Origin of the sequence: Brockia lithotrophica (assembly GCF_003633725.1) — a bacterium.
Taxonomy (GTDB): domain Bacteria; phylum Bacillota; class Bacilli; order Thermicanales; family DSM-22653; genus Brockia; species Brockia lithotrophica.
In genome coordinates, this window is sequence record NZ_RBIJ01000006.1 from 1 (window position 1) to 57,671 (window position 57,671).

Here is a 57,671-nt window from a genome sequence, read left to right on the forward strand (position 1 = left end):
GGGAGTCTGCATGTCGAATGGGCGTCTGACGGCCATGTGTACATGACGGGACCAGCCAATTACATCTGCGAAGGTCGACTCCTGCGTTCCATGACGACCACTCCGATGTAGTTGAGACGAATGAGCTCTTTGTGAGATCCAAAGGTGACCGCCTTCGGTCACGTCTCGTCAAGTGGTGTAAGTCGGCTCCCCCTTGGGTAGGCTGATGTCATCAAAAGACATGCGTCACCTTCTCTAGGGTGGCTATTTCGGAAAACGAGTCTGAAGTCGGCGTAAGCCAAGTCGGCGATTCGGGACTGAAATGCTTTCGAGACACCATCTACTCTTCATGCTGCTCTTCGAGCACTGCCCCAGGAACCGCAAGGCAGCCGCCGCATTGGGGAAGGTCCCTACGGTGTCAAATCGACGCGCCAGCTCCCGATTCAGCCGTTCTAGGACACTGGTCGAATGGATTCGCCGCCAGTGTTCCGGCGGGAAGGCCATGTAGGCAAGGACGTCCTCTTCCGCCTCTTCCAGGAGCACCGCTCCTTAAGACCTCGGCAATCTGTCGGAGACGCTCCCGGGACAATGCCTGACTCGGCTGGACAAAAATGCTTCGGACCTCGAGGAGCACTACCGGCTGAGCGTGTTTAGGCACGTGCGCCAAGAGGTTCCGCATGAAGTGAATCCGATACCGTTTTAAGTCTGTGCCCGCCAGAACGTCGGCAATGGCCTGCTTCAGGCCTTCATGGGCATCGGAGATCCCCAGCCGCACGTTTCGAAGCCCCCCAGCAAGTACCGAAGAAAGGCCTGCCAGAACTCTCATAGGTTTCCGCAACCCCACGTCAAAAAATTATTGTGCCCCCCCCGTCACCTCTATGGTATAATCGCCCCTGCGGACAGTAGAAAGAACATAAAAACGCGGTGCGGTGGACCGTTGATCGGGAGGGAAGGAAATGTCATTTTTCAGACGAGGTGATGAGGCGGCTGATATGGCCGCTATGGCGCGGGAAAAGAGTTCTTCCGTGCCCTTTTGGGGTGTTGTGGGACATAGGGTCTCAAGTGTACCTGTGAACTTCACACCGCCCATCTCTGGAAATCGTCCACCCTATCGTGACGACGAGGGAAGGTACCTCCTGTGGTTTTCCGGCGAACTCGAAAATGTGGAGTCCCTACGAAAGAGGGTAAAAATCGAACCTTCTGCCCTTTCGACTTTCGGCGAAAAAGAGCAGGAGGTACTGTTCCTTTCAGTATGGAAGGCTCTAGGGAAAGAGGGGCTTTCTCAACTTACGGGTACGTTTGTGTTTACTCTCGTAGACCTAAAGGAGCGACTCATCTACCTCGGCGGGGATCCTTACGGACTTCAAACGCTCTACTATGTTCCTGCACCAGATGCCCTCTTTTTTGCGACTAGGATCCTTCCGATTTTGGAAATTTCCGATATTAAACGGCAGGGAAACCCGGATCTTTTGTACATTTACCTTCAGTGGGGGCTAATCCCCACTCCCGGAGAAACGTTTTTCAGAGAGGTTTACCGGGTTCCACCCGGTTTTGTGTACATCGCCCCTTTAGACGCTCTCGAAAGCGGCCGACTCGAACGTTTCGTTTCGCCGTCTCTCGAAGAGCCAGAGCGCGTTCCCTTTCAAGTAGCTAAAGAACGAGTCCGTGAACTCTTTTTCCACGCTCTTGCCGAAGCTAGCGGGAAGGAAGAGCGGTTGGGTGTTCTTCTTTCGGGAGGGGTTGATTCTTCGGCTATTGTTGTGGGACTCCGTTACTTATTTCCGCAACGCGATGTTTACGCTGTGAGTTTCGTTGACGATGAGTTAGTCGAGGAGGAACGGTTTGTCGATCTTGCTGCCCGAGCGGGTCAGGCGCATATTCACAAGTTTCGCATTCACCCAGACGAACTTGTCGCTGATATTGAAGACCTTGTTCGTGCGCAAGAAGAACCTTTTGGAAGTACGAGCGTGTACGCGCAGTTTCGTGGATTTCAGGTAGCCCGAACGTTGGGCTTGCCTGTACTTTTCAGCGGGCAAGGTGCGGACGAACTTCTCGGCGGGTACCTCTACCTCCGCGGCTTGCGCCTCGCATCCCTCTGGCGCGGGGGAAAGCGAGTCGAAGCGCTTGACTTTCTTTTGCGGAACTATCGTACCCTCACCGGTGGGAAGAGCTTCTTTGTATATGTTCTTCCCCAATTTTTCCCCTTTTTAATAAAAAAAGATTCGAAGAGAAATTCGTGGTTAAATTTGAGGTGGTTTGAAGAACATGGGTCTTCGCTTGTTGAATTAAGCAAAAAAGTTATACTTAGATACTATCAAAAAGAATGCGTACAAAAAGAAAATATACACAACTTTTTTGTAAAAAGTCTTCCCACTCTTCTACGATACGAGTCAAAAAACGAGCATTATTTTGGTATTAAAAAGCGAAATCCTTACTTAAATAAAGAATTTGTGGATCTTATCCAACGTTTACCCGAGGAATACTTGGTTTCCCGAGACGGTATGACAAAGTGGATATTTCGTGAGGCCATGAGAGGGATCGTCCCAAATGAGATTCTTGATCGAAAAGACAAGATGGGTTTTGCAACGCCGGAACGCCAATGGTTGTTGAGTCTTTCTCCCTGGGTGTCCTCCCTTTTAAGGGGGATTGACCAAGAGCGCTTTCCGTTTTTCCAACGCGAGGCCCTCCTCAGAGAATGGGATCGAGTCCAGCAAAACAAAGCTCTTTTTGATTTTCGTGTTTGGCGTTGGATAAACGTGATCCTTTGGGCGAAGATGTTTGACGTCGCTTTTGAATAGCCCGTATTCGGTTTTTCGCAAAGGGAATGCAAATTCACGCGTCTACACACAGATTTCTCCTGGCGCACTCCGCTTCGTAGGGGTGCGCCCTTTGTATCGATCAGGTTGAGCGTGGCGAGGAGAACGCGTTCAAAGTGCTTGAATAGTTTGCTCGTCAAGGGTATACATTTTTGTTTTTTATTTTTCGGGTTTCTCGGCGAGTACCTCATCCTTCCTTTCCCGAAGACCACACGCTTGCTCTTGCATGGGTACTCCCTCACGGCAATCTAAACTTTGGTCTCGCGGCCATCATTGGCTTTTTGGGTAGGAGGTAGGGCGTTAGGAATGACCATCACTTACAGGATCGGGCGGAGGTCGCCAACTGCTGAAAGTTCGATTTATATTCATTTTTTTTCATGCGTAAAATATAACATTTAAACTAATAAAACTCAGCGAGTATACCGAAAGGTGCGGCATCACCTACAAGACAGCTTGTCGTTAGGTCAAAGAAGGCAAAATGCTCGTTTAGGAGGTTATTTCACGTGAAGATTCATAGAGCCTACCGGTACGAACTCGACCCCAATGAGGAACAACGCATTCTCCTCGTCAAGCATGCTGGGGCGGCACGCTTTGCCTACAAATGGGGTCTTGTACGGTGGAAGAGATCCACGAAACCGAAGGTCTCAGCACAAATGCCATCGAATTCCATCGCGAACTGAATCGCCTCAAGAAGACGGACTTTCCGTGGATGTACGAAGTCTCCAAGTGGGCAGCGCAAGAAGCACTTCGGGATCTGGAAAAGGTCTTCCGAAACTTTTTCCGCGGCTTGAAGGCAAGAAGAAAAGTTGGCTATCCGAAGTTTCGCCGCAAACACGATCGGAGAGATAGCTTTAGACTGGACAACAGTTCCGGCACGATTCGCCTGCTTTTAGACGGGAACGATAGACGCCATCCCGGAAAGGCGCGGCACATCGTGCTCCCGCGGATCGGCGCCGTGCGCCTGAAAGAGAAGCCCATTCATTCGCCGGAAGAAAGACGGCGTAAAGACCTACTTTCCGAAGGGCCGCATCCTTCACGCCACCGTAAGCCGCGAAGCCGACCGCTGGTTTGTGAACCTCACAATCGAAGAAGAGATTTCCGATCCCCTTCCACCGAACGGATATGCCACAGGGATCGACGTCAGTTTGGAAAGCTTCATTACACTAGCAGACGAATCGGGAGCCATCCAAAAGGTCCAAGCACCAAAGCCTCTTCATCGCCGCACTTAAGCGCCTAAAGAGACTTCAGCGGCGCCTTTCCCGCCGCGGCGTGCGGGACAAAAACGAAAGGCTTATCAAGCGCACGAAGAACTATGAAAAGGCTCGCCTCGAAGTCGCCAGACTCCACCGCCAGATTCGAAACATCCGGATGGACTTCCTTCGCAAGCTTACGAGCGAACTCGTCCGGACGCATCCGGTGATTGCGATCGAGGATTTGAACGTTGCCGGAATGCTGAAAAACAACCGCCTCGCCCGGCACATCGCCGAAGTCGGCTGGGGCACCTTCCGGACGCTTCTCGAAGCGAAAGCCAGGCTTCGGGGAGTGCAACTTGTGAAGGCAAACCGCTACGAGCCAACGTCGAAGACGTGCTCCGTTTGTGGTCACGTGCTTTCCGAATTTCCGCTTTCTGCCCGAACGTGGACGTGTCCCGTCTGCGGAACACACCACGACCGAGACGAGAACGCGACAAAGAATCTGCTTCCTTCAATTCGCCCTGGCAGCCGGCACGTAGGCTGCCCTACCGCGAGTTTTGCGGGAAGTGACGCTTGTGGAGAGGAGCTCTGCGGCGGAACGGAAGTCCGGTCTACGAGCATCTCCTCGTAGAAGCAGGAAGCAACCGGACGGTATCCCTTTGGGATATTTGTCTATGAGTTGCGGAATGGGCGGCCATACGGCACAACAAGCAGGCGACGTCTTCCTCTGCGACGACCGGTATGCCGATCGGCAAGACGGTCACGCCAGAATCTACGGTTCGAGAAAGGGGAGCGAAATGGTCGAGATCAAAGCAAATCCGGCGCCCATATGGACGAGCGCCTTTGTACGCGTGACCGCGAGAAACTTCCTGCTTTTTACGGGCTTTCAGGTCCTCTTGCCCACGGTTTCTCCGTACGCCGCCGACCTCGGGGCCGGAAAGACGGCCGTCGGAATCGTGGTCGGGACGATGCCCGTCTTGGCCATTCTCGTTCGGCCGTTTGTCGGCGTCGCCCTCGACCGCCTGGGTCGACGGGGACCCCTCCTCTTCGGACTCGCCGTGCACGGCCTGGCGATGGGGCTGTACGCCCTCGCCCCGTCTTTGGGAGGTCTCACTGGACTCATCGCCGCCCGCGCGCTTCAAGGAATCGGCTGAGGAACGGCGTCAACCGCCTTCGGCACGCTCGCCGCCGACCTCGTCCCGGCAGAGCGGCGCGGGGAGGGGATCGGCTATTTTGGCCTCTCTTCCGCCTTAGGCATGGCCGTAGGGCCGGCGATCGGCGATTGGCTATACGTATGGGGACCCGACGTCCTTTTCGCCGGCGCCTTCGCCTTTACCGCCCTCGCCTTCTTCCTCATGCTCCCCCCGCTTCCGCCGTCTCCTCTCGAGATGGAGCCTTCGAAGGTCGAACGCACGTTACTTTCCCGCGGATGGAGGGGGCTTCTCTCCGCGTCGTTCGAACCCGCTTCTATATGGCCGACGCTTTTGGCCGGCCTCATGACGATTACCTTACGGGGGGATCGTGGGCTTCCTCCCCCTCTTTGGACGCGAAGTCGGCGTCGCCGCGGCCGGACTGTTCTTTTCCGCAAACGCCGTCGTGACGTTTCTCGTCCGCCTCGTCGCCGGCCGAGCGTTCGACCGCCACGGATACCCGGTGGTCGCCCTCGCCGCCCTCTTTGGCACCGCAGGTCTCCTCCTCCTCGCCGACGCTCGCACCCTACCAGATTTCCTCCTCGCCGCCGCGTTTTACGGCGTCGCCTTCGGCGTCATCCAACCGGCATTGCAGGCGTGGGCGGTACACCTCTCCACCCCTGAACGGCGGGGAGCCGCAAATGCGATGTTTTACTCCGCCTTCGACCTCGGGATCGGGACGGGGGCTGCACTTTGCGGCCCCATAGCCGCGGGCACGGGGTATCGGGCCATGTACCGTGGATTGGCTTGGGTATTCGCCCTCTTCCTCGTCCTCGGGGCCGTCGCGCCTCGGCCCCACTTCACAGAAGGGCCCGGTCCTCAGCAAACTTCTCCCCGCGAACGCGTTCAAAGGCGGCGATGAGGTCGGGAACGGTGAGCCCCCGCTTCGTTTCGCCGGAAATGTCGAGCACGATCTCCCCTTCGTGCATCATGAGCAGGCGGTCGCCCATGGCGATCGCCTGCTCCATGTTGTGGGTGACCATGAGGGTGGTGAGGTGCCATTCCCGCACGAGCCGTTCCGTGAGCGCGGCGATATCCCGCGCCCGCTTCGGGTCGAGGGCGGCCGTGTGTTCGTCGAGGAGGAGGAGTTTGGGACGCGTAAAGGTGGCCATGAGGAGGGAAAGGGCCTGACGCTCGCCGCCGGAAAGCGTGCCTACACGGGCGTCGAGGCGGTCTTCGAGACCCATACCCAAGATCCGAAGCGCCTCGCGGAACCGCTCCCGCTCCTTGGGACCCGTAGAAACGCGAAGACCCCGACGCTCGCCGCGTCTCAGGGCGACGGCGAGGTTTTCGGCGATCGTAAGGCTCGGGGCCGTACCTTGCAAGGGATCCTGAAAGACGCGGGCGATCGCGCGGGCACGCACGTGCTCCGGCGCGCGGGTGATCTCTTCTCCGTCGAGGAAGATCTTTCCGCGGTCGGGGCGGTGTGTGCCGGCGATTACGTTGAGGAGCGTGGACTTCCCGGCGCCGTTAGACCCGATCACGACGGCGAATTCTCCCTCCGCAAGGGTAAAGGAAATGCCGCGGAGGGCCGGGCGCTCCAAAGGGGTTCCGGGGTAAAACGTCTTCGCGACCCCTTCCAGGATGAGCCACATCGCGCGCTCCGTCCCCCTTCTACGAAATTGCGCAACTTCCCCGCAAGGGGCACCGCGGATTCCGCAAAAGCCCTCCTAAGATCCCCGAAGAGGGCGGGGAAACCGCCCAGGCCAAATGCGGGGGCCGAGGAGCGTGACGAGGACGAGGAGGGCAGTGACGAGCTTCATGTCGGAAGTCTGCAGGTTAAGGGAAAGGGCACCGGCAATCACGAGCCGGTACAGGACCGCACCGACGACCGCAGCGAGGGTGGCGCGAAACACGCCGTCGCCCCGGACGACCGCCTCGCCCAAGATCACGGAGGCGAGGCCTACGACGATCATGCCAATCCCCATCTGGATGTCCGCATAGCCCTGAAACTGCGCCATGAGCGCGCCGCTTAGGGCGACAAGGCCGTTTGCCAAGGCGAGACCGAGGAGGATCGACCCGTGGGGGTCAATCCCGAGGCTCGGGGCCATCCGCGGATTGTCTCCCGAGGCCCGAAGGGCGAGACCGAGATCCGTCCGGAGAAAGGCGTCCAAGAGGAGCTTCACGGCGAGAACGACGAGGAGAAGGATCCCGATGAGCGCGGCGTGCCGCATCCACCCGGAAAGTTCCTCGATGGGGGTGAAGAGGGTGCCCTTGCGGAGGAGAGACACGTTGGCCGTACCCATGATTCGCAGGTTGATCGAGTAGAGACCCGTCATCGTGAGGATCCCCGCGAGCAGGCCGTGAATCCCACCCTTCGTGTTCATGAGCGCCGTCGCGAGCCCCGCCGAAACCCCAGCAAAAAAAGCCGCGGCGGTCGCCCACGCGGGCGAAACCCCCGCGACGATGAGCGTCGCCGCCACGGCCCCCCCGAGGGGGAAGCTCCCGTCTACGGTGAGATCCGGGAAATTGAGGACGCGAAAGGTGAGGTAGACCCCCAGGGCGAGGATCCCGAAGATGAGCCCTTGCTCGAGTGAACCGAGGAGGAGTTCCATCGTCTGACGCCTCGCGTCCAAGGTTTTAGTAGGTCTCGTTTGCGCGCTTCTTCCACGCGTCGGGAACTTCTACGCCCATCCGCTCCGCCGCTTTGAGGTTGAGGAAGAACTTGAGATCCTTTTGCCGTTCGATCGGCATGTCCTGGGGTTTCGCTTCCCCGCGGAGGATCTTGGCGGCCATCTTGGCCGTCTGCTTGCCCAGAGAGTAGTAGTCGATCCCGTAGGTGGCGAGGGCGCCGTTCTTCACGGAATCCCCTTCCCCGGCGATCACGGGGATTTTGTGCCTTTCCGCCACCTGCAAGACGTTCGGAAGGCCCGCAACGACCGTGTTGTCCGTGGGGATGTAGAAGGCGTTGACCCCTTGCGCCGCCAAGGCCTCCGCCGCCTGTTGCACCTCGTTCGTGTTCGTCACCGTGCGCTCGACGAGTTCGAGGCCAAGCTTCTTCGCCGCTTCCTTGGCGATGTCCACCTGAACCCGCGAGTTCACCTCGCCGGAGTTGTAGAGGATGCCGACGCGCTTCCCCTTGGCGACGTCGAGGACGAGGGCGAGCTGGTCCTCTACGGGGTTCATGTCCGTCGTCCCCGTGACGTTCGTCCCCGGCTTTTCGAGGGACTTTACGAGCCCCGCGGCCACAGGGTCGGTGACGGCGGTGATCACCACGGGGATGGAGGTCGTCTTCGTCGCTTGCGCCGCAGCCTGCGCCGCTGGAGTAGCAATGGCGAGGATGAGGTCGACGCGATCGGAGACGAACTTGTCGGCGATCTGGCGTGCCGTATCCTGCGAATTTTCGGCGTTGCGGAGGATAAGCTTGAGGTTCTTGCCCTCTTCGAATCCTTCCTCTTTCAACCCGTCGACGAACCCTTGCCGCGCCGCATCGAGGGCGACGTGCGAGACAATCTGGACGACGCCCACGGTGTACGTCTTCCCCGACGCGGTGTTCCCCGAACTGCATCCCCCAAGGGTCAAAACAGCGAGAAGGAAGGCGAGGACGAACACCGCTCCCGGCCGCCACACCGTCCTCGTCGGCACGGGCCAGCCCCCTTGCGCACGGGTCCGAACCTCGGACCTCCCTCGTTCCGCGCTCCACCTGCGCACGCCAAGCACCCCCCGATGGATCTCGCGTCGTTTGCCGCACATCCTTTGCCTGTATCGGGCTCCGCCACACCTTTCGCCTCGCCCGGAAGGACTCTCCCGTCCGCACCGAGCCTGAAACCGCTTTACCGCCGCAAAGCGACGGCGCGAAAAAGGGCGGGAAGTTAGGTTATACTATAGCAACGAGACGCAAAAGACGCAAGAGAAGGGCCGAAGCCCAAGGGGAGGACGAGGTCGTTGACGGACGCAAGGGAGTTCCTTTCCCCAACCCCCGATCCGAACTCCGAACGGATCCTACCGGAAGAAAAAGGCGAAGCGGCGTCGGGAGTGCTCCACGACGCCGCAATCGAGGCGCTCGCCAGACGGGGAATGATCGAACCGTTTACGCCGAAGCAGGTGCGGGAAGTAGACGGGAGGAAGATCATTTCCTACGGACTTTCGAGCTTCGGCTACGACGTCCGCATCGCGGGAGAGTTTTACATCTTTGCCTCCCTAGACGCCGCCGTCGTCGATCCAAAGGATTTCCCTGCACACGCCATGGTGCGGAAGGAGGTCGGGCCGCACGAGGCGGTGATCATTCCGCCAAACAGCTACGCCCTCGGCCGCTCCCTCGAATACTTCCGCATGCCGGAAGACGTCGTCGGAATCTGCCTCGGAAAGTCCACGTACGCCCGGGCGGGGATCATCGTAAACGTCACGCCGCTCGAACCGGGTTGGGAAGGCCACGTCACGATCGAAATCTCCAACGCCACGCCGCTCCCTGCGAAAGTGTACGCCCACGAAGGGATCATGCAGGTCGTCTTCCTACGCGGGGTGCGCCCCGGCGTCACGTACCGAGACCGCGGAGGAAAATACCAGATGCAGCGGGGCGTGACTTTCCCCCGTGTGTGAAAGAGGGACTTAGCCCTCCCAAAACGAACCGTCCTTCAGCCAACGGGCCACGTCCTTGGCGTGGTAAGTGATGATGAGGTCGGCCCCGGCCCGACGAATTCCGAGGAGAATTTCCCGCACGGTACGGCGTTCGTCCAGCCAACCCAGGCGGGCGGCGGCCTTGACCATGCTGTATTCGCCGCTTACGTTGTACGCCACGAGCGGATGGGGGAAGCGCTCGCGAAGGAGGCGGATCACGTCGAGATAGGCGAGCGCGGGTTTCACCATGAGGAGGTCGGCCCCCTGCGCGACGTCCGCCTCCGCCTCGCGCAGGGCCTCGCGGGCGTTCGCCGGGTCCATCTGGTACGTACGGCGGTCGCCAAAGGCCGGCGCCGATTGCGCCGCATCGCGAAACGGGCCGTAGAAGGCAGAGGCGTACTTTACGGAGTAGGCGAGGATGGGAACGTCGGTGAACCCATGCTCGTTGAGCGTACTACGGATCGCCGCCACTACGCCGTCCATCATGCTGGAGGGGGCGACGACGTCCGCCCCCGCCTGAACCTGCGAAAGCGCGGCAGCCGCGTGCAGGGGAAGTGAGGCGTCGTTGAGTACCTTCCCATCTTCCACAAGGCCGCAGTGTCCGTGTGAGGTGTACTCGCAGAGACAGGTGTCTGCTATGAGGACGAGCTCGGGGTGCGTGCGCTTGAGCTCGCGCAACGCCCGCTGGACGATCCCATCCGGATCGTAGGCGCCGCTCCCGCGCTCGTCCTTTCGTTCTGGCGGCAGAACGCCAAAGAGAATCACGGCGCGAATCCCGAGTTGCAAGAGTTCCTCCGCCTCGTAGGGCAGCCGGTCCACGGTGAGCTGGAAGACCCCTGGCATGGAGGGAACCTCGCGCCGAATGCCCTGACCTTCCGTTACAAAGATCGGGTACACGAGGTCGGCTGCATCCAACGTCGTCTCGCGGACGAGGGTGCGCAGAGCTTCGCTGGCGCGCAGGCGCCGAAGCCTGGCAAAGGGATCGCTCATCGAACCGCCCGGCACGTCGCCGGGCTCACCTCCTTTCCCGTACGGGAAGTTTTCCCTCGGCAACCGCGCGGCCAAGGGCCGCAACGAGCGCCTCCGCCGTGTAGTGTTCCGGTTGCACCGCCGGCGTAAGGCCGAACTCCTCGAGGCGCCGTGCCGTCACGGGACCGATGCACGCGAGAGCTACGCGGCGAAGGAGGTCCTCTTCCCCTTCCAAAGCGTGAACGAGAGCGGTGACCGCCGACGGGCTGAAGAGGAGCACGACGTCCACGGCACCTTCGGCAAGGGCTTTGCGGGCGCACGCCTGCCCTTTGGCGTCCGGAAGGGTGTCGTAGAGCACCACCTCGTCTACCGTCCACCCGGCCGCCCGCAGGCGCTCGGGAAGGACCTCGCGCGCCTTCCGCGCGCGGGGGAACAACGCGCGCCGCGCCCCCTCGGAAACTCCCGCAAGCACGGCCCGGGCAAGTCCTTCTCCGGTCTCCTCCTCCGCCACGAGGTCCGGCGGGCGACCGAAGGCTTGGAGGAAGGCCTCCGCCGTCCGCGGCCCGACGCAGGCCACGCGCGGGGATGGTCCGAGCGCGACTTCCGGCGGCAACGCCTCCCGCAAAATGCGGACTGCGTTTCGGCTCGTGAGGAGGAGGAGGTCATAGGAGGCGAGGGAGCGCAGGCGGGAAGCGTCGGAAGGAGCCAGGGGGAGGGGGACGACGGCGAGGAGAGGGCAGACGACCGGAACCCCTCCTTGCGACGCGACGAGCTCTGCCGTCTCTTGGGCATCTTCTTGTGGGCGCGTCACGAGGACGCGCAACCCGCGAAGCGGGAAAGCCGACGGATCCAAAGTGTTCCCTCCTCTCCCTTCCCGCGCGGGGCAGATGCGGCCGCCGCGCCTTACGCCCCACCCGTATCGGGGCGGAAGGCGGACGAAGCGCTGTCCTGCCCGCCGGGCGCCGGGTTCGCCCACCCGGCGAGGGCACGGGCCGCACCGCGGGCGAGGAGCGTTTCTGCCAGGGCGCGGGCGGCCTCTTCGGGATCCTTCCCGCGCGCTTCGGCCTCCACGTAGGACGTACCGTCGGGAGCGGCGACGAATCCCTTGATCGCCAGGATCTCCCCCTCCCACCACGTATACGCCCCGATGGGGACGTGACAATTTCCGCCAACAGCCCGGAGAAACGCCCGCTCCGCGAGAACGCGGGCGGCGCTGGGAGGATCGTCGAGGGCGCGCAAAATCCCCCCCACCCTGCGATCCCCTTCCCGGGCTTCTAGGGCGAGCGCCCCTTGGGCGATTGCCGGGAGGAATACCCGCGGGTCGAGGACCTCTCCGGCGCGATCCGCAAGGCCCAAGCGCACGAGCCCCGCCCGGGCGAGGATTACGGCGTCCACTTCTCCGGCTTCGAGCTTCCGCAGGCGGGTGTCCACGTTTCCCCGCAGGGGGACGACCTCAAGGTCGGGACGGAGCCGCCGAAGGAGAACGGCGCGGCGCAGGCTGCTCGTCCCTACGCGCGCGCCTCGTGGTAGGGTCGCGAGGGACTCCCCCCGCCGGCTGACGAGCACGTCTTCTACCGCCTCGCGCGGCGGCACGGCGACGACGGCGAGGCCGGGGGGAAGTTCGGCGGGGAGGTCCTTAAAGCTGTGCACCGCAAAGTCCGCACGTCCGGCGAGGAGTTCGGCTTCGATCGCCTTTACAAAGAGCCCCTTCCCGCCCACTTCCGCGAGGGGGCGATCGAGAAGGCGATCCCCTTCCGTCACGACTTCCTTTAGTTCAATGCGAAGGTCGGGAAAACGCGCGAGGAGCGCCGCGCGCACCGCCCGACTTTGGGCGAGCGCGAGGGCGCTCCGCCGCGTGGCGAGGACGAGCGTTTCCTGCACGGAAGTTCGGCCCCCTCACGTTACCGGAACTCGACGACGGGGCGGGAATCACGGACCGCCCGCATAGGGAATGAGCGCGTATGCGAACGTGTGCCCAAGAACGGAATTGGCGAAGGCCAGGAGGAAAAAGGCGAAGACGGCTACCATCTCCAACCGCCATCCGACCGGACGCCGGAGGATGAGAACCACCGAGGCGAGGAAGAGAAGCGTACCCACGGCCTTGGGATCGCTGAAGAGCGCAAATCCCCGGGCGTAGGCTTCCCAGATCCCCAAAAGGGCGGCAAAGGCGAGGGAAGCGAATCCGCCGCGAACGAGGAGGCGCGCCCGACGTAGGAGATCGGCTAAGGGCAAAAACCCTACGTGCCACACCTTGGCGGGGTTGCGCCGCAGGAGGTGTTCCTGAAGGAGGTAGAGGAGGGCGAGTACGCCGGCGGCGGCGAACGCCAGATAGGCGAGAAAGGCAAACCCAACGTGGAGGAAGAGCCACGGGTGCTCCCGCAGTACGGAGTCTAAGCTCGCCCCCGACCCCAAAAACCCCGCCCCTTCCTCTGCAAAGGCAAAGAGGGCACCCCGAAGCGCGAGGAAAAAGGCCACGAAGTTCAAAAACGGCAAAATCGCCCCTCCGAAACGCCGTTCGAGCGCACGACCCGCGGCAAACGCCAGCGTAACCCACGCCCAGAGGAGCGCGAGAGAGGTCGAGGCAAACAGCGATTCGTTTCGGAGGAACACGGAGGCGACGAACGTTCCCGTAAGGACGGCCCAGAGAAAGCGAAAGAACGACCAGGCGGACTGCATCGCCGAAAGAGGGGCGGACTTGCCTACCCGGAGGTAGGCGTACACGCCCGCGACCCCGTAGAGGATGGCCAGCGTGAGGAGGAGGTTTCCCACGGCCATCACCTCGCGCGGTCCCCGACTTTACGGCGAAGAAGGGTAAGGGGAAGAGGCTTCTCGCCTGAGAATCTCTTTCGACAAGCGGGAAGGCTCCTCCTGCATCGGCGCATCCTCCGCCTCCTCGGGATCCGTAAGCCACCGAAGGGAAGGGTAGGCCGTGCGGCGGAGAACTTCCTCGGAAAGTCCAAAGGCACGGGCGAGTACCTCACGCGCCTCGCGCCCTTCCTGCGTCCCTGCCCGCTCCTTCAGATACGAAAGGGGTTCGCGGAGGATCTGGTTTACGATGCTCCGCGTGTGCTTCCGGAGGATGCGGCGCTCCCGCTCGTCGAGGTTGGGGAGCTTGCGGTAGAGGCTCGCCAAGACCTCCTCCTGCACGCGGAACGCCTTTTCCCGCAGGGCGACGAGCGTGGGGAGTACATCCAATTCCTCGAGCCAACGCAAAAACTCCTGGGCTTCCCGCGCAACCTCGCCCTCCAGACTCTCCTTCATTCGCCGGCGCCACGCGAGGTTGGCCTCTACAACTCCCTTGAGGTCGTCGACGTTGTACACGTACGCGCCGGAAAGCCCGCCAACCTCGGATGGCACGTCCCGGGGAACGGAAAGGTCCACGAAGAGGAGGGGATCGCGCCGCCCGCGGAGCGCCTCCTCCACCCACGCGAAACGCACGAGAGGAGTGGGGGCGGACGTGGCCGTGAGGACTACGTCTGCCTCCTTGAGGCGGCGGGGAAGCTCGTCCAGGCCGCCCCCCTCCCCTCGGATCCCGAGCCGGCGTACGAGCTCGTGTGCCCGTTCTTCCGTACGGTTGAGCACGACGACGTACTCGGGCTCGAGGGTCCGAAGGTGCGTGAGGAGGAGGCGCCCGGTCTCTCCCGCGCCCACGAGGAGCACCCTTCGGCCTCGCAGGTCGCCGAAGATCTGCCGGATGAGGGAAACCGCGACGTAGGCGACGGATACCGGGTTGTCGTTTAACCGCCAGTCGCGGTGCACCCGCTTGGCAAAGGCGATCGCCCGCAGAAACGCCTGGTTGAGAACCTTCCCCGTAGCCCCCCGGGCAAGGGCATCTTCCCACGCCCGCCGTACCTGCCCGAGGATCTCCGTTTCCCCGATGACGAGGGAATCCAGACCGGCAGCCACCCGGAAGAGGTGGCGAACGGCTTCGGCCCCTTCGTAGCGGTACACGTACGGACGCAGGCTCTCGCGCTCCGCGCGCGCAAGGCGGGCAAACTCCGCCAGTACGACCTCGTCCGCCACCTTGGAATCCGCGGCGAGGAGATAGACCTCCGTACGGTTGCAGGTGAAGAGGAGGACGACTTCGTAGATTCCCGAAACGCGCGAAAAGTGCTCGTAAGCCGCATCTACGTCTCCTTCAGCAGCGGAAAGGCGTTCGCGCACCACGAGCGGGGCCGTGCGCACGCTCACGCCGTAGACGAACAGTTCCACGTCGCTTCCACCCCTTTGCGGAAGCCGCCGCCCGCCAAATCGGATCGGGCGTCCCATGCCTTCGGCGCGGCATCTCTAGACGATCTCTAGGTGAAAACGATTCCAAAAAGGATTCTACCATAGAAATCTGTGTACGAGAACCACCGTCCCGCGGCAAAAAAACCTGGGAAGTGGGGGATGCGGCGTCACCGCATCCCCTCAACCTCCACCTCCACCCGAGCTCGCGGATCCGCCTCCGCTGCCTCGGAAACCCCGTAAACGGTCACATCCGCCCCGATCGGCCGCCTCCTCCGATTGAAAATGAGGGAGATGCGAACGGAACCGCCGCCCAGTTCGGTAACCGCTTCCCCACGGTGAAAGGCCTTTTCCAATTCTCTCCGCAGAGGGAGTTGCGGCGGGAAGGGCTTTTCGAGGAGTTCCTCCGCCGGCTTGCCCAGGTAGCGCTCTGCACCCGCGTTTGCGGCCAAGATCCGGTAGTGGCGGTTTACCACGATGCGCGCGACTTCTTCCGGACCGCCGCGGGTAAAGACGGGCAGGAGGAGTTCATGAGGATCGACCCCGAGCGCGCGCGCGATGGCCTCCACCTTGCGGAGGGAGAGGTTTCCCCGACCGCTCTCGATGCGAGCGACAAACGGCTGCCGTACCCCCAAGAGGTCGGCGAGTTCGCGCTGCGTGAGCCCGCGCTCTCGCCGCAACCGCTTTACGTGGAAGGACAGGCGAAAGTTCGTCGTATCCTCTACGTCTCGGAGAAAGAGCGGATCTTCGCGAACCACGGAGCGCACATACGCGGTGAGTTCGTCCAAGGTAAGCCCCCCTGTTCTTTGGCGTGGTTCTTTCTCTACCTTCGGCCCCTTTCTCTGTGCCGGCTCCTTTTTCTCTGTGCACCGCCGAAGACCGCATGCGATCCCCCGAAATCCCTCGTTTCGTGACGTGCCCGGAAAAATCCGCTATAATCGCCGGTACGGCGGTTTGGGAAAAGGCCAAGAAGCGGAACATCCATGCCGCAAAACTACCGCCCGTCGCCGACGTCAGGTTGGGAATTGGATCGCAAACGGGTTAGGCGGTCCGGCACCGAATTCTCACGTTAAAGATACACCAAAGAGCCATCTCATACAAGAAATGTACATCTTCCGGACGTTTCCGCAAACAAGGTGAGGCGCCGCGCATGAACGAAATCCTGCTCGTCGGTGTGAGCTTCGTATGGGGAACGACGTTCGTCCTCGTCAAGGACGCCCTCCCCGTCCTTCCCCCGTTCGCGTTTTTGGCAGTCCGCTTTGCCCTCGCCTTCGTCTTCTTTCTCCCCCTCTGCCTGCAAGAACGAATGCGAGGGCGTGCTCCCGTTCGTTTCGCCGACCTCCTCCTCGGCTTCCGCTTAGGGTTAGGGGCGTGGCTGTTTCTGGGGTACGCCCTGCAGACGGTCGGCCTACAACACACGACGGCCGCCAAGGCGGGCTTCCTCACCGGCCTTTCCGTGATCCTCGTACCCCTTCTGGGGCGGCTTCTCGGGAGAAACGCGCTGCGAAAACGCGACCTCCTCTCCGTCGCCGCCGCGCTCCTCGGGCTTTACTTCCTCACGGGAACCGATGCCGCCGCTTCCGCCGGTGCGGCAAGCGAATCTTGGGGCGACTTTTTCGTCGTCCTCTGCGCCCTCTTCTTCGCCGTGCAGATCGTCGAAACCGACCGCCTCGTCCGCCAAAGCCCGCCCACCGTGCTCGCAACCTTTCAAATCCTCGCCGTGGCAGTCTATAGCGTTCCCCTTTCCCTCCTTTGGGAAGCAGACGCCCTTACGACCCTGGGTTCGCGGATCCTCGCTCCTCCCGTCCTCCTCGCCCTCGCGGTCACCTCGTTTTTCGCCACGACGTTCGCCTTTTGGGCACAGACGCACGCGCAGCGGCGCGTTCCCACGTCCCACGTGGCTCTCATCTTCGCCCTGGAACCGGTGTTCGCCGCGCTGGCAGGCGTACTCTGGGCGGGCGAGCCGTTTACCCTGTCCATGGGAGTCGGCAGCGCCCTCATCTTCGGAGGGATCCTCCTTACGTCTCTTCTCCCGCGATCGCGATCGCCGGAACCCGAAGGCGAGGGCATGCGCGGCGCGGAAGCGCCCCCGTCGGCGGAATCGAAATAGACGTTTCGCAGAAATCGGCGTGGCCGCAAACAGGACGCCGAGCGCGTGCACCCGTCGGTGCCCGCGACGCTTTTGGGGAGGTGACGTTCGCCATGTCCGCGCGGACGGTTTTGGGACTTGCGCTCTTCTTCGTCGGGCTCATCTTTCTCCTCTGGCCGGACCCGCTTCGCCTTCTTCCTCCGTGGACGAACCTCGCATCGGCGGACGCGCGGTTCGCCCTCCCCTTCGTCGGGGGCGTGCTCGCCGCCTACGCCTCCCGCGTTCCCGGACATGCGCGCGAGGCGTTCCTCACGTCCGCACTCGTCCTTCTCGTCTTCGGAGGGGTGTCCTGGTTTCCTCCCGCTTCTCCTACGGCCAGCACGGGAACGACCTTTTGGACGTGGGGAACGGCGGCGACGGGCGTCGCCCTCTTCTTCGCCTTTGCGCGAACGGGGTACCGGCCCGCCGTCGTGTGGGGGGGTGCGCTCCTTCTCCCCGCGCTGTTTTCCTATCTAGGCGTTCGCGCGTACGCCTACGCCGTGCTCCTCGCCGGACTTTCCCTCCTCCTCGAACGCACCCCCGCGCGAGGAGGGCGCAGGTGAGGCCTTCCCTTCTCTCACAGGGCGTCGCGAATCGCTCGCCACACTTCGCCGAGGCCCTCGCCCGTACGGGCGGACGTGAGGATGGGCGGCTCCGAAAGGGAAAAGGCCTGGACGAAGCGGCGGCTCGCCTGCGCGCGTTCCGCCCGGGAGAGGGCGTCGACTTTGGTCACTACCGCACGAAAGGGCAGTCCCAGGCTCCTTAGCCAGGCAAAGGTCTCTTCGTCCTTGCCCTGCGGGGGAATTCGCCCGTCCAAAAGGACGAACGTAAGCCGGGGCCGTTCGGCAAAGTAGGCTTCCGTGAGGGCGGCGATGCGCGCGAGCTCCCGCTGCGGGAGCTTGGCGTACCCGTACCCCGGGAGGTCGACGACGTACCACGCTCCGTCCACGAGCACGTAGTGCACCGCTTGCGTGCGTCCGGGGGTCTTGCTCGTGCGGAAGATGTCCTTCCCGAGGAGGGCGTTGAGGAGCGAGGATTTGCCCACGTTGGAACGGCCGATAAAGGCAAACTGCGGCCGCACGTCCCGAAGGAGCTGTTCCGGGGTGTAGGCCGCACCTACGTATTCGACCGACCTGGACTTCACGGCGAGATCCGGGTGCACCGACGCACGGCGACCACCTCCGCCCCCATTCTAGGAAAGGAAACGCCCCGGCGCAAAAAATCCGCCGGGGCGTCCGAGCTCAGGCGCCGAACGCCGAACCCGTTTCTGGCAGGGCGCCGCGGGGGGTCCCCTCGCCGGAGGTAGTCCGCGAACCTACGCCTTCCACGTCTCCAAAGACGAGCTGAAGGGCTTCGGCCACGTGGCGCACGGGGATTACACCCCGACGCAAGGGCAGCGCCGTGTCGTACGGCACGAAGATCCGACCGAGTCCCGCCTCCAGGGCGGCGTCGATTTTGGCTTTGAGACCCCCTACGGGGAGAACCTCGCCCGTGAGGCTCACCTCTCCCGTCGCCGCCACGTCCGGGGGAATGGGAAGGCGGCGCACGGCGGAATAGAGGAGAAGCACGAGGGCGAGGCCGGCCGAGGGACCGTCCGCCGGCATCCCGCCCGGAACGTTCACCCGAACGTGGTACCGTTCGGGGACAATCCCGAAGCGGCGGAGCACAACGAGGGCGTTTTCGACGGAGGCGAGGATGAGGCTCCTCCGACGCAGGCTCCCCTGCGGCGCCCGCAACGTCTCCTCCTCGGAAGCTCCGGAGAGGTGGAGAGAGCCGCCTTCCGGCCCCGCCGGCCAGGCAACGGCTTCCAACGTGAGGACCTGCCCTACGCCAGGCCCTACGACGGCGAGGGCGTGTACGCGCCCGACCTCGGGTTGCGCGCGTCGCGGCGCCTCGAGCCGGGGCGTGAGCCGGCTCACCTCCGCAACCCAAAGGACGTCTTCACGCGTGATCGTGGTTCGGCCTTCGACCTCCGCCAGGCTCGCCGCAAGCTCTACGAGGTTTGCCGCGTCGCGTCCGGTCTGGGCGTAGCGGCGAACGAGCGCGTAGACCTCCTCTTCGGCGGACACCCGGAGGCGCCGTACGGCCCGCCGCGCGATTTCTTCGAGGTCCTCGGGGCGAAGGGGGCGGAAGTAGATCTCCAGGCAGCGCGAACGGAGGGCGGGCGGGAGCTCCTCGGGAGGCCGCGTCGTCGCTCCTACGAGGCGGAAATCGGCCGGAAGGCCGTTTTGAAAGATGTCGTGGATGTGTGCGGGGATCTGCGCGTTTTTGGGGCTGTAGTACGCGCTCTCGAAGAAGACCTTGCGGTCTTCGAGCACCTTGAGCAGGCGGTTGAGCTGAATCGGGTGGAGTTCACCGATTTCGTCGATGAAGAGGATGCCTCCGTGGGCCCGCGTCACGGCGCCCGGCTTGGGCTGGGGAATCCCCGCCTGACCGAGGGGACCGGCCCCTTGGTAGATCGGATCGTGCACGCTCCCGAGAAGGGGATCCGCAATCCCCCGCTCGTCGAAGCGGGCGGTGGTCGCGTCGACTTCGACGAACGGGGCGTCGGGGCGAAAGGGAGAGCGGGGGTTGCGCTTCGCCTCTTCGAGGATGAGGCGCGCCGCGGTCGTCTTCCCCACACCGGGCGGACCGTAGAGGATCACGTGCTGCGGGTGGGGACCGGCGAGGGCCGCGCGCAGGGCGCGGATGGCGTCCTCCTGACCTACGATGTCCTCGAGGCGGCGCGGACGCGTCTTTTCCATGAGGGGTTCCGTGAGCGAGATCTGCCGAAGGCGCGCGAGGTCTTTGAGCTCGTCCGCGGGACGCACGTCCGCAGGCGGAGGGCTCGGCGAGACGACCCGAGGCCGCCGTGCGAAGATCCGGGACAAGAGCCACCAAACGACGATCGGAACGACGAAGAGTCCGACGACCCAAAGCGAAAAGGGTACGTGAGAAATCCGGGCAAAGACCTCGGCCCACACCGCATCCGGACCCCATTCGCCGTTTCCCAACACGTCAGGCACGAGAAAACGCCCCCCTTCTTCCGACCGGTACGAGCACCAGTATCGGCAGGGGGGCGTTTCCGTATACCTCCGCTCGGACGCTCAGGCGGTCTCTTCGCGCTTCACGAGGAGCCGCCCGTCCTTGCCGTAGAGGAGCGGCGGTCCGAGGCGAAGGACGGCTTCCGGAGTGATGACGACTTTGGCTACGTCCGTACGCGAAGGGACGTCGTACATGATGTCGAGCATGATGCTCTCTAGGATCGAACGGAGCCCACGCGCCCCCGTCTCGCGCTTGAGGGCCTCGCGAGCGATGAGCGTGAGCGCCTCTTCGGTAAACTCGAGTTCAACTCCGTCCATCTCAAAGAGCTTTTTGTACTGCTTCACGAGGGCGTTTTTGGGCTCTGTGAGGATCCGCCGGAGGGCTTCTTCGTCTAGGGGATCCAAGGTGGCGATCACCGGAACGCGGCCCACAAACTCGGGGATCATCCCGAATTTGATCAGGTCTTCGGGGATGACCTTGTGGAGGATTTCGTGCTTCGAGAGCTTTTGCGTCTGCATCTCCGCCCCGAAGCCGATCACCTTGGCGCCGAGGCGGCGCTTGATGATCTGTTCGATGCCCTCGAAGGCACCCCCCACGATGAAGAGGATGTTCGTCGTATCGATCTGGATGAACTCCTGATGCGGGTGCTTCCGCCCGCCCTGCGGCGGTACGTTCGCCACGGTACCCTCGAGGATCTTGAGGAGCGCCTGCTGTACGCCCTCGCCGGACACGTCGCGCGTGATGGACGGGTTTTCCGACTTGCGGGCGATCTTGTCGATCTCGTCGATGTACACGATCCCCTTCTGCGCCCGCTCCACGTCGTAGTCGGCGTTTTGGATGAGGCGGAGGAGGATGTTTTCCACGTCTTCTCCGACGTATCCGGCCTCCGTGAGCGTCGTAGCGTCGGCGATGGCGAACGGCACCTTGAGGAACTTAGCCAACGTTTCCGCAAGGAGCGTCTTGCCGCTCCCCGTGGGCCCCATGAGGAGGATGTTCGACTTTTGGAGTTCGACGTCGTCCTTGCGCCGGCGCTTGTTCCCCTTTGTGTAGATCCGCTTGTAGTGGTTGTACACGGCCACGGAAAGCGTCTTCTTCGCGAGTTCCTGTCCGATCACGTATTGGTCGAGGAAGGCGGCGATTTCCCGCGGCTTGGGGAGCTCCTTGAGCTCCTCGTGCTGCTCGTTTTGCATGTCTTCCTCGAGGATCTCGTTGATCATGGCGACGCACTCGTCGCAAATGTAGACCCCGGGACCGGCGATGAGCTTCTTCACCTCGTCCTGGGTCTTCCCGCAGAACGAACAGCGGAGAACCTCGTCTTCGTGCGGCCCTCCGGGTCCGCCGGGTCCGCGATTTGCCATGTAAACCACCTCCCCTGGCGAAAGATCTCACCCGACCGTCCGAAAGAAGCATTCCAAGAACCCCGGCGCGGCCGAGGCGACGCCCCCAACAGGAGCGCGGACGGGAGGTTCACGACTTGGGTTGTTGAATGACCGACGTGGCGTGGGTGATCACTTCGTCGATGATCCCGTATTCCCGGGCGTCTTCCGCGCTCATGAAGAAGTCGCGGTCCGTGTCCTGTTCGATCCGCTCGAGGGGCTGACCCGTGTGCGAGGCGAGGATTTTGTTCAGTCGTTCGCGCGTCCGGAGAATCCAATCCGCGTGAATCTTGATGTCCGTAGCCTGCCCCCTCACCCCGCCGAGAGGCTGGTGGATGAGGATTTCGCTGTTCGGCAAGGCGTAGCGCTTCCCCTTTGCCCCGCCGGCGAGGAGCACGGCGGCCATGCTCGCCGCCATGCCGATGCAGATCGTGGAAACGTCCGGCTTGATGAACTGCATCGTATCGTAGATGGCGAGCCCTGCCGTCACCGAACCGCCCGGAGAGTTGATGTACAGGTAGATGTCCTTTTCCGGATCCTCGGCGGCGAGGAAGAGAAGTTGGGCGACGATCAGGTTCGCCACGTGATCGTCGATGGGCGTGCCGAGGACGATGATTCGGTCTTTAAGAAGGCGCGAGTAGATGTCGTACGCCCGCTCTCCCCGCGCCGTCTGCTCGATCACCATGGGAATGAGCACCGCAAAAACCCCCTTCTTGCCCCTTTACTCTCTCCACCCGAGGGGCGCTCTACGCACCGCCGGATGCCGCACACCGACGGTACGGGTGCCACCTCCAGTTTACACAAAGCCAGGAGAAAAAAGAAAGGGGAGAAACTCCCCCGCACAGTCCGGCCGATGCGTCCCAAACTTGGAACGCCAGGCCCGCCGCGAACGCTTGGAAAACCCGAGGTTTACCTCTCCGCCGCAGACGCCCGCAAAGCCCGAAGCTCACTCCCGTTCCGCGTCCCCGGAGGATTCTTCGGCAGAACCTGCCCCCTCTGCGGAGGCGGCCTCCCCACCCTCGGAAGGCGCAGGGGCTTCCTCTACCCACGTGACGTACGAGAGAAGGCGGTCTACCACTTGATCGAAGAGGACGCTCCGGCGCAACGCCTCGTAGGCACCTTCCCGCCGCAAGACCCTCTCCAACTCCTCGGGAGTCGTGCGGTAGACCTGCGCAAGCTCCGCGAGCTTTTCCCGCCAGCGCCCCTCGTCGACCTCGATCCCCTCTTTGCGCGCGACGGCGAGCAGGGCGAGTCGGCCGACGACACGGCGGCGCGCCTCTTCCCAGTGTTCGCGAATGACGGCCTCGCGGTCCTTGTTCACGGCCTCGAGGTACCTCGCGAGGTCCATCCCCATGGAGCGGAGGACGTTGTCGAGCTCCTCCACGATCGCCTCCGCCTCACGGCGAATGAGCGACTCCGGGAGTTCGACTTCCGTGATGTCGACGAGCTTTTCGACGAGCGCGTCGCGAACCTCGCGGTCCTTGGCCTCGCGGACGCGTGCCTCGAGTTTCGCGCGGATGTCGGCCTTGAGTTCCTCCAACGTATCGAAATCGCTCACTTCGCGGGCAAACTCGTCGTCCAGCGGCGGGTACTCCTTGCGCCGCACGGCTTTGACGTGAACGGAAAGGCGGACGGGTTTGCCGCTCAAGGAAGCGTCGTGGTAATCTTGAGGTAGAGTGAGGAAAATATCCTTTGTTTCGCCGACGCGCATCCCCACGAGCCCTTCGGCAAAGCCAGGGAGGAGCCGCTCCGGTACGACCTCGACCGTGACCTCGTCCCTCTTCGCGTCTTCGAGTTCGCGTTCGGGGGCGTCCTCACCCTCCCCTTCCCGGAGGAACACGCGGTACGCGAGGTCCACCTCGTCTCCCTCTTGCACGACCGCCTCCTCCCCTTCGAGCGGACGAAGGACGGCGACGCGTTCGCGCATGGCGGCGAGTTCCCGCTCGACCTCTTCCTCGTCGACGGAAACGACGGGTTTCACGAGCGCGATCGAGCGGTAGTCGCCGACCTCCGCCTCGGGTTCTACGGTCACCGTCGCCTTAAAGCGAAGAGGCTGCCCCTTGCCGAGGGATTCGACGTCGATCTCGGGCTCCTCTATGGGAACGATGCCCGCCTCTTCCACCGCCGCACGGTACGCTTCCGGAAGAAGGACGTTCAAGGCTTCTTCGTACAAAGATTCGACTCCGTAACGCGCCTCGAAGATGAAGCGCGGGACCTTGCCGCGGCGAAAGCCCGGAACTTCGACGTGGCGAATCACGCGGCGGAAAGCCTCGTCCAGTGCGCGATCGAAGCGTTCGGCCTCGACTTCTACGGAGAGTACGCCTGCGTACGGGCCGGTGCGCGTAAACTCGACCTTCATGGGGGAAACCTCCAAAACCGTGGTGTTGGCGCCTTCAAACTCTTACAGTATAGCATACGCATACCTGAGGACAAACCCCCGGAGAACGGCCAAGAGGTGCGGTCGCCCGTAAGGGATTTGGCATCGCTCCGCCACGAGAGAGGGGAATTGTCGTGGTCGAAACCTTCCTCCACCGAAAGACGCCCCACCGCCGCGTGATCCCCGTAGAACACGGTCCGCCAATCGTCGTGGAAGGTCCCGTTTCGCCGGAAGAACTCCGCGCCCTCCGCATGCACCCGGAGCTCGACGCCTTTCGCCCGCCCGAACGGCAAAAGGAGGCCCTCGTGGAAATCGCCGGCCTCCCAGAGGGACGCGTGATCGTCGCCAAAGAGGAAGACACCATCGTTGGCTACGCGACCTTTCACGCTCCGGACGAGATCGAACGCTGGTCCCTCGCCCGCGACCCGCGAATCCTCGAGCTCGGCGCCATAGAGGTGGCACCGCCGTACCGCGGGCGCGGTTTGGCCCGGACGATCCTCGAAGTCTCCTTTGCCGACGAAGCTCTGGAGGAGTACATCGTCTTTACGACGGAGTACTACTGGCACTGGGACCTCGAGCGCACGGGACTCGACGTGTGGGGCTACCGTAGGCTTATGGAAAACCTCATGCGCAGCGTGGGGATGTACCCCGCGGCCACCGACGATCCGGAAATCGTCGCCCACCCCGCCAACGCCCTCATGGTGCGCATAGGAGCGCGCGTACCCATGGAGACGATCGAGCGCTTCGACCGCGTGCGCTTTATGCGCCGCCCGCTGTACTGAAGAAGCCCGCCCCTGCGGGTACCGTCGGGAAACTCGTGTATCGGGAGGGAAACGCCTTGCTCGTCCGCGAAATCATGAGCCGTCCCGTGTTTACCGTGCGGGCCACGGATACCCTCCGCGAGGCCTGGGAACTCATGCGCGACCGAAGAATCCGCCACCTGCCCGTCGTCGACGAGAGCGGGCGCCTCGTGGGCATCGTCACCGACCGCGACCTCCGTGGCGCAAGCCCCTCGAAGCTCATCTTTCACGAAAAGGACCTCGCCCTTCTCGAGGCCCCGGTATCCACAGTGATGAGCCAGGACGTAGAAACCGCCCACCCCCTCGACCCGATCGAGGAGGCTGCGCTCACCCTCGTAAAGAAAAAGATCGGCGCCCTTCCCGTGGTGGAGACGGGGAACCTCGTCGGCATCGTCACGACGACCGACCTTCTTCGGGCCCTCGTCGAGCTTTTGCGCGTAGACACGCCGTCGAGCCGGATCGACATCGAAGTCGAAGACCGCGTCGGTGCCGTACACGATCTCACAGGGATCTTCAAGGAGCTCGGGCTCTCCCTCTCGAGCCTCATCCTCTACCCCGCAGAACACCCCGGCAAAAGGCGCGTCGTCCTCCGGGTGATGACGATCGACCCGACCCCAGCGCTTCGGCGCCTCCGGGAGATCGGCCCACAAGAAGGAATTCGCCTGCTCTGGCCCGTAGAGGCCGCGGAGACGCCGCAAGGTCCGGAAGGAGAGACGAAGGACGCGTCGGGTGACGTGCGATGAGCGACGTAAAGCTCGTGTACCGCCCCGAAGTCCTCGCCTACAGCTTCCCCGACGGACATCCGTTCACGAGCCGACGTATCGAGGCGGCCGTGGACTTTTTGCAGTCCCTGGGAATCCTCCGCCCAGAAGACATCCTTCCCGGCCGCAAGGCCCGCGACGAGGACATCCTCCGCGTGCACGACCCCGCCTACGTGGAACACGTGCGCCGCGCGTCGGAAAACCCGTACGCCGCAAGCCCCGTCTTTGGCCTCGCTACGGCGGACGTCCCGGCGTTTCCGGGCATGCACGACGCTGCCGCCTGGGTCGTAGGGGGGGCGCTCACCGCAGGAGAAGCCGTTGCAGAAGGCCGGCTCGTCCACGCCTTCGTCCTCGGCGGCGGCCTTCACCACGCCCAGCGGGATCACGCTTCGGGATTTTGCATCTACAACGACGCCGCCGCCCTCATCCACCTCCTCGCCACGGATTACGGCATGCGCGTGCTCTACATCGACTTCGACGCCCACCACGGAGACGGCGTGCAGGCGATCTTCTACCGCGACGGCCGCGTGATGACCCTCTCCCTCCACGAATCCGGGCGCTACCTCTACCCCGGTACCGGTTTCGTGGACGAGCTCGGCGAAGGAGAGGGATTTGGCCTTTCCCTAAACGTCCCCCTCGAGCCGTACACGGAAGACGCCTCCTACCTCGAGATCGTCCACGCCGTCGTCCCCCTCGCCTTTCAGGTGTTTCGCCCCGACGTCCTCGTCACGCTTCACGGCGCCGATCCGCACCTCTACGACCCCCTCACGCACCTCTCCTTGAGCATCCGCCCCTTCGTGGAAATTCCCATGCTCCTCCACGAGCTCGCCCACACATACACCCACGGCCGCTGGATCGCCCTCTCGAGCGGCGGCTACGACTTCCGCGTCTTTCCCCGGGCGTGGGCGTGGGTTTGGTCCGCCATGGCCGAACGGCCCCTCGACCTCCATACCCCTCTCCCCGAAGATTGGGTGAGCCGTTGGAAACGCGTCCTCCAAGACCCCCTTCCGCCCGCCGTAGGCATCGATCCTCCGTTTCCCCAAAATCCGCGGGCCGAATCGATCACCGAACGCAACCGGCGCACGGTAGCCCAGCTCCTCCACCACCTCCGTCACCGGATGTAACTCCCTACCCGATGAGAGTAGGACCCTTCCGGTGAAACTCGTGATCGTCGCCAACCGCTTACCTTACCGCGTACGGCCGGATGGGGCGCTCGAGCTCAGCCCGGGCGGCCTCGTGTCCGGCCTTCTCTCGTTTTTCCGCGCCGCTGAACTGCAAACCGACGACTACCTATGGATCGGCTGGCCAGGAAATGAAGGAAACGAAGATCCAAAGCTGAGGGAGGCACTCGCGCACCGCCGGGCATTCCCCGTATTTCTAGACGCAAAAGCAGGGATGACCAAGGGAAGCGCCGCCCGACGTTTCCTCCGCGACCAGAGCTTTATCTTCGCCGCCGGCGACGATGTGACCGACGAGGATCTCTTCCGGGCCCTTCCCGAAACGGCGATCGCCGTGCGCGTAGGGGCGAAGCCCTCACACGCCACCTACGCCGTCCCCACGCCCCAGGACCTCCGCAAGATTTTGGAGGCGTTTGCCGTACGTTCCTAAAAAGACCCGCGTCGTCCGAATCCGTTTCGGGTAGCGGGAAGACGCGGAGTCTGCAGCCGTTTGCCTTCCGCCGCCGTCCCGTAAGGCTGCGCCCTTACGCGTACCTGTCCGCGGGTTCCGGTGCGGCAAATCCCGCCTCCTTTAGGGCGTCGCGGATCTTTATACGCCCCTCCTGCGCGTCTTCGAACGGCCGCCGCCGCATCCGGTGGCAGAGCGCCGCGTAGGCGACCGCCGCCACGTCCGCTTCGCCCGCCTCTTCCCGACCGGCAAGGGCGGCGTGGGCCCGCGCCGCCCGGAGGACGGCGAGGTCCGCCCGGTGCCCGTCGATGCCGAGCGCGAGCGTGAGTTCGGCCACCCGTCGGACGAGGGAGTCGGGAAGGGAAACGCGCGGCAAGCGGCGACGCGCCTCCACGACGCGGAGGCGGAGTTCGGACTCCGCTTCCGCGTACGCTTCGCGAAATGCCTCAGGGTCTTCTTCGTAGCGCAGACGTCGGCGCACCACCTCCGCGCGTTCCTCCACGTCCGCCAAGGCCTCTACCTCTACGCACAAGCCGAAGCGGTCGAGGAGCTGAGGTCGGAGTTCCCCTTCTTCGGGGTTCATCGTCCCCACGAGGAGGAAGCGAGCGGGGTGTCGGACGGACAGCCCTTCGCGCTCCACCACGTTTTCGCCCATCGCCGCCGCGTCCAATAGGAGGTCGACGAGGTGGTCGTCCAGGAGGTTCACCTCGTCGACGTAGAGGATCCCCCGGTTCGCCGCAGCCAAAAGCCCCGGGCGAAAGCGCACTTCCCCTCCGCGCAGAGCCGCCTCGACGTCCAGCGTTCCCACGAGCCGGTCTTCCGTCGTCGAGAGGGGCAAATCGACGACGCGCATCTTGCGCACGAGCACGGGAAGCGTTTCGCCGGCCTCCTTGCGCCGCTTGCAGCTCGGACACATCGCCGTCGGATCGTCGGGATCGCAGGCGTAGGGGCAATCGGCCACCACGCGGATCTCCGGGAGGAGCTCCGCAAGTGCCCGTACGGCCGTGGACTTCGCCGTCCCCTTTTCCCCGCGGATGAGCACGCCTCCGAGGTTGAGGTCCAAAATCCCCAAAAGGAGCGCCGTCTTCATCGCCTCTTGTCCGACGATGGCCGTAAAGGGATACGTCGCCCTTCCCAAGGCTCTTTCCTCCTCAGACCACGAGATTTTCCCCGGGCTTACGCCTCGTCTTTTACCTCGTCGCCGTCCTCCGGAGGAAGATTTCGCCCGCGGCGAACTCCTCAGGGGTGAGGAGGACGGCACCCATCGCACCGGCGATTTCGCCAGCTACGCCAAAACGCGTCCACCGCTCTTCCTCCAGATCCACGACGGCCCGGGCGACGCCTGCGGCGTGGGCGAACTCCCCGAACCATTCCGCCACGCGGAGCGCGCCGAGGACAGGGTCCGTCTCGGGAGGAAAGGGGACGTTTGCCCTTCCGTCGGTGAGGAGGACGAACCACCCCCGGACGTCCGGACGTTTGCGAAGTTCGCGCCGGAGGAGCTCCGCCGCGGCCCAAATCCCCTGCGCCAACGGCGTGCGCCCGCCCGTACGCACGCCCTGCAAGAGCCCGTGCGCCCGCTCCGGGCTGTGCGTAGGTGGGAGGAGGACCTCCACCGTCCTCCCGCGAAAGCCGACGACGGCCACGCGGTCCCGCCGCACGTAGGCTTCGGCGAGAAAGGCGAGGGCCGCCCTCCGGGCCAGGGCGAGGCGGCGGCCGCCCATCGAGCCGCTCAAATCTACGGCGAGGACGAGGAGCGTGCCCCGACGCCCTCGGACGAACCGGCCTACGAGGTCTTCGTGCCGGAGGGGGAGAAGAAGACCCGGCTGCCCCTCTCGGGCGGCCCGCACCGCCGCCCGCCGCACGGTTCCCTCCCAGTGGATGCGCGCTTCCGGCTTCCACGTACCGGGGCGAAGGGCCTTCCCCGATCCGACACCGACCCCGCCGGAGACCCCGCGCCCTCCCCCGGACCCGCGAGGCGTACGCGGCAGGTTTCGGGACACGGCGGGGTCTTCTCGGGGGAGTTCGCCGAGGTGTGCGGGACGTTCAACGTCCGAAGTCTCCAAGGGGCCCGCGGAGCCGAAGCTTTCGCGCGCGGAGGGACCGCCCTCTGCCTCGTGGGCCGCGCCGTCCGATCCGTGGGGAAGGGCATTCGCCTCCGAAAGATCGCCTTCCGCAGGAGGAAATCCTTCCGATGCCGAAGGGGGACGGACGTCGGAGTTCTCCGGAGGAGGTCCTTGTTCTTGTCCTCCCGCCTCGTCCGAGGCTTCTTCCGTTTGCGGCGCGCGGGGAGGGGGCGAACCGGGGGAAGGTCCCGCGACCTCTTCGAGCACCTCGACGCGCCGGGAGCGGTGGGCGAGCACCCAAGGGGCGGCGCGGCGGACGTCTTCCGGCTCGACGCGGCTTTTCCCCTCCCAGGCGGCGAGCGCCTGCGCGGCAAAGACGAGCTCGACCTCGGCCCGGTTTCCCGCCACCTCGGCGCGGCGCACGAGTTCCGCGGCGGCGCGCACGGCCCCCGGTGGGACCTCCACCAAAGGCAGGCGCGCCCGGGCCTCTCCGAGCCGCGCGCGCAAGGACTCTTCCCGTGCGGCAAAGCGTTGGGCGAATTCCGCGGGTTCGCTTCGAAAGGCGAGCGCGCGGAGCGCCGCCTCGGCGCGCAACGAGGCGGAGCGCAGCGGGAGAAAGCAAACGCTTAGGGCAAACCCGCCGGCCAAGGACCGAAGTCCCTCCCCGGTCGGGATGACGGAACCTGGGTCTGCGGGCCCGCTTGGGAAGCCCTTCGGCGACGGCGAAGGGGGAGAAGCAGTCGGGAGTTCCGCTTCGAAAGGGACGTCCACCACGGCGAGGAGGCGGAAATCTGCCGCCTCCCGGAGAGACCACGCTTCGCGCTCGAGGCGGTTTTCCCGCGACTTGTGGACCGCGAGGAGGGCAGCCAAAAGCTCGGGGTCCATGCGTTCCGCGCCGCGAAGGACGAGGAGTCCCCCGTGCGCTTCCGCCACAAGCCCGCGCCGCAGGGCGCTTTGGCCGCGAAGGGCCAGGGCGAGGTCTTGGGCGCCGAAGAGGCGGTCGGGGCTTACGCCCACGGGCACCTCCACGTACGGGCCGTCGACGAAGGGCCGAAGGGCGCGGGCAAAGCTCCGCTTCCCCGTTCCTGGGGGGCCTACGAAGAGGAGGCTCCTAAGCCCCGGGTGCACGAGGAAGAGGGCTACGGGGAGGAGGACGTCCTCGCGGCCGACAAAGGCGCTCAAAGGAAAGGAGGCGCCCTCGAGGAGTTCCCGTGGCATCGCATACCCCCCTTACAGGGCGCGAATGCGTCGCCTTCCCGACAAACGCCCTAATACGCGAGGGGCGTCTCAGAAGGGTTGTCGATCGCGCCCTCTGCGTCGCCCTCGAGCTCAAAGAGCGCAGCGCGAAAGGCCTTGCGTTCCTCTTCGGTCAAGGTGAGGTAGCCGCGCTCCACGACCTGCCCCATGAGACGGGCGATCTCCAGGGCGGCGTACGGGTTGTTTTCCGCGAGGCGGCGGCGCATCGCCTCGTCTAAGACAAAGGTGTGGAGCGCCTCGCGGAAGACCGCCTCCCCCACCACGTGCCCCGTCGCCTCGAGCCCGAGGAGGTACTCGATGCGTTCGCGCACCTGCTGCGCCCCGTGCGTGCGGTGGCGGAGCATCCCTTCGATCCACTTCGGATGAAAGAGGCGCGAGCGCACGGCGCGGCGGACCGCACGGGCGGCGTCGACGACTTCGGCCTGTACCCGCGTTGAATCCACGAGGAAGGCGGTCGGACCGCCCGCTCTGGCGCCGCGGACGCGGCGGGCGGCGGCGAGGAGGCCGCCGTAAAACTCGTAGTAGTGGTCGAGGTCGATCACGCTGTGTTCGGCACTATAGAGCACCTGTGTCGCCACGTCCACCTCCGCGAGAAGAGCGCGAAAGAGGTCGGGCTCGCGCACGAAACGCCCTTCCCAAAAGAGGTAGTGCATGGAACGAATGTAGGCGTCGGCGAGCTCCGCCTCCTCGCGCCACGCCCCTGTCTCCACGAGGGCGCGAAGCGGCGTCGCCCCGTAGTCTTCCGGAGGGGGCCCAAACACCCGCCCGCGGGCTTTGTCGCCGAACTCCGCTGCGCGCTCCTGCGCAAAGGCCGCAACCGGGTTTTGCCCTATTGGCTCGTCGGCGTTCGCCGCGAGTTCTGCGGCGGCGTGGAGGAGTTCGACGCAGAGGCCGCACAGGTCGCGGAACATCCCCGAAACCGTAAGGAGGACGTCCACACGCGGCCGCCCGAGTTCCTCCAGGGGGACGAGTTCGAGGCCGACGGGAAGACCCGTGGAAGACCGCCGGAGGCGGATTCCCAAAAGGGCGAGGGCCAAGGCCACCGTCTCCCCCTTGGTGGAGAGTTCGGCGTTCCCCCAGAGCACGAGGGCAACTCGGCGGGGGAGCCCCCCCGTCCGCTCGGCGTACTCCTTGAGGAGGTCGCGGGCGAAGTCCCGGGCGCGGCGCTCCGCAAGGGGGGAAGGGACGAGCCGCGGGTCGAACTCGTGGAAGTTCCTCCCTACGGGGTAGACCTCGGGCGTGCGGACGGGGTCTCCTCCCGGACCCACGGAGACGTAGCGGCCTTCGAGGGCGCGGAGGAGCCCCTCACCTTCGCGCCCGCCGCGCACGCGGTCGAGGAGGTCGCGAAACGCGCCTTCCACCTCCGGAGGCAGGACGCCCGTTTCCCCCGCCACAAAGCGCGCGAGAAGTGCCTTCCGCCGGGCGCGCGATCCCTCGTCTGAGGCGGTAAACTCCGGAGGGGCACCGGGTGGGTAGCCGCCTTCGAGGAGGGCGTTGAGGTAGCTTATGAGCGCCTCCCCTTCGAGACCGCGATCGAAGACGTGAAGCCCGGTGGGAATGAGGGCCTGTTTGAGGTGTTGGAGCTCGGCCGCGAGCTCTTCGGGCGACTCCGCCTCGATTCCCCGGGCGCGCGCCCGCTCGCGGATTTCCGCCCAGAGGGCGTCGCGCTCTCCCTCCTCCGCCCGGGCGAGTTCGCGTAGGCGGTCTTCGACCTCCAGGAGGTCGCCGTAAAGGCCGGCCTCCTCCACCGGCGGGGAAGCGTACGAGACGAGCACCGCCTGCCCGCGGCGCTTGGCGATCGTCCCCTCCGAGGCGTTTCCGACCCAGTAGTAATACACGTGCGGAATATCCCCCAGAAGGAGGGCAGGAAAGTCCTCTGCATCCACGAGGTTTTCCTTCCCGGGGGTGAACTCCAGGCTCCCGTGCATGCCGAAGTGAAGGAGGGCGTGGGCGCGGAAGTGGTCTTGAAGGTAGAAGTACACCGCGAGGTAGGCGTGGTGCGGCGGGAGCTCGAGGTCGTGGTGCGCCCGCGCGGGATCTTCGTGGACGCCGCGCGAAGGCTGAACGCCAACAAAGACGTTGCCCAGGCGCACGCCGGGAATCACAAACGCCCCGTCCTCGACGGAAATCGTTCCCGGCGGCGGCCCCCACGCGGCCTCAATCCGGCGGCGAACCCGCGAGGGGAGCTCCCAGTAGCGCCGCAGGTAGTCGGCGAGCGGATAGCGGAGTCCGCCCGGCGCCACCCACGTAGGGGAGTTCACGACGCCGTGTGCGAGGAGGAAGTCCGCGAGGTCCCCTTCGGGCACCTCGACGGTGTACCCGCGCTCGCGAAGGAGGAGGAGGAAGTGGCGGAGGCTCGCCAGGGTGTCCAGGTACCCGGCGGCTCCCAGATTTGCCTCCCCCGGCGGGTAGTTGTAGAGGAGGACGGCGATGCGCCGCTCGGCTGGCGAAGTGCGCCGGAGTTCCAGCCAGCGCGCGACGCGACGGGCGAGGCGCCGCACCCCCGGCGGGTACGGTCGTACGGTCTTCACCGGAGCGCCGATGTGGCTTTCGACGTTTGTCAGGACTTCGAGTCCTCCTACGTACACGGGCTCGATGAAGCCGTCGAGTTCGCGAAGCCCAACACCCACGGCGAGTTCGGCCGGCGACATGCGCGTGGCGGTCTTCCAGCGGGCGGTTTCCGTCTTGAAACCGATGTAGCCCATGAACACGGGGACACCGAGCGCCTCGAGGAAGCGAAACGTTTCCTGCACGCGGCCGCCCATGGGGCCGCCGCCCAGGCGGAAGTAGTTGAGGGCCACCACCGCGTCCACCGTCCGCCGCCCGTTTACGAGGAAGTAGCGCTCGGCGGCGTCGAGGAGGGAATCCACTTTGCCGAACACCGGAAGGACGTTGGCGTACGGGCGGAGTTCGTGCGTCAGGGCGTCTACGACTTCGCGGGAGGTTTCCGTCCCCTGCCCCCCGTAGAAGAGAATGCCGACCGTGGGGTGCTCTCCGGACGGGCGAACGACGCGGACCCACTCCTGAAAGTCCGTCGTGTACCCCGCCGGCGGGAGGTAGATCCCCGTCTCCGGGCGCTTCCGAGGCGGGGGAACTTCCACCTTACGTCCGCAGTACTCCCTGAGGACGAAGAGAAACATCGCCTCGAGGTTGTCTTCGCCGCCTTCGGCGTAGTACTCGAGGACCGTAAGCCAGTTCCGCATGTGGCGCATCTTGCCGAGGGGGAGGACCCCTCCTAGGCGCTTCAGCCATTCCTCCAGCTGACGAAGGCGCTTGGGCGGGCCGTCTTGCGGGCGGCCGAACGCCTCGTACAGCGCCGCCGCGTCCGGCGAAGACATGCGTTCGGCCTTCTTGTCCGCGGCGCGCACCATAGGGAAGTCGCGCCCGTGAAACGACCCCATGCGCACGAGGCGGAGGAATTCTGGCCCGCCTCCGAGGACGATCACCGTATTGGCGAGGGTGTCGAGCAAGGACGCGAGCTCCGACGAGCGCGGCGAGTGGCGGTGCACGTCGAAAAAGACGACGTCCGCGCGGCGCACGGCTTCCTTGAGGGCGGCGAATCGCTCCGCCGAACCGTCTCCACCCTCCCATTCTTCGGCGTAAAACTTGGCAAACTCCACGTCGGGAACGTGCGCCTTCACGCGCGCCGCGGCCCGGTTGAGGGCCCGCGTCTCGTCGAGATTGAGCAGAAGGGCAAAGCGGCACATCTCCCTCCCCGAGCCGAAGGTACGGTCGATCGCGCGCCAGAAGCCGTCGCGGGCGCGTCGTACCCCCGCCCGGGCGTCACCTCCTTGGGCTAAGCTCTGAGCTCCGAAACGTCGCGCTCGGAGCCGAGAAAACTCTTTCGGCGCGGCACGACCACGGGAACGCCCTCGACGATGCGGACGACAGCGACGAGTCCGAAGGCGTCCCGCAGGAGTTCCTCCGTGAGCACTTCCGTAGGCGGGCCGTCGGCCACGAGGCGCCCACGGGCGAGAACGAGAAAGCGGTCGGCCACGCGCGCGGCGAGGCTCAGGTCGTGGAGGACGAGGAGCACGGAAAACCCTTCGCGCCGCGCGAGGCGTTCGAGGAGGTCGAGGAACTCGACCTGGTGCGCGAGGTCGAGGAAGGTCGTAGGTTCGTCGAGGAGGAACAGGCGCGGCCTCTGGGCCAAGGCCATGGCGAGGTATACCCGCTGGCGCTCGCCACCGGAGAGCTCCCCCACGTTCCGGTGGCGCAGGTCCCACGTGCCCGTCACCTCCAAGGCCTCGCGCGCGACCTCGTCCAACCGAGGCGGCGCCAAGAGGCCGCGGTAAGGATAGCGCCCGCTCTGGACGAGTTCGGCGACCGAAAGGGGGAGGCGCGAGGGAACCTCCTGAGGGAGGAAGGCGAGGAGCCGGGCGAGCTCCCGTCCCCGGTATTCCTCCCGCGGCCGGCCAAAGAGGCGCACGCTTCCCGCCCGCGGCCGGAGAAAGCCCGCCACGAGGCGAAGGAGCGTGGACTTCCCCGAACCGTTGGACCCGACGAGGGCGACGATTTCCCCGGGGCCTACGCAAAAGGTGATGCCTTCGAGGGCGAAGGTCCCACGGGCAAACGCCAAACCTTCGACTTCCAGGACGCGGTCTTCACACATCTACGCCACCGACCCTGCCGCGAAAGAGGAGGTAGAGGAAGAAGAGCCCGCCGACGGCGGAGAGAAACACGCCGACGGGAAGCTCGAAGGGGGCGAGAACCGTCCGCGCCGCCGTATCCGCCAAGACGACAAAGAGCCCACCGAAGAGGAGGGACAGAGGAAGCACGTGGCGGTAGTCCCCGCCGACGAGCAGGCGTACGATGTGGGGGACGACGAGGCCCACGAAGCCCAAAAGGCCCGCCACACTCACCGCCGTCCCCGCGAGGAAGCTCGCCAACGCGATGAGGAAAAACCGGGCAGTGCGCACGGGGAAGCCGAGGGACGCCGCCACCTCGTCCCCGAGAAGGAGCATCTTGAGCGGTCGTACGGCGAAAAAGGTGAGGAGGATTCCCACGGCGGCGTACGGCAACGCCATGTGGACTTCCGGCCAGCTCACCCCCGTGAGCCTCCCGGCATGCCAAAAGACCACGGGCGCCACGCGGTCGCCGAAGACGACCATGAGCGCCGTCATCGCCGCGCCGAAGACGGCATTTACGGCAAGCCCCACGAGGATGAGCGTCACGGGAGCCGCCCCGCGGAGCCAAGCGACGGCGTAGATGAGGAGCGTCGTCCCCAATCCCCCGAGAAAGGCACCCAAGGGAAGGAAGGCGAGCTTCTCGGGAAAGAGGAGGAAGACGACGGCGGCGACGAGCCCCGCTCCGGCGGAGACGCCGATGAGCGCCGGGTCTGCGAGGGGGTTGCGCAAAACCCCCTGGAGGATGGCACCGGAAGCCGCAAGGGCGGATCCCACGAGCGCACCGGCGAGAAGCCTCGGGAGGCGGAGATCCCAGACGATGTGCTGCGCCGCCGTCCGTCCTTCGCCGCGGAGGGCCGCCCATACCTCTCCCGGAGAGAGGGAAACCGAACCGACGAAGAGCCCCCACCAGGCGACGAGAACGAGCGAGACCACGAAAAGGCCGCCAAGCAACCAGGCGCGCCGCCGAACCGCCGGCGGGTACAGCGGTTCGTCCGCGGGAGAAAAAAGGATGGGGGCGCGGCCGCGCCCCGAAGGTCCCACCTCACTCGTCGAACGCGCGTACACCTCTTCTCCTCCCCTCGTCGCATTCCCCATCGCCCTGAACGGGGGAAGTCACCTGCCCGGATGACCGCCCGATCCGCTAGGGGGTGCTCCACCCGGATGGCCGCCCGATCCGCCAGGAGGCGCTCCACCCGGATGACCGCCCGCGGGGGCGCTCACCGGGAGCTTCCCTTCGAGCGCGTCGGCAAAGAGGGCGAGGGCGTCGGCCACCTTCGGCCCCGGGTTCATCGTCGTGAACTCCGGGGGAAGGACGTACACGCGGTTTTCCTTTACGGCCTTTACGTTCCTCCAAGCCGGGTGTGACTCCATGTCCTTCAGGAAGTTCTGCCGCACCTCGTCGGGACGTCCGTGGGCAGCGAGAAGGATCACTTCGGGGTCTTTATCGACCACGAGTTCGGGACTCAAGGAAGCAAACGTCGGCCGATCGGGAAGCGGCGGAAAATCCTTGGCCACGTTTTCGCTCCCGAGGATCGTGAGGTAGTCTCCGAGGACCGAGGACGGGAGGGCGGCCAAGTACGTCCCCGGTGCACCCCAGACGACGAGCACGCGCTTACCGGACACCTTCCCGCGAAGCGCGGCGATCTTGGAATCGATCTCGCCGACGAGCTTCTTCGCCTCGTCTTCCTTCCCGAGCACCTTGCCTACGGTGAGGATCTCCAGCTTTACGTCTTCGACGGAGCGCGGCTGAAAGAGGAGGACCTTGATCCCCTTATCCTCGAGCTGGGCGAGGTGCGCCCTCAAGGACGCCGGGCCCAAAAGGAGCTCCGGACGGATCTCGAAAATCTTTTCAAAGTCCGGACCGCTCCCCATTCCAGGCGGAGAACCGATCTGCGGGACCTGTTCGAGCCCGGCGGGAGGCGCCATGTAGGATGTGGGACGGCCGACGATTTCCGCACCGAGCTTCGCCGCCACCTCGAGGTCGCCAGTGACGAGGGCGGCGACGCGCCTTACGGGCGCGTCGAACGCGACCTCGCGCCCCGTTCCGTCGCGGACGACGATCTTCTCCGACTTCGAAGCGGAAGCCTGCTCGGTCTGTCCTTCCGGCTTCTTCGGCTCCTCGGCCGTCTGTGCGCCCTTGCCGCATCCGCCGGCAAACGCCAAGGATGCCACGAAAAACACGACGAGCACCCAGACCAACGCGCGTGCGACGTTCCCCCTTCGCTTCTTCTCCCGAACCATACGCGCGCTTCCCTCCCGTAGGCGCGCCCGACGTACTTCGACCGGCGCGTTTCTCAGTGAGAATGATTCTCTGTGTCCTGATCCCCATTATACCGCCGCAATAGGAGGAGTCAATTGAATTTTTCGTGAATAATTTGAATCAGACCTTCTAAGAAAGAGTTAGTAGAAATAAAAGATTCGCCGGTGAGAACAAATCTCACCGGCGAAAAGGGACCACATCGAAGCGAGTATTGTCTAGACCGTCCGGCCTCCGACCGGAAGTGCGCTGCGCGGCGCGCACGGTCGGCCGCCCGTCCACGCCTTCCCGAGCGGAACGTCACCCGGCGATTGCGCGCACGAGGATGCGCGCCGCCCTCTCCGCCGTTTCGGCCAAGAAGGCGGTGAAATCCCGCGGCGCCTCGCCGTCCGCCGTATCGCTCACGGTGCGCAGGACGGCAAAGGGAATTCCGTTGGCCCACGCCACCTGCCCGAGGGCTCCCCCCTCCATCTCGACGGCAGCGGCGCGAAACTGCTCGCGAAGGCGGAGGACCTCCTCCCGATCGGCGACGAAGCGGTCGCCGGAGACGATGCGCCCGACGAGGGGCGGCTTCCCAGTCACGGCTTCCACCGCCCCAAGGAGGCGGGCGCGCAGCCGTTCGTCGGTGGGAAAGATCCACCGGTCGGCAAAGGGAATTTCCCCGGGGGCAAACCCCAGGGCCGTGGAGTCCACGTCGTGCTGAAGGACTTCGTCTGCCACGACCACGTCTCCCGGACGTAGCCCCGGGGCGACGCCGCCGGCCACGCCGGTGAGGTAGAGGGCGGAAACGGCGTAGCGGTCGATGAGGATTTGCGCGGCCATCGCCGCGTTCACCTTGCCTACGCCGGAGGCGATGAGGGTGACCTCCTGTGCCCCGAGGCGCCCGTGGACGACGGGCCGGCGGGCGGCTTCCCCTTCGCGCACGTCCTCCAGGTGGGAAACGAGCGGCAGAAATTCTTCACGCAAGGCGGCGAGTATCCCGATGCGCACGCGCGCTTCCTCCCTTGTACGTACCGGTTGATGAACCCCAATCCAAGGGGGGCGAAGATGCGAACCCTACGGCTAGGCATTCGACGAAAAGCGCCTACGGCGCTCCCACGCGCGGGCGCGTGGAGGCGCGGAACTCGATCCGGTGGGGCAGGACCACGTCCCGCGACTCCACCGGTTCCTGTCGGATGAACTTCGTGAGAAGCCGCATGGCGACGGCTCCTAGGTCGTACATGGGTTGCACGACGGAGGTGAGCATCGGGCGGACCATCTGGGCGATGCGCGTGTTGTCGAAGCCGACGACCTCCACGTCGTCGGGCACGGAAAGCCCGGCGTCCTGCACAGCGTGCACGGCGGCGATGGCAAGCTCGTCGCTCGCGGCAAAGATCGCCGTGGGCCGCTTTTCCTCCGGCAGGGCGAGGAGGGTGGCCATCGCCTTGAGGGCGCGCTCGTAGTACGGGTGCGTCTCCACGACGAGGTGCTCTTCGACGCGCCGACCCCGTTCCGCCAACGCCTCCACGTACCCGGCGTAGCGAGCGCGCGCCATGGGGGCGTGAAGGGGATCCGTGAGGAAGGCGACGCGCTCGTGCCCGCGGTCGAGGAGAAAGCTCACGGCATCGTAGGCGGCACGGCGCAGGTCGATGCGCACGGAGGCGAACTCCCGTTCCGGATCCTCCGTGGCCACGAGGACGACCGGGACGTTGGCGGTCTTAAACAGGCGGCGGTGGGCGTCGTCCAAATGGCCGCCGAGGAAGAGGATCCCCTCCACCTGCCGCTCGAGCATGCTCCCGATGAGCGAGAGCTCCTTTTCCCGGTTGGCATCCGAGCTGGAGATGAGGATGTCGTAGTCGTACATGTTGGCGATGTCTTCGATGCCGCGGGCGAGCTCGGCAAAGAAGACGCTCGAGATATCGGGCAAAATCACCCCGATCGTCGTCGTCCTGCGGCTTGCGAGCCCGCGGGCGACGGCGTTGGGGCGGTATCCGAGTTCCTCGATGACCTTGAGGACCTTTTTCCGCGTGGCGGGGCGTACGTTGGGGCTTCCGTTGATCACGCGGGATACCGTGGCCATGGAAACGCCCGCGCGCTTCGCCACGTCGTAAATTGTTACGGGCATGGCCATCCCCTCCCGGTGGCCTACACCTTGAAAGCGATCTCACGAGCATTCTACCAGAGCTCCAAAGGCCTTTCAATAGGTTGCGGAGATTTTTTCATAGGTTTTCAAGAAGACGGGGACGAGGAGCCCATACCAGAGCGCACCGAAGGGATTGCCGGGCAAAAAAGAAAAAACGCCCGATCCTAAGAGGACGTCGGGCGGTTCTTTGGGGATTTCGGCGCCTTCGTCGGCCGGGCCTCTTCGGCTGCGAAAAAATCCGCCGCCGCAGGGTAGAGCGGCGGCGGATTTCACCTCCCCTACACGACGGCGCCGAACATCCGGCGGATCTCCCCGAGCCACGCACGGAATTCGGGGATGTTCACCTGCTGCTGGGCATCGGACAAAGCGACCTCCGGCTGCGGGTGGACTTCGATCATGAGGGCGTCGGCCCCCGCGGCGAGGGCCGCCTTGGCCAAGGGGAGGAGGATGTCCCGCCTTCCCGCGGCGTGGGTGACGTCCACGCACACGGGCAAGTGCGTTTCCGCCTTGAGAATCGGAACGGCGGAAATGTCCAACGTGTTGCGCGTCGCCCGTTCAAAGGTGCGGATTCCGCGCTCGCAGAGGATCACGTTCGGGTTCCCGTGGGCGAGGATGTACTCCGCGGCGTACTTGAACTCCTCGATCGTCGCGGAAAGCCCCCGCTTGAGGAGCACCGGACGGTCGATGTGTCCCGCCGCCTTGAGCAGGGCGAAGTTCTGCATGTTGCGCGCCCCGATCTGGACGACGTCGATGTAGGGAAGGGCCATCTCGAGGTCTTCCGGCGCGAGGATCTCGCTTACGACCTTGAGGCCGAATTCGTCGGCCACCTCGCGGAGGATCTTCAACCCGTCGAAGCCGAGCCCTTGGAAGTCGTAGGGCGAGGTGCGCGGTTTAAACGCCCCACCCCGAAGGAGCGTAAGCCCCTCCTCCCGGAGCGCTTCGGCCACCGCCCGCGTCTGCTCGTAGGACTCCACGGAACAGGGACCGGCGACTACCGCCGGCACGCCGGCGCCGATGCGTACGGGACCCACCTCGACGACCGTATCTTCGGGGTGCCGCTTCCGGCTCACGAGGAGCGAGGCTTCTTCTTCTTTCTTTTGCAGTTGAAGCGAGGCGGCGAAGATCGTCTTGAAGATGTGGCGAATCGTGGTATCATCGAAAGGACCGGGGTTCATCGCCGCGAGGCGGTCGAGCATCTCCTTTTCGCGCACGGGGTCGAAGCGGTTGATCCCCTGTCGAAGCTTGAGACGGCCGATCTCGAGTACCACCTCCGCGCGGCGGCTGAGCCAGCGGAGGATCTCTGCGTTGATCTCGTCGAGTTCCTTGCGCAACGCCTGAAGGGTGCGCTCCGCGGTCTGCTCTTCGGTTTCGCGAGAAGCCAACTCCCCCACCCTCTCGGTCCCCATTCCCGGCACTCCTCGCCTTGCGGGACCCCGTGTTTTCGCGCTTTTATGCATTGATGCTTTTAAGGGGTAAAGTAACCCCTGTTGTTGGGTATTATAGCACGGCCCGGCTACTCTGTCACGGCTCGAAACCCAAAATTTGTACCGCGTTTGGCGGAGGAGAAGGCGACACCCGCCTGTCGCCTTGTGGGCCAAATTCCGGCATCGGAGAGGACCAAACGATGCGCTTCGCGCTCGACATCGGAACGCAAAACGTCGTCGGCGTGCTTCTCGATGAGGTCAAACGAGACGGGGGAGGCGGAACCCGCACGTTCCGACCGATCGCCTGGGCGGAAGCCGCGCACGTCCACGGGGCGATGCGCGACGGACAAGTCCTCGACGCGGTGCGCGCCGCCGAGACCGTACGCCGCGTCGCCGACGCCCTCTTGGCTTCGGCAAACGTTCCCCACCTCCCGCCCGTCCGCCTGGCGGCGGCGGGACGGGCGCTCACCACCGTCCGCGGGTACGCCCGGGAAGCGAACGGCATCCGTCGTCGTTTCACCGAAGAAGACGCCTCGCGGCTGATCTGGGGGGCGCTGGAGCACGCCCGGCGCGAGGCGCCAAAAGGCGCGACCCTCGTAGGCTACGAGGTCGTGCGGTTCCTCCTCGACGACGAGGAATACCCCTCCCTCACGGGACAAAGCGGCTTCGTCGCGGAGGGAGAGGTCCTCGCTACCTTCCTCCCGCGGGCGGTCCTCGACGGACTTTTGGCGACCGTAGAGCGTGCAGGCCTCGAACCCCACTCGATCACCCTCGAACCCCTCGCCGCCCTGCACGCCGTCGTCCCTCCCGAACTCCGCCACCTCGACCTCGCCCTCGTAGACATGGGGGCAGGAACGAGCGACGTGGCGATCGTCCGCGGAGGGAAGATCGTCGCCTACCGCATGCTTCCTCTCGCAGGGGACGAGCTCACAGAAGCCCTGGCGCGCGAACTCTTTGCGGGAATCGACGAAGCAGAACGCGTAAAACGGGAAGCCTACGGGAATGTCGGAACGGATGAGTTCCTCTCCTTCGAAGACGCCCTGGGGCGGGTGCGGAATATCCGCGCCGCGGAGGTTCGCGAGCTCCTCCGACCCACCCTCTCCCGAATCGCAGACGCCCTCGCCGAGCTCCTCGCGCCGGAAGACGTGCGCCCCCAGGGGATCTTTCTCGTGGGCGGTACCTCGCACATCCCCGACTGGCCTCGCATGCTCGCGGACCGCCTCGGCCTTCCCGAGGAACGGATCGTCCGCCGGGACGCGCGGGGGATTCGCCGCCTCGCCCTCTCCGCGGACGACCCCGCGGGCCCGGAAACGGTCACCCCGTACGCCATCGGCGTCGCGGAAGAAGAAGCGATCCTTCGGGCGACGGGTGTGTGGGTGAACGACCGGCCGACCATCGTCCTTGGCTTTCGCACCCCCACCGTCGCCGACGCGCTCCTCGCCGCGGGAGTCGGGCCGCGAGACGCCTACGGCCCTCCCGGTGCCGGCATAAGCGTGCGCGTGAACGGCGAACTCCGCACTTTCCCTGGCGAATTGGGAGAACCGCCAATCCTCGAACGAGGAGGGGAACGCGTCACGCCGGACACTCCCATCGCCGCGGGCGACCGAATTTCCGTGCGCCGCGGAGCGCCCGGGCGTCCCAGGCGGCTCGCCGTACGGGACCTCCTCCACGCCCAGGACTACGTACCCCTCATCGTAAACGGGGCCTTCCGGCTCTTCCCCCCACTCGTATTCCGCCGGGGGGAGCGCCTTTCCCCCGAGGATGCCCTTCACGACGGAGACGAGGTTCTCGTCCGGCCCTTGACCACCGTCGGAGACCTCCTCGAGTCCCTCGGGGCACCCGAACCGTGGTGGGAGGAACACACGGCCGTGGTGGACGGCCGCTCCGTCCGCTGGGTTCGCCGGGCGGTGCGCGTGTGGGAAGAAAGCCCCGAAGGGCGGCGTGAGCTCCCTCCCCACTCCGCCCTCGGGCGCGGGATGCGGCTCTTCCTCTCCCCCGTCCCGCTCGTTCACCCCCCGCTCGGGGAACTCCTCGTACCCGGCGAGGGCGAGGTGCCTACGACGCTCGTGTACGTACAAGGGCGGCCGGTTCGCCTCCCTCGCCTGCGTAGGGTTTGGCGCACCCCCGACGGGCGCACCTTTACCCGCGAAACGCCCGTGGAACCGGGCGTGAGCCTCGTGCGGGTGGAGGAGCCGCTCCCGGAACCCACGGTGGGAACGGCGCTTTCCGCCGCCCTTGCGGAACTTCCCCGACCGCCGGCGGGATTTCGCCTCCGCCTCGAAAAAAACGGCCTTCCGGCTGCACCGGAAGACCCCGTACGCGAAGGAGACCGCATCGACCTTCGCCTCGAACGACGCGAACGCGGGGACGAAGGAAATCGTACCCCGTGAGAAACCGGGAAAAGGGACAAACGCCCACCCCGCTTGCGCGAAGCGCGTGCCGCGTGCCACCGGCACAGAGGCAGCTCGGCAGAAGTCAGCGCGCGCTCTGCCGCCGAAGCGGACGCCGGACGATTTCCTTTTCCCAACGGCCGTCTCCCGCGAGGCGGGCGGCCTCCCAGAGGTAAAAGAGCTTTTCGGCTTCGGCCAAGTCCTCGGGGTCCACGAGAACGACCTCACGCGGAGCATCCTCCCCGTCAAGGGCTTCGAGAAATTTGCGGAGAAAGGGGCGAAAAGGCCGGGGAACTTCTGCGTACCCACACACCGGGCAGCGCAACACGGGGACGTACCGCAGCGTGTGCCCGCGGTAGAGGAGCATGCGCAGCTCTACCTCTCGGGGAGAGCCGCAACGTGGGCAGACGGGTACGGTAAAGGCTTCCTCCAAGGAGACCGCCTCCCGAACGGATGCAAAAGGCCACACGAGATCCCTTCGCCTCCGCCGCATTAAATCCTTCCGCGCCGTCCGTGCCAAATAGATGAAGCGAAGCCTCCTATCTGCTATCATAGGAACGCCGCCGCACGGCGGCAGAACGATACGATTTTCGCACAAGGTAGGTGAAAGCGTGGATCCCCTGTCGCAACTTGCAGCGCGCGCCCAGGAACGGGGAGGCGTTCGCCTCTACCGCAAAAACGTGGAAAAGGCCCTCACCGCCCTTAGGAGCACGGAGGACTTTTGGTCGTTCGTCGACCGCGCGGATCTCCCGGTGCCGGCGGCGGCGGCAATCGTCGAAGTCCTCCGGGAAGACGGGTACCTCGCCGTCGAGGAAGACCGCCTCCGATGGACTCCGGCAGGGCTCACCTGGCTCGAAACGCAAAACGTCCCCCCCTACACCTCCCACCTGTGCCCCGCGTGCGAAGGCCGGGGAATCCCGTTTACCGCGGATAAGGACCTCTACCGCGAATTTCTCCGCGTAAGCGCAGGCCGACCGCCGGCCATTCAGGACTTCGACCAGGGATCGGTGACCCCGGAGACGACCGTATCGCGCGTCCTCTTCCTCGAACAAAACGGCGACCTTTGGGGCAAAGACATCCTCGTCCTCGGGGCGGAGGACGACCTCACGGGGCTCGCCATCGCGCTCACGCGCAAGGCGCGCCGCGTACTCGTCCTCGACATCGACGCCCGGCTCGTCGAGTTCGACAACCGCGCCTTCCGCGAACTCGGGATCGACAACGCGGAAGCGCGGGTCTTCGACCTGAGGAACCCCTTGCCCGATGAGCTCCTCGGCGCCTTCGACGTCTTCGTCTCCGACCCCCCGGAAACCCTCGCCTCCTTCCGCGCCTTCATCGGCAGGGGGATTGCTGCCCTGCGGGAGGAGGGGGCCGTGGGGTACTTCGGACTCACGTTGCGCGACGCCTCCGTGTACAAGTGGCGGGAATTCCAGCGCCTCCTCACCGGGGAATTCGGAGTGGTGATCACGGACATCCTCCAGAACTTCAACCACTACATGAACTGGGACTACCACCCGTACACGCGGGCGGCGCAGATCGCCCCCGTCGCCGCTCCCCCGCGCGACATTTGGTACCGCTCGGCCTGGTACCGCATCGAAGTGCTCCCGGGATTCGTCCGCTGGAACGAACCGATCGACGACGACGTGTTTTACCTCGACGAGGAAGGAACGACCACTTAGAAAGGCCGAAGAGCCGGGGGTCGACTGCGACTCCCGGCTCTTTTTGGCTGTCCGAAGGCAGGTGCGCTCGCCTTCCCTCACTCCGGTCGAATCGGGGGCTCTCCTTCCGCCGGCGCCGAAGGCGGAGAAGGTGCGGGGCGCATAGAACCCAGGATCCCCTGAAACGCCGCTTCGAGGTTGATCGGGAAGACGATCACCGTACTGCGCTCGGAAGCGATCTCCCGCAAGGTTTGCAGATACCTCAAGATGATCGCGTTCGGATCTTGGGAGATGAGGCGAGCGGCGTCTACGAGACGGTTGGCCGCCTGGAATTCCCCGTCTGCGAGGATGATCTTGGCGCGGCGTTCGCGTTCTGCCTCTGCTTGGGCGGCGATCGCCCGCTGCATCCCGGCGGGGAGCTCGATGTCGCGGATCTCCACCGTGCTCACCTTGACCCCCCAAGGCTCCGTCCCCTCGTCGATGATCTCCCGAAGCCGCGAGTTCACCGCCTCGCGGTGGGCGAGGAGTTCGTCGAGGTCCGACTGCCCTACGACGCTCCGGAGGGTCGTCTGGGCGAGTTGGAACGTGGCGTGGTGCGGATTCATGACCATCACGACCGCCCGACCGGGGTTGATGATTCGGTAGTAGACCACGGCGTTCACCTTAATCGGGATGTTGTCGCGGGTGAGCGTCTCCTGCGTGGGAACCTCGATCGTGATCACGCGCGTATCGATCGGCACCGCCCGTTCGAGGAAGGGGATGATGTATACGATCCCCGGGCCGCGTTCGCCCACGTAGCGCCCCAGGCGAAAGACGACGAGGCGTTCGTACTCCGACACGATGCGAAGACCCATGAGGAGAAAGATGACGGCGAAAACGAGTACGAGAAAAAACATGGAGACGAAGAGTTCCGCCACGGCATTCCCTCCTTCTTTTTCGGGTCCAAAATGTTCGGAGGCCTTCCGCGGGCTTAGGCGCGCGGGACTTCCGACACCGTGCCGTTCGGTCCTTCTGCCGTTTCAGAATGAGCCCCCTGGGACGTCCCCTTTCCCTCCGCGGTCACGCGCAAGGTAAGCCCTTCGACAGACACCACGTGCACAACCTCGCCCTTGCGCGCCGGGCGGTCAGATATAGCCCTCCAGTGCTCCCCTTCGAGAAAGACCTCGCCTATGGGGTCGAGGTCGCTCGTCACGACAGCTTCGCGGCCGATGAGCCCTTCCCGCCCCGTGACCACGCGGCGCCGCGCCCCGCGCACGGCGGCCGTCACGAGCAACGCCGCAACCGCCGCAAAGGCGAGGATCGTGCCGAAGACGATCCCCGGGCCCGGTCGGGGAGACGAGGGAATCCCGGGGGCGAAGAGGAAAAGGGAACCGAGGCCAAAGGCCAAGACCCCGCCTGTAGCCAAGAGCCCGTGGGAAGGGACAAAGAGCTCGAGGGCGAAAAAGAGAAGGCCGAGGAGTACGAGGGCGAGGGCGCTCCAGCGGGCCTCCAACGTCCCTAAACCGTAGAGGCCCAGGATGAGGGAAAGGCCGCCGAGGACGCCGGGGAAGATCGCGCCCGGATGGTAGAGTTCTACGAGGAGGCCGAGCATTCCCAAGCTCATGAGGAGATAGGCGATGTCCGGGTTGGAGAGGGCGAGAAGGATCTGTTCGGCGAAGGAAAGGCCGAGTTCCCGGGGTACGGCATGGCGCGTGTGCAGGACCGCGGGGCCCGCGGCCGTCACGACGTGCCGACCGTCGAGCTCCACAAGGAGGCTTTCGCGATTTGCCGCGACGAGGTCTACGAGGTGGAGTTCGCGCGCCTCTTCCGCCGTGTAGGATCGGCTTTCCGTCACGGCTTTCTCCGCCGCCTCCACGTTGCGCTCCCGCAAGGCGGCGATGCTCCGCATCCAGGCCGCGGCGTCTTCCGTGATCTTGCCCAGCATGACCTCGTCCCCCCCTTCCCCGCCGACGGTGACGGGATGGGCGGCGCCGATGCGCGTACCAGGCGCCATGGCGGCTACGTGGGCCGACATGGTGATGAACGCGCCTGCCGAAGCGGCGTACGTCCCAGGAGGCGTCACGTAGACGACCACGGGTACGGGGCTTTCGAGAATCGCCTCGACGATCTCCTGGGCGCTCGTCATGAGCCCGCCTGGAGTCGAAAGTTCGAGGAGGACGAAGGCCACGCCGTCCCGTTGGGCGACCTCGATTCCGCGGCGCACGTAGTCGGCAACCGGAGGGACGATGGGGGAACGAACCTGAAGGAGGACGTAAGACGGCGCATCGGACGGGCCGCCCGGCGTCGGCGAAGAGGTAGCCCCTACGGATGGAGCGAACGCCGCAAGCCAGACCACGAAGAGAAAGACGAGCACGGCCGCACGCCGCACGCCCCTTTGCGCCCAAAGCGCACGCACGGCCTTCCCTTCCCTCCGTTTCGGACGCATCCCCTCGCTTCCCTCCCCTCCCTCCCACTATAGCACACCGTACGTCGCAACTCTCCGCCGCATACGCTCCGTTGTCCCCCCGAAGTCTCGTGCGGCGAAAGGGTTGCCGGCACCCGCACGACAAAAAGGCGGCGGGATTTCTCCCGCCGCCCGAAGACCAAGCGGCCGTCCGACGCAGACTCAGGCCCGGTACGCCGCAGGGGCTACCCCTACCGGCCACGCCTCGGCACGCACACCGGGCGTCGCGTTGAGTTTGTCGAGGAGGTTCCGGAGCTCTTCCTCCGTCGTTTCGGCTACGTAGGTCATGAGCCCGTGCTTCCCATCGGGGTACGGGCAGCCCTGCCGGCATACGAACACGTGGGTGAACTCTGCGAGGACTTTTTGGAGTTCCACCGAGTGCTCCTTGCGGTTATCTACGAGGGTGGCTACGATATACACGCGCTTCTCCGCCATCGCTTCCACCTCCCTTCATGGGCGGATTGCGGGAAGGATGTTTCGCTTCTTTTGGTAGACTTCCCAGTATCATCCTATCCCATACTTGGCCATGGGACAAGGGGGCATCACCGCGTACCTTCGAAACGTGGTACAATGAACGCACGAAGGGGGGATTTTCCCTGAACGTGGAAGCGTATCCGCTTCGCCTCGAACCCCTTCTCGTCGAACGCCCGTGGGGCGGGGCTCTGCTCACCCAGCTCTTTCCCGGAGCCCCTCGGCGGGGGAACGGCAAAAACCCCGTAGGCGAGGCGTGGGTCCTCTCCGACCACCCTTCCCACGCGAGCCGCATCGTAGGCGGCCCGCTGGCGGGGCGAACCCTACGGGAATTCGTCCGCGATTTTCCCCACGCCGCCTTCGGCGCCTGTGCGTCGCCCGGACCCGACGGACGCTTTCCGCTTCTCGTGAAGTTCATCGAGGCGGCGGCGGACCTTTCCGTTCAAGTCCACCCGGACGACGCCTACGCCCTCGAGCACGAAGGAGATCTCGGAAAGAGCGAGGCGTGGTACTTCCTCCGCACGAATCCCGCGGGTACCGTGATCGCGGGGCATCGGTTTTCCGACCGCGAGACGTACTTCCGGGCCGTGCGCGAGGGACGCGTACGGGATTACCTCCTCACGGCCAGCGTCCGTCCCAAGACCTTTTTGTACATTCCCGCGGGAACCGTGCACGCCCTTCTCGCGGATACGGTCGTCGTGGAAATCCAAGAAGCGTCGGACGTGACCTACCGCATCTACGACTGGGACCGCATCGACCCCGCGACCGGCAAGGCGCGCGAGCTTCACGTGGAAAAAGCCGCGGACGTCCTCCGCTTCGAGACGGCCGGTACGGTCCCGGACGTCCGCGAGGGAGACATAGACACACCTTACTTCTTCGCCACGCGCTTCGCGCTCCCGCGGGGCGAACGCCTTTCCCTCGCGCCCGCCGCGCGGCGCTGTCCGCTCGTCCTCATAGGTGTGGAAGGCGAGGCGGACGTCGAGGCGGAAGGCGCGCCCGTCGAAAGGGAACTCTTGCGGGAGGGGACGACGGTCTTCCTCCCGGCAACGCTGGGGGAGACGACGGTCTTCGCCCGAAAAGATACGGAATTCCTCCTCGTAGAGCCGAAAACGCCGACGCGCGGAGCGTAAGCGCCGTCGGGGCTGAGGAAGGAGGTGAACGCTCGGCTCCTTTGCCCGAGCCGAGGATGCGATGCCATGGGATGAACAATTCGAACAGTGGATTGTAGACGCGTTTTGGCAGATGCTCGACGACCTCGAGGTGCACTACTCCGTATGGCCCGACCTCTTTGAGGTGACGCGGGAGCACCCCGAGCACTACGGGCGTACGGAGGAGGAACAAATCGAAAACTACATCCTCGACGCCCTCTACGACATCATGCAAAACGCCTGGTGGGAATCCATCTCCCCCGCCCAAGGCGAGGCCTTCTGGGAAGAGGCGAAGAACACCTTTTTCCTCGCCGCCCTGGAAACGCTTGAAGAGGTCATCGCCGAACCGATTCACCAGATGAACGAGGCCGCGTACCGCGCGGTAAAGCAGAGCTTCGAACCGCGCTTCCCCCTCAAGACGCCGCTCGGGGAGTTCATGCGCGTCTACGGAGAGGAAGGCCCCGACAGGTACGAAGACTACTCCGAACGGCTGCACGTCATGGCCTACGTCTGGACGACGCTCTTCTTCGCCCACCTCGAAGCCATCTACCCCAACGCCAAAAAAGCCGTGATCTTCGGTCCCCACTACCGCCGAAGCCAACTCCGGGTGATTACCCCGCGGAACAAGAGCAAGGGGCCGTCCTCTTCGCAAACCGGAGACTCCTGAGGCAATGCGAGAAAAGGGAGGTCGGGGAATGTCCGAGCGCGGCTACACGGCCATCACGGGCGCCACGGACGGGATCGGACGTGCCCTCGCCGAGCGCCTCGCCGTCCGAGGCGAGGCGCTCTTCGTTCACGGCCGCGACCGACTCAAGCTCGCTCGCCTTCGCGAGGAACTTCTGGCGCGCGGAGCCGCCGCTGTCCGCCTTTTCCGCCGCGGATCTCACTTCCCTCGAAGAAACCCGCGCTCTGGCGTGCGCAATCGCAGAAACGGCGAAGCCTCTGCGTCGGCTCGTCCTCAACGCAGGAACGTTCTATCCGACGCGCCGAGAAACGCCGGAAGGGTTCGAAGCGACGTTTGCGGTAAACGCCTTGAGCCCCTTCTGGCTGACCCTCGAGCTTGCGTGCCGCAGCGTCTACCCGGAGCAAATCCTCGCCGTGGCCTCCATGGCCCACGCCGAACGGCCGCAGACGGACGACCTCGACCTCAAGCGCGCCTACGACGGGTATCGGGCGTACGCCCTCTCCAAGCTCTACCTCATCGCCCTCACGTTCGAACTTGCCGAACGCCTTGCGCCCTTCGGTGTACGCGTAAACGCCGTTCATCCCGGAGTGATCGGGACGAAGCTCCTGCGCACGTACTGGGGGATCGGCGGCGCCCCCGTAGACGCGGGGGCGGGAAACCTCCTCGCCGTGCTCGAACAGGTCGAACGCCAGGGAATTACGGGCGGCTACTTTCACGAGCGGCTGCCGTCCCGCGCCCACGCCGCGGCGTACGACCTCCGCTTGCGCAAGGAACTCCTCGCGCACATCGAAAGGCAGACGGGCGGGTTTCCGTGTCCGCTCCCGTCTCCCCGCTGATTGCAAGCTTCGGCTCCGAGTCCCCTCTCCGTAGGACCGTATATCCGCACGCCGAAGGGAAACTCTATACTCGGCACGGAGAGTTCGCCCCTTGACGGCGTCTGCAGGGTGTGGTAGTGTTTCCCTTAGAGGCGATAATTCGTCTCAATCCAAAAATGGAGGGGTTTCAATGACACAGGAGGCACAGGTACAGCTCCAAGGGGAATCGGCTCCCTCGCTTCCGCGGATTGGCGAAAAGGCTCCCTATTTCGACGCCGTGACCTCGCACGGCCGGAAGACCCTCGACGACTACAAGGGGAAGTGGCTCATCCTCTTCTCTCACCCGGCGGACTTCACGCCCGTGTGCACGACGGAGTTCGTGGCACTCCAAAACCTCTACGCCGAGCTCAAGAAGCGGAACGTCGAGCTTCTTGGCCTCAGCATCGACAGCGTCTACTCGCACATCGCCTGGGTGCGGAACATCGAAGAAAAGCTCGGCGTCAAGATCGAGTTCCCGATCATCGCCGACCTCGACATGAAGGTCGCCAAGGCGTACGGGATGATCATGCCCGCCCAGTCCTCGACGAGCGCCGTACGCGCCCTCTTCGTCATCGACCCCGACCAAATCGTGCGCCTCATCCTCTACTACCCGATGGAAGTCGGGCGCAACATGGACGAGATCCTTCGCGTCGTCGACGCCCTGCAGGTGGCGACGAAGCACGGCGTGGCGCTTCCGGCAAACTGGCGTCCCGGGGACAAGGTCATCGTACCCCCACCCCAGACGCAGCAGGATGCGGAAAAGCGCGTGAAGGAGCCCGGTCTCGAGATCGTCGACTGGTACCTCTCGAAGAAGCCCCTCGCCTGACCCTTGCCCGACACGGGAGGGCACCGCGTGCGGTGCCCTCCTTTTTCGTCGTTTGTTTCGTGGTAGGATAAAATTGTTGGTTTTTCGCGTCTCTCTAACGGACGCCGGGAAAGGGGATGTCCATGCTCGCGTCCTTCCTCCTCACCCTGCAAGAAGCCGCCTGCCGCGACCCGGCGCGCGGCGCCGTCTCTCCCCTGCAGGCGGCCCTCATCGCCGCACGCCTTCCTTTGGAGGTACTCGAGTTGGGCGGGTTTCCGGCGCTCCTCGTTCCCCTGCACCCGCAGCCTCGGGGCCTTTTGAGCGTACACTACGACGTCGTTCCCTGCGATGTGCAAGGACCTCCGGCAACCCCCGCCGCCGACGAAACCCGTGTCCTGGGCCGTGGGAGCTCCGACGTGCTCGGCGCAGCAGCAGCCCTCGTGCTGGCCCTGCGGGACGCACGGGAGCGCTGGAGTTCTCCGCCGCCCCTATGGGTGGCATTCGTCGGCGACGAAGAATACGGGGGCACGGGATCGCGCCTTCTCGCCGAACGTCTGCCTTCGACCGTGCGCTGGAGCCTCGTCCTCGAACCGACGGAAGAGGCCTTCGCCTTTGCCTCTGCCGGATCCCTCGAAGTCCACATAGACGTCCAAGGGCGCGCGAGCCACGGGAGTACGCCCGAGGCCGGGGTGAACGCCGTACGCGAAGCCGTATACATCCTCGAACGCCTCGAAGGCGCCGTCGCCGAACTCGCCCGCCACGAAGATCCCACACGCAATCCCGTCCTCACGCCGCTCATGCTCGCGGGCGGAAGCGACGAACTCGTCATTCCGGAAACGGCGCGTCTCGTCGTCGACATCCGGATTCCGCCCGGAAGTTCGCCGCAGGAAATCCAAAAAGCCGTAGAGGCAGCCCTTGCCACCTACGGAGGACCCGCCCACCTAAAGACCGCGTTTCTCGACGACTGCGCGGGCGCCTGGGAAGTCGACCCCGAGGCGGAGGTAGGTCCCCTCCTACGCCGGTTGTACCGCGAAGCCGCGGGGCGGGAACCGAGCCTCGGCTTCATGCCCAGCTGGACGGACGCCCACGCCTACCACGCCCGCGGCCTCTACCCCGTGGTGTGGGGGCCAGGCCGTCTCGACGTCGCCCACACGGCACGCGAATTCGTGCAGCGAGACGCCCTCGAGCGGGCGTATCGTTTCCTCCTCGCCGTCCTCTCCCACTCATGGGATTGAGCGTGTTCCGTCGAACCGGCGACCATATAGCAAAAACGGGAGCGCTTCTGCGCTCCCGCCGCATTCGGTTTGCCCCTTCTTCGGACTGCCTTCCGTCCCTTCTGGTCTTCGCCCGAGGTCCGGGAGGTCACGCTTCCCCGCGAACGGGGACTTCCGCCACGTGCGCGTTGGGGAAAACGACTTCGGGCTCCCTACGGTACATCCGGAGCCATTTCCCCTGTACGGCCCCCGGGACGAACCCGTTTTTCACGTAGAAGGCCTTTGCGCGCTCGTTCTGTACCCCGACCCAGAGACCGACCTTCGCATGGCCGGCTTCGCGGAGGAAGGCGAGTCCGGCGGAAAAGAGGCTGCGTCCGACACCGCTTCCCTGGTACGCCGGGTCTACGACGAACTCGTGAATTTCCCCAATCGTCTCACCCGTCTCCTCGTCGCGCCAGGCCGGGTCGGCGGCGAGGAATCCGACCGGCCCAAGTGACGAAAAGGCGACAAAAAAACCGCCCCTCGTCGTGCGGCGCGCGAGCCAGGTGAGGTAGCGGTGGATCGCCTTCTCCTCCGTATACGCGTACTCGGGCAGAGAGGCGTACGCGCGCGCGTACACCTGCACCAAAAGGTCGCGAAGCGCCCGCTGACGCTCCGGCGTGAGGGATTCGAGGAAAAGTGGGTAGTTGCCGCCTGATCGCGGCTCTGTGCGCCTGGCTTCCGTACTGCCGGCGACCATGTTTGGATAACACCCCTTTGCGATGTTTATTATACCACGGGGCGCGCGATACGCATGCAGAAAAAATCCGAGGCCGAACTCTCCGGCGAAACTCGCGCAAGGCGTACGCCCGGCCCCGAAGGCGTTTGATGCGTTCTACCGGTATCTAAGGTTTCAACGCCCTCCTTGTTGCTCAAGGACGAATTTTGTCACAGATTTGTCCGTTTGTCTTCATGTGAACGTATTCTCTTTCACATAAGCCGGGTGTACCATGAGGGCGGAACCCTTCCCCGCCGCACATCCGAACGATGCGAAAGGGGGATTGTCATGCGAGCTTCGCCTTTCGGACGCGCGATGCGCGCGCTGTCCCTCCTCGGCCTTTCCTTCCTCATCGCCTTCGCCCTCGGAGCTTGCGGAAAGGCGGCCCAGGCTCCGGCGGAGCAGTCCCCGCCCGCGGGGTCGAGCACGGCCGCCGCGGACGTAAACAAGGCGAGCTGCAACGAACCGGAAATCCTCCTCAAGCGGACGAAGGCTGAGTTCGAGGCGATCCGACAGAACTTCAACACGGTTTGGGTGAAGCCGGACGTCGCCAAGGACCGCCTGGACGACTACCTCGTGATCGACCTGCGAAAACCCGAAGACTACGCCCAAGGACACCTCCGCGGCGCCCAAAACATTCCCTTCCCGCCGTTTGCCGCACCTGGAGAAGGGATCGGCGCCAAGATGGAGACGCTTCCCAAGGACAAGAAAATCCTCGTCTACTGCTACACAGGGCAGACGGGGGCGTTTACCACCGCCCTCCTCCGACTAAACGGCTTCGACGCCTACAACCTCGCCGGGGGATTCAACGCCTGGAAGGCAGCCAATCTCCCCCTCGAAGGGAGCGCACCGCAGGCGGGAAGCTCCTCCGGCGGAGGGCAAGCGGCACCCGCACCCGCTCCGGCGCCGTCCTCGGGCGGCGGTGGATGCGGCGGCTAAGCGGTTGTCCTTCTCAGTGGCGCCCGGGAGATTCCCGGGCGCCTTTTCGTTTGCCCGCCGCTGCCTATTCTCCTCGGGACACCACGCGAACGTGGCCCCGGGCGAGGGCCGCGGCGAGAAGGGGGCTCGGAGTGCCTAGGGCGAAGAGCTCCACGTCGTGCTTGGCGCGCATGAGGAGGGTGTAGAGGAGGCGGCGGTCGCGGTCTTCGCGGTAGCGCTCGCGGGAGACGTCGTACAGGAAGACGACGTCGAACTCGATCCCCTTGGCGAGGTAACTCGGCATGAGGACGACGCGCTCGCGCAAGGACGGCGTGTCGTGCCGCACCCGCTGGTAGGGAAACTTCCCCTTGAGGAACGCCTCGGCTTCGTCGCATTCCCACTGCGAACGGCAGAGGACGGCGACGAGGCCGTATCCGCGGCGCAGGGCGCGTTGCACCGCCGCGGCGATTCCCTCCGCCAAGTCCTCGCGCCGTTCGAAGAGGTGAAGTCGGGGGATTTCCCCGCTGCGCGCGAAGGGGACGAGGGAAAGCGGTTCGGCGAGGACGTCCTGGGCGAGGCGGGCGATTTCGCGCGTGCTCCGGTAACTGCGGCGGAGGCAGAGGGCGCGAAAGCCGGTCCGCTGCGCGGCGAGGAAGGCAAAGCCTTCTTCGTCGAGGAGGGAAGGCAGGCCGGAGATTTCCTGCGCCAGGTCGCCGAGAAGCGTGAAGTTCGCCCGGGGAAAGAGTCGGGAAAGCCAGGCGAAATCGAGCGGCGTGTAATCCTGCGCTTCGTCTACGACGACGAAGTGTACGCCGGACTCGCGCGGGAAGTCCCCTACGAGCTCGCGGAGGTAGACGTACGGGACGGCGTCTTCGAAGGTCATGCGTCCGCGGTCCAACGCGCGAAGCGTGGCCTCGCGCACCGCCGCCTGCGCCGACGGGGGAAAGGCGTCTTCCAAACCGGCGGTCGCCGCACGCCATATGTCGTCGGCGGCGTACAGGAGGCGGTAGAGGGCGGCCCAATCGAGAAAGCTCCGCCGCTCGAGGACGGATTCCACCTCGCGGCGGATCTCGTCCAAGAGGTCGTCCTTGAGGATTTCCTGCATGCGGGTTTCGAGGGTGGTCGGATCCCCGCGGCGCCGCGCCTTGAGGTAAGCGCGCTGTAGGCGCGTGCGCGATAGGTGGTGGAGGGCGTCCTCGAGCTCGGGAGAGGTGCGCAGCTTAGCGAGCTTCCGTTCGAGCTTCCGCCGCGCTCCCTCCGTCAGCGCGTAGAGCCGCGCCCGCGGCGAGGGATCGGAGGCGGTCCGCGCGGGTTCGCCGTCGCGCCCAAGGTAGAGGGCCGCGAGCTCTTCGGGAGAGAAGAGGAGGAAGTCCCGGACGCGAATCGGACGGAAGGGCGGAGCGATGCGGGCTACGATACGGGCAAAGCGGTCGAGAACGCGGACGAAGACGGGGGAACCCTTCCAGCGGAGCGCTTCCCTCCGCACGCCGTGTCGCGGATCGGAAGGATCGGTTTCCAAGAGGAACTCGTAGAGGGCTTCCGGCGGTTCTACCTCGACGTCGGCACCGATGCGGCGGACGACGTACTCGAAGAACGTCCGCTGGAGCACGTTTTCTTCCCCGAGTTCCGGCAAGACGGAGGAGATGTACTCGCGGAAGAGGGGGTTTGGGGAGAGGACGAGCATTTGGTTCGCCCGGGCGCGCTCCCGGTGGCGGTAGAGGAGGTAGGCGAGGCGTTGGAGGGCGACGGAGGTCTTCCCGCTCCCCGCGACCCCCTGAACCACGACGAGGTCGTGGCGGTCGTCCCGGATCACGCTGTTTTGCTCTGCCTGAATCGTTTCGACGATCGCCCCCATCTCGGGACGCGCCCCGCGGCCGAGGACCTCTCGCAGGATGTCGTCCGTGACCGCGGCGCCGCTCACGTCAAACATCGCCCGCAGGCGGCCGCCGCGAATGTCGAACTGCCGCTTCTTCGTGAGCTCGCCTCGGATCTCCCCCGCCGGCGTCTCGTACGCCGCAGGACCGAGGACCCCTTCGTAAAAGAGCCCGGCGACGGGAGCGCGCCAGTCGAGGACGAGGTAGGCGTCAGTTTCCGCGTCGTAAAACGAACGACGGCCGATGTAGTAGCGTTCCGCCTCCGCGGACCCTTCCTCGCGAAAGTCTACGCGGCCGAAGTACGGCGAGGAGAGGAGGCGGAGGAGGGACTTTGCCTCCTCGCCGGACAGATGAACCCGCTTTTCGAGTTCGGCGACGACGGCGGACTGCTGAAGGATGTCGGCAAAGCTCTCGAGTACGTCGGTGCTCTCGTCGATGCCGAGGGATACGTCTTCCCATAGGGACGCGAGAAGCGCGTCGACGTCTTCTCGTCTCTGTCCGGCCTCTTCTTCCAGACGTAGGACCGCTTCGCGTATGCGTGCGGTCACGTAGGCGAGGCGGCGTTCCTCTTCCTCCCACTCCTCACGCCATCCGGGATAAGGCTCCATCTCTCTCACCCCCTTTCCCACGTACGTACAGGGTTGCCCGCGGCAGTATTTGATTCTCCGGCTACGATCGGCCCTTTCCCACGTACGTACGGGGTTGCCCGTGCTCCGCCCGCCTAGGCGTCGGCACGTCCCCCTTTCTCACGTACGTACGGGGTTGCCGCACGAAGTGCGGGCGATACGGCGTTGTTTTCGCTCCCTACTAAGGCGTCCGCCCTTCCCCCTCGCCGAAAAGCCCAGCGACGAAGGCGGCCGGGGAAAAGTCCAAGAGGTCCTCTCTACCTTCCCCTACGCCGACGAGCTTTACGGGAATGTCCAGTTCCTTTTGAATCGTGACGACCACGCCGCCGCGCGCCGTGCCGTCGAGCTTCGTCACGGCGATTCCCGTCACGCGGGCAGCTTCGAGAAACACTTCCGCCTGACGAAGGCCGTTTTGCCCGGTCGTTCCGTCGAGGACGAGGAGGACCTCGTGCGGCGCTCCGGGGAGCTTTTGGCCGACGACGCGGACGATCTTTCGGAGTTCATTCATGAGGTGCTGTTTCGCGTGAAGTCGCCCCGCCGTGTCGCCGAGGACGACGTCGTAGCCTTCGCGCTGCGCGCGGTCAACGGCCTCGTAGAGAACGGCCGCCGGATCCGCCCCTTCCTCCCGGGCGACGACGTCCGCGCCCACGCGCTCCCCCCAAAGGCGGAGCTGGTCGATCGCACCGGCACGAAACGTGTCTCCTGCGGCGAGGAGTACGCGCTTCCCTTCTCCCTTCAGGCGGTAGGCGAGCTTTCCGAGCGTCGTGGTCTTTCCCGTCCCGTTTACGCCGACAAACAGGATGACGGTCGGACCTTCGGGGGCAAAGGTGAGGCGAAAGCGGCTCTCGTCGTCGCCGAATACCTCGAGGATTCGGGCGGCGAGCGCTTCGCGCACCTCTTCCGGCGTGGTGAGCCCCTTCTTGCGCACGTCGGCGCGCAAGGACTCCACGAGCCAGGCGCTGGTCTTTACGCCCACGTCTGCGGCGATGAGGATCTCCTCGAGCTCGAGGAAGAAGTCGTCGTCGAAGGCCGCCCGACGGCGGAAGAGCCCCTCCAA

At 64.8% G+C, this 57,671-nt stretch carries 50 protein-coding genes and 2 pseudogenes (1 of these 52 running past the window's edge); 21 read left to right on the plus strand and 31 right to left on the minus strand.

The window, feature by feature from the left end; translation table 11 throughout:
• Positions 1 to 322: 322 nt before the first annotated feature.
• Positions 323 to 821 (minus strand): annotated as a pseudogene (locus C7438_RS07955) (transposase); the annotation flags it as partial.
• A gap of 114 nt (positions 822 to 935) precedes the next feature.
• On the opposite strand from C7438_RS07955, the gene C7438_RS07960 reads away from it, so the two are divergent.
• The 6 genes and pseudogenes from C7438_RS07960 (at position 936) to C7438_RS07980 (ending at position 6,040) form a co-directional block, all read left to right on the plus strand.
• Positions 936 to 2,777 (plus strand): asparagine synthetase B family protein, encoded by a 1,842-nt coding sequence (locus C7438_RS07960; protein ID WP_121444844.1) that lies wholly within the window; start codon positions 936 to 938, stop codon positions 2,775 to 2,777.
• Between the two features lie 521 nt (positions 2,778 to 3,298).
• Entirely contained in the window at positions 3,299 to 3,475 is a 177-nt protein-coding gene (locus C7438_RS09500) for a helix-turn-helix domain-containing protein (RefSeq protein WP_211322153.1), read from the plus strand.
• Positions 3,412 to 4,032 (plus strand): hypothetical protein, encoded by a 621-nt coding sequence (locus tag C7438_RS09290; RefSeq protein WP_211322165.1) that lies wholly within the window; start codon positions 3,412 to 3,414, stop codon positions 4,030 to 4,032. The genes C7438_RS09500 and C7438_RS09290 overlap by 64 nt, the downstream gene beginning before the upstream one ends.
• Positions 4,033 to 4,064: 32 nt before the next feature.
• Positions 4,065 to 4,619, plus strand: a complete 555-nt coding sequence (locus C7438_RS09505; protein WP_252393338.1) for an RNA-guided endonuclease TnpB family protein — start codon at positions 4,065 to 4,067, stop codon at positions 4,617 to 4,619.
• Positions 4,620 to 4,785: 166 nt separating this feature from the next.
• A pseudogene (locus C7438_RS09435) lies at positions 4,786 to 5,475 on the plus strand (MFS transporter); the annotation flags it as partial.
• A gap of 34 nt (positions 5,476 to 5,509) precedes the next feature.
• Complete coding sequence (locus tag C7438_RS07980) at positions 5,510 to 6,040, plus strand: MFS transporter (protein ID WP_170143652.1); 531 nt, start codon at positions 5,510 to 5,512, stop codon at positions 6,038 to 6,040.
• Here C7438_RS07980 and C7438_RS07985 read toward each other — a convergent pair.
• The 3 genes from C7438_RS07985 to C7438_RS07995 form a co-directional block, all read right to left on the minus strand.
• Positions 5,979 to 6,773: an ABC transporter ATP-binding protein gene (locus C7438_RS07985; RefSeq protein ID WP_121444847.1), complete on the minus strand. Its 795-nt coding sequence runs from the start codon at positions 6,771 to 6,773 to the stop codon at positions 5,979 to 5,981. The two genes, C7438_RS07980 and C7438_RS07985, sit on opposite strands and share 62 nt — an antisense overlap.
• Before the next feature lie 75 nt (positions 6,774 to 6,848).
• Positions 6,849 to 7,733, minus strand: coding sequence for an ABC transporter permease (locus C7438_RS07990; protein WP_121444848.1), 885 nt, complete (start codon positions 7,731 to 7,733; stop codon positions 6,849 to 6,851).
• Positions 7,734 to 7,758: 25 nt separating this feature from the next.
• On the minus strand, positions 7,759 to 8,763 hold the full coding sequence (locus C7438_RS07995) for an ABC transporter substrate-binding protein (protein WP_245956585.1): 1,005 nt from the start codon (positions 8,761 to 8,763) through the stop codon (positions 7,759 to 7,761).
• A 300-nt stretch (positions 8,764 to 9,063) separates the two neighbouring features.
• Between C7438_RS07995 and dcd the strand changes: the two genes are divergently transcribed.
• Entirely contained in the window at positions 9,064 to 9,717 is a 654-nt protein-coding gene (gene dcd / locus C7438_RS08000) for a dCTP deaminase (RefSeq protein WP_245956586.1), read from the plus strand.
• 9 nt (positions 9,718 to 9,726) lie between these two features.
• On the opposite strand, the gene hemB is transcribed toward dcd, so the two are convergent.
• The 6 genes from hemB to C7438_RS08030 all read right to left on the minus strand — a co-directional run bounded on the left by hemB (position 9,727) and on the right by C7438_RS08030 (position 15,719).
• Positions 9,727 to 10,725, minus strand: a complete 999-nt coding sequence (hemB, locus tag C7438_RS08005; protein ID WP_121444956.1) for a porphobilinogen synthase — start codon at positions 10,723 to 10,725, stop codon at positions 9,727 to 9,729.
• A 25-nt stretch (positions 10,726 to 10,750) separates the two neighbouring features.
• Positions 10,751 to 11,557 carry a uroporphyrinogen-III synthase gene (locus C7438_RS08010; protein WP_170143653.1) on the minus strand — a complete coding sequence of 269 codons (807 nt, stop codon included), beginning with the start codon at positions 11,555 to 11,557 and terminating at the stop codon, positions 10,751 to 10,753.
• Between the two features lie 50 nt (positions 11,558 to 11,607).
• Positions 11,608 to 12,585 (minus strand): hydroxymethylbilane synthase, encoded by a 978-nt coding sequence (gene hemC, locus C7438_RS08015; RefSeq protein ID WP_121444851.1) that lies wholly within the window; start codon positions 12,583 to 12,585, stop codon positions 11,608 to 11,610.
• Positions 12,586 to 12,633: 48 nt separating this feature from the next.
• Positions 12,634 to 13,479 (minus strand): cytochrome c biogenesis protein CcsA, encoded by an 846-nt coding sequence (gene ccsA / locus C7438_RS08020; RefSeq protein ID WP_121444852.1) that lies wholly within the window; start codon positions 13,477 to 13,479, stop codon positions 12,634 to 12,636.
• Between the two features lie 21 nt (positions 13,480 to 13,500).
• Positions 13,501 to 14,916, minus strand: a complete 1,416-nt coding sequence (hemA, locus tag C7438_RS08025; protein WP_170143654.1) for a glutamyl-tRNA reductase — start codon at positions 14,914 to 14,916, stop codon at positions 13,501 to 13,503.
• Positions 14,917 to 15,101: 185 nt separating this feature from the next.
• On the minus strand, positions 15,102 to 15,719 hold the full coding sequence (locus tag C7438_RS08030; RefSeq protein WP_245956587.1) for a helix-turn-helix transcriptional regulator: 618 nt from the start codon (positions 15,717 to 15,719) through the stop codon (positions 15,102 to 15,104).
• Between the two features lie 362 nt (positions 15,720 to 16,081).
• Between C7438_RS08030 and C7438_RS08035 the strand changes: the two genes are divergently transcribed.
• Positions 16,082 to 17,041, plus strand: a complete 960-nt coding sequence (locus C7438_RS08035) for a DMT family transporter (protein WP_121444854.1) — start codon at positions 16,082 to 16,084, stop codon at positions 17,039 to 17,041.
• Between the two features lie 92 nt (positions 17,042 to 17,133).
• A complete protein-coding gene (locus C7438_RS08040; RefSeq protein ID WP_121444855.1) occupies positions 17,134 to 17,622 on the plus strand; it encodes a hypothetical protein in 489 nt (162 codons plus the stop codon).
• Positions 17,623 to 17,636: 14 nt separating this feature from the next.
• Here the strand turns inward: C7438_RS08040 and yihA are convergent, their stop codons facing one another.
• The 5 genes from yihA to tig all read right to left on the minus strand — a co-directional run bounded on the left by yihA (position 17,637) and on the right by tig (position 23,818).
• Positions 17,637 to 18,221, minus strand: a complete 585-nt coding sequence (gene yihA, locus C7438_RS08045; RefSeq protein WP_121444856.1) for a ribosome biogenesis GTP-binding protein YihA/YsxC — start codon at positions 18,219 to 18,221, stop codon at positions 17,637 to 17,639.
• Positions 18,222 to 18,300: 79 nt separating this feature from the next.
• A complete protein-coding gene (locus tag C7438_RS08050; RefSeq protein ID WP_245956589.1) occupies positions 18,301 to 20,064 on the minus strand; it encodes a S16 family serine protease in 1,764 nt (587 codons plus the stop codon).
• An 81-nt stretch (positions 20,065 to 20,145) separates the two neighbouring features.
• The gene (clpX, locus tag C7438_RS08055; RefSeq protein WP_121444857.1) at positions 20,146 to 21,441 is read right to left on the minus strand and encodes an ATP-dependent Clp protease ATP-binding subunit ClpX; all 1,296 of its coding nucleotides are present in this window, start codon (positions 21,439 to 21,441) and stop codon (positions 20,146 to 20,148) included.
• 109 nt (positions 21,442 to 21,550) lie between these two features.
• Positions 21,551 to 22,156, minus strand: coding sequence for an ATP-dependent Clp endopeptidase proteolytic subunit ClpP (clpP, locus tag C7438_RS08060; RefSeq protein WP_289626243.1), 606 nt, complete (start codon positions 22,154 to 22,156; stop codon positions 21,551 to 21,553).
• A 249-nt stretch (positions 22,157 to 22,405) separates the two neighbouring features.
• Positions 22,406 to 23,818, minus strand: coding sequence for a trigger factor (gene tig / locus C7438_RS08065; protein ID WP_121444858.1), 1,413 nt, complete (start codon positions 23,816 to 23,818; stop codon positions 22,406 to 22,408).
• 152 nt (positions 23,819 to 23,970) lie between these two features.
• Here tig and C7438_RS08070 point away from each other — a divergent pair, with 152 nt between their 5' ends.
• From C7438_RS08070 to C7438_RS08085, 4 genes are read left to right on the plus strand one after another with little or no spacing between them, the layout of a single operon-like run.
• Positions 23,971 to 24,618: a GNAT family N-acetyltransferase gene (locus tag C7438_RS08070; protein ID WP_121444859.1), complete on the plus strand. Its 648-nt coding sequence runs from the start codon at positions 23,971 to 23,973 to the stop codon at positions 24,616 to 24,618.
• 56 nt (positions 24,619 to 24,674) lie between these two features.
• Positions 24,675 to 25,379, plus strand: coding sequence for a CBS and ACT domain-containing protein (locus tag C7438_RS08075; protein ID WP_121444860.1), 705 nt, complete (start codon positions 24,675 to 24,677; stop codon positions 25,377 to 25,379).
• Entirely contained in the window at positions 25,376 to 26,521 is a 1,146-nt protein-coding gene (locus C7438_RS08080) for an acetoin utilization protein AcuC (RefSeq protein WP_121444861.1), read from the plus strand. Before C7438_RS08075 ends, C7438_RS08080 begins: the two co-directional genes overlap by 4 nt.
• Before the next feature lie 31 nt (positions 26,522 to 26,552).
• On the plus strand, positions 26,553 to 27,005 hold the full coding sequence (locus C7438_RS08085) for a trehalose-phosphatase (protein WP_121444862.1): 453 nt from the start codon (positions 26,553 to 26,555) through the stop codon (positions 27,003 to 27,005).
• A gap of 94 nt (positions 27,006 to 27,099) precedes the next feature.
• Here the strand turns inward: C7438_RS08085 and C7438_RS08090 are convergent, their stop codons facing one another.
• The 9 genes from C7438_RS08090 to C7438_RS08135 form a co-directional block, all read right to left on the minus strand.
• Positions 27,100 to 28,161: a magnesium chelatase ATPase subunit I gene (locus tag C7438_RS08090; protein ID WP_245956591.1), complete on the minus strand. Its 1,062-nt coding sequence runs from the start codon at positions 28,159 to 28,161 to the stop codon at positions 27,100 to 27,102.
• Between the two features lie 52 nt (positions 28,162 to 28,213).
• Positions 28,214 to 30,304, minus strand: coding sequence for a VWA domain-containing protein (locus C7438_RS08095; RefSeq protein ID WP_121444863.1), 2,091 nt, complete (start codon positions 30,302 to 30,304; stop codon positions 28,214 to 28,216).
• A 50-nt stretch (positions 30,305 to 30,354) separates the two neighbouring features.
• Positions 30,355 to 34,050: a cobaltochelatase subunit CobN gene (locus C7438_RS08100; protein ID WP_121444864.1), complete on the minus strand. Its 3,696-nt coding sequence runs from the start codon at positions 34,048 to 34,050 to the stop codon at positions 30,355 to 30,357.
• An 89-nt stretch (positions 34,051 to 34,139) separates the two neighbouring features.
• Complete coding sequence (locus tag C7438_RS08105) at positions 34,140 to 34,955, minus strand: ABC transporter ATP-binding protein (protein WP_121444865.1); 816 nt, start codon at positions 34,953 to 34,955, stop codon at positions 34,140 to 34,142.
• Complete coding sequence (locus tag C7438_RS08110; protein ID WP_252393340.1) at positions 34,948 to 35,955, minus strand: FecCD family ABC transporter permease; 1,008 nt, start codon at positions 35,953 to 35,955, stop codon at positions 34,948 to 34,950. The genes C7438_RS08105 and C7438_RS08110 overlap by 8 nt, the downstream gene beginning before the upstream one ends.
• A 129-nt stretch (positions 35,956 to 36,084) precedes the next feature.
• Complete coding sequence (locus C7438_RS08115) at positions 36,085 to 37,212, minus strand: ABC transporter substrate-binding protein (RefSeq protein WP_121444867.1); 1,128 nt, start codon at positions 37,210 to 37,212, stop codon at positions 36,085 to 36,087.
• A 316-nt stretch (positions 37,213 to 37,528) separates the two neighbouring features.
• A complete protein-coding gene (locus C7438_RS08120) occupies positions 37,529 to 38,218 on the minus strand; it encodes a 5'-methylthioadenosine/adenosylhomocysteine nucleosidase (RefSeq protein ID WP_170143655.1) in 690 nt (229 codons plus the stop codon).
• A gap of 94 nt (positions 38,219 to 38,312) precedes the next feature.
• The gene (ccpA, locus tag C7438_RS08125) at positions 38,313 to 39,332 is read right to left on the minus strand and encodes a catabolite control protein A (RefSeq protein ID WP_121444869.1); all 1,020 of its coding nucleotides are present in this window, start codon (positions 39,330 to 39,332) and stop codon (positions 38,313 to 38,315) included.
• A gap of 296 nt (positions 39,333 to 39,628) precedes the next feature.
• Entirely contained in the window at positions 39,629 to 40,756 is a 1,128-nt protein-coding gene (locus C7438_RS08135) for a bifunctional 3-deoxy-7-phosphoheptulonate synthase/chorismate mutase (RefSeq protein ID WP_121444871.1), read from the minus strand.
• A gap of 218 nt (positions 40,757 to 40,974) precedes the next feature.
• On the opposite strand from C7438_RS08135, the gene C7438_RS08140 reads away from it, so the two are divergent.
• Complete coding sequence (locus C7438_RS08140) at positions 40,975 to 43,164, plus strand: cell division FtsA domain-containing protein (protein ID WP_121444872.1); 2,190 nt, start codon at positions 40,975 to 40,977, stop codon at positions 43,162 to 43,164.
• A gap of 85 nt (positions 43,165 to 43,249) precedes the next feature.
• Here C7438_RS08140 and C7438_RS08145 read toward each other — a convergent pair whose 3' ends face one another.
• The gene (locus C7438_RS08145; RefSeq protein WP_147402028.1) at positions 43,250 to 43,633 is read right to left on the minus strand and encodes a hypothetical protein; all 384 of its coding nucleotides are present in this window, start codon (positions 43,631 to 43,633) and stop codon (positions 43,250 to 43,252) included.
• Positions 43,634 to 43,775: 142 nt separating this feature from the next.
• Here C7438_RS08145 and C7438_RS08150 point away from each other — a divergent pair, with 142 nt between their 5' ends.
• A complete protein-coding gene (locus C7438_RS08150; RefSeq protein WP_211322155.1) occupies positions 43,776 to 44,840 on the plus strand; it encodes a bis-aminopropyl spermidine synthase family protein in 1,065 nt (354 codons plus the stop codon).
• A 77-nt stretch (positions 44,841 to 44,917) separates the two neighbouring features.
• Here the strand turns inward: C7438_RS08150 and C7438_RS08155 are convergent, their stop codons facing one another.
• The 3 genes from C7438_RS08155 to C7438_RS08165 all read right to left on the minus strand — a co-directional run bounded on the left by C7438_RS08155 (position 44,918) and on the right by C7438_RS08165 (position 47,697).
• Complete coding sequence (locus tag C7438_RS08155) at positions 44,918 to 45,736, minus strand: slipin family protein (RefSeq protein ID WP_252393339.1); 819 nt, start codon at positions 45,734 to 45,736, stop codon at positions 44,918 to 44,920.
• Between the two features lie 53 nt (positions 45,737 to 45,789).
• Positions 45,790 to 47,244 (minus strand): NfeD family protein, encoded by a 1,455-nt coding sequence (locus C7438_RS08160; protein WP_121444875.1) that lies wholly within the window; start codon positions 47,242 to 47,244, stop codon positions 45,790 to 45,792.
• Positions 47,245 to 47,424: 180 nt separating this feature from the next.
• Positions 47,425 to 47,697: a hypothetical protein gene (locus tag C7438_RS08165; protein WP_121444876.1), complete on the minus strand. Its 273-nt coding sequence runs from the start codon at positions 47,695 to 47,697 to the stop codon at positions 47,425 to 47,427.
• 167 nt (positions 47,698 to 47,864) lie between these two features.
• Here C7438_RS08165 and C7438_RS08170 point away from each other — a divergent pair, with 167 nt between their 5' ends.
• The 5 genes from C7438_RS08170 to C7438_RS08185 all read left to right on the plus strand — a co-directional run bounded on the left by C7438_RS08170 (position 47,865) and on the right by C7438_RS08185 (position 52,460).
• Positions 47,865 to 48,863 (plus strand): type I phosphomannose isomerase catalytic subunit, encoded by a 999-nt coding sequence (locus C7438_RS08170; RefSeq protein ID WP_211322156.1) that lies wholly within the window; start codon positions 47,865 to 47,867, stop codon positions 48,861 to 48,863.
• A 61-nt stretch (positions 48,864 to 48,924) separates the two neighbouring features.
• A complete protein-coding gene (locus C7438_RS09175; protein WP_170143656.1) occupies positions 48,925 to 49,548 on the plus strand; it encodes a hypothetical protein in 624 nt (207 codons plus the stop codon).
• 80 nt (positions 49,549 to 49,628) lie between these two features.
• Positions 49,629 to 50,402, plus strand: a complete 774-nt coding sequence (locus tag C7438_RS08175; protein ID WP_170143657.1) for an SDR family NAD(P)-dependent oxidoreductase — start codon at positions 49,629 to 49,631, stop codon at positions 50,400 to 50,402.
• 169 nt (positions 50,403 to 50,571) lie between these two features.
• Positions 50,572 to 51,246, plus strand: coding sequence for a peroxiredoxin (locus C7438_RS08180; RefSeq protein WP_121444879.1), 675 nt, complete (start codon positions 50,572 to 50,574; stop codon positions 51,244 to 51,246).
• Between the two features lie 122 nt (positions 51,247 to 51,368).
• Positions 51,369 to 52,460 (plus strand): M20/M25/M40 family metallo-hydrolase, encoded by a 1,092-nt coding sequence (locus C7438_RS08185; protein WP_170143658.1) that lies wholly within the window; start codon positions 51,369 to 51,371, stop codon positions 52,458 to 52,460.
• 127 nt (positions 52,461 to 52,587) lie between these two features.
• On the opposite strand, the gene C7438_RS08190 is transcribed toward C7438_RS08185, so the two are convergent.
• Positions 52,588 to 53,178, minus strand: a complete 591-nt coding sequence (locus tag C7438_RS08190) for a GNAT family N-acetyltransferase (RefSeq protein ID WP_121444881.1) — start codon at positions 53,176 to 53,178, stop codon at positions 52,588 to 52,590.
• A 306-nt stretch (positions 53,179 to 53,484) separates the two neighbouring features.
• On the opposite strand from C7438_RS08190, the gene C7438_RS08195 reads away from it, so the two are divergent.
• Positions 53,485 to 54,135 (plus strand): rhodanese-like domain-containing protein, encoded by a 651-nt coding sequence (locus C7438_RS08195; protein ID WP_121444882.1) that lies wholly within the window; start codon positions 53,485 to 53,487, stop codon positions 54,133 to 54,135.
• A gap of 64 nt (positions 54,136 to 54,199) precedes the next feature.
• On the opposite strand, the gene helD is transcribed toward C7438_RS08195, so the two are convergent.
• Both helD and ftsY read right to left on the minus strand, forming a co-directional pair.
• Positions 54,200 to 56,596 carry an RNA polymerase recycling motor HelD gene (gene helD, locus C7438_RS08200; RefSeq protein WP_121444883.1) on the minus strand — a complete coding sequence of 799 codons (2,397 nt, stop codon included), beginning with the start codon at positions 56,594 to 56,596 and terminating at the stop codon, positions 54,200 to 54,202.
• 199 nt (positions 56,597 to 56,795) lie between these two features.
• Positions 56,796 to 57,671 carry the 3' portion of a signal recognition particle-docking protein FtsY gene (ftsY, locus tag C7438_RS08205; RefSeq protein ID WP_245956595.1) on the minus strand. It continues 108 nt past the right edge of the window, so only the last 876 of its 984 coding nucleotides appear in the window; its start codon lies off the right edge, out of view; its stop codon occupies positions 56,796 to 56,798.

What these genes read in the sequence shown, in the direction of transcription:
- C7438_RS07960 (WP_121444844.1), top strand. Translation starts at nt 936, where the DNA reads ATGTCATTTTTCAGACGAGGTGATGAGGCGGCTGATATGGCCGCTATG.
- C7438_RS07985 (WP_121444847.1), bottom strand. Translation starts at nt 6,773, where the DNA reads ATGTGGCTCATCCTGGAAGGGGTCGCGAAGACGTTTTACCCCGGAACC.
- C7438_RS07990 (WP_121444848.1), bottom strand. Translation starts at nt 7,733, where the DNA reads ATGGAACTCCTCCTCGGTTCACTCGAGCAAGGGCTCATCTTCGGGATC.
- hemB (WP_121444956.1), bottom strand. Translation starts at nt 10,725, where the DNA reads ATGAGCGATCCCTTTGCCAGGCTTCGGCGCCTGCGCGCCAGCGAAGCT.
- ccsA (WP_121444852.1), bottom strand. Translation starts at nt 13,479, where the DNA reads ATGGCCGTGGGAAACCTCCTCCTCACGCTGGCCATCCTCTACGGGGTC.
- C7438_RS08035 (WP_121444854.1), top strand. Translation starts at nt 16,082, where the DNA reads ATGAACGAAATCCTGCTCGTCGGTGTGAGCTTCGTATGGGGAACGACG.
- C7438_RS08040 (WP_121444855.1), top strand. Translation starts at nt 17,134, where the DNA reads ATGTCCGCGCGGACGGTTTTGGGACTTGCGCTCTTCTTCGTCGGGCTC.
- clpX (WP_121444857.1), bottom strand. Translation starts at nt 21,441, where the DNA reads ATGGCAAATCGCGGACCCGGCGGACCCGGAGGGCCGCACGAAGACGAG.
- tig (WP_121444858.1), bottom strand. Translation starts at nt 23,818, where the DNA reads ATGAAGGTCGAGTTTACGCGCACCGGCCCGTACGCAGGCGTACTCTCC.
- C7438_RS08080 (WP_121444861.1), top strand. Translation starts at nt 25,376, where the DNA reads ATGAGCGACGTAAAGCTCGTGTACCGCCCCGAAGTCCTCGCCTACAGC.
- C7438_RS08095 (WP_121444863.1), bottom strand. Translation starts at nt 30,304, where the DNA reads ATGCCACGGGAACTCCTCGAGGGCGCCTCCTTTCCTTTGAGCGCCTTT.
- C7438_RS08100 (WP_121444864.1), bottom strand. Translation starts at nt 34,050, where the DNA reads ATGTGCCGCTTTGCCCTTCTGCTCAATCTCGACGAGACGCGGGCCCTC.
- C7438_RS08105 (WP_121444865.1), bottom strand. Translation starts at nt 34,955, where the DNA reads ATGTGTGAAGACCGCGTCCTGGAAGTCGAAGGTTTGGCGTTTGCCCGT.
- C7438_RS08115 (WP_121444867.1), bottom strand. Translation starts at nt 37,212, where the DNA reads ATGGTTCGGGAGAAGAAGCGAAGGGGGAACGTCGCACGCGCGTTGGTC.
- ccpA (WP_121444869.1), bottom strand. Translation starts at nt 39,332, where the DNA reads ATGCCCGTAACAATTTACGACGTGGCGAAGCGCGCGGGCGTTTCCATG.
- C7438_RS08135 (WP_121444871.1), bottom strand. Translation starts at nt 40,756, where the DNA reads ATGGGGACCGAGAGGGTGGGGGAGTTGGCTTCTCGCGAAACCGAAGAG.
- C7438_RS08140 (WP_121444872.1), top strand. Translation starts at nt 40,975, where the DNA reads ATGCGCTTCGCGCTCGACATCGGAACGCAAAACGTCGTCGGCGTGCTT.
- C7438_RS08160 (WP_121444875.1), bottom strand. Translation starts at nt 47,244, where the DNA reads ATGCGTCCGAAACGGAGGGAAGGGAAGGCCGTGCGTGCGCTTTGGGCG.
- C7438_RS08165 (WP_121444876.1), bottom strand. Translation starts at nt 47,697, where the DNA reads ATGGCGGAGAAGCGCGTGTATATCGTAGCCACCCTCGTAGATAACCGC.
- C7438_RS09175 (WP_170143656.1), top strand. Translation starts at nt 48,925, where the DNA reads ATGCCATGGGATGAACAATTCGAACAGTGGATTGTAGACGCGTTTTGG.
- C7438_RS08180 (WP_121444879.1), top strand. Translation starts at nt 50,572, where the DNA reads ATGACACAGGAGGCACAGGTACAGCTCCAAGGGGAATCGGCTCCCTCG.
- C7438_RS08185 (WP_170143658.1), top strand. Translation starts at nt 51,369, where the DNA reads ATGCTCGCGTCCTTCCTCCTCACCCTGCAAGAAGCCGCCTGCCGCGAC.
- C7438_RS08190 (WP_121444881.1), bottom strand. Translation starts at nt 53,178, where the DNA reads ATGGTCGCCGGCAGTACGGAAGCCAGGCGCACAGAGCCGCGATCAGGC.
- C7438_RS08195 (WP_121444882.1), top strand. Translation starts at nt 53,485, where the DNA reads ATGCGAGCTTCGCCTTTCGGACGCGCGATGCGCGCGCTGTCCCTCCTC.
- helD (WP_121444883.1), bottom strand. Translation starts at nt 56,596, where the DNA reads ATGGAGCCTTATCCCGGATGGCGTGAGGAGTGGGAGGAAGAGGAACGC.